The following is a 57671-nucleotide window of genomic DNA, read 5'->3' on the forward strand; positions in this document are numbered from 1 at the left end:
ACGCCTCGTCACCAAGGCCATCCGCCGCGCCCTGAACACCCGCGACCGCGGCTGCGTGATCTGCAACGCGCCACCGGTCATGTGCGACGCACATCACCTCATCTCCTGGATCGACGGCGGCGAAACCAAGATCGAGAACCTCGTTCTGCTGTGCCGCCGCGACCACACCGACCTGCACCACGGCCACTGGACCATCACCATCACCAACGGCCAAGTCCACGTCACCAGACCCACCTGGGCCGACCCACCACCCCGTCCACACAGACCAGCGGACGAGGTATCCCAGGCACGCGAGCCAGAGGGACGCCCCAGACCCCTGGATCCAACGGACGACGCATCCCGAGGGCATAAGCCCCCGGGTGATCGCCCCACGCGCCCTGATCCAGCGGACGCATCCCGGGCGCACGAGTCGCTGGACGGGCAGCCCACGCGCTCTGGTCCATCGGACGGCGGACTCACGTCCACGGGAACCCCGAGGGCCCAGACCTCAACCCCAGCGGACGATCCGTGGGGTGGGACCGACCTGCCCGCGGCTTCCGCACCAACTGTCGGACCGAGCCGCTGGCACGCCGACGAGCAGACGCGGGCGGAGGCAGCTCGATTCGCGGTCTGGGGCGACGAGCCGCCGGAGTACTCATCGGTGCGGAACCGGGCCACGAACGACACCGGTACCGGCCCGCCCTCCTTCGCGACAATCTGACCCCACTCACTCGGTCCCCGCGATCCGCGGGCCGGCACGCGGACCTGCCCTGGCGGAGTGTGCCGGTGCCCGAGGAGTTCCGCAGCTGCCTTGTGTGGCGGAATGTACGTGCCGGGACTGGGGACCGCGCCGCCGCCGCCTGACCGACCGACGCCGGGTCAGTGGCGAGCCGGGGCAGTCGTCTCGGCGATCGCCGAGACCGGTCGCGAGGTGCCGCTCTGTGCGCCAGATCCGTACACCGAGACCGCCTCGGGCGAGTCGGAGGTCGTCTTTGTGCGCCAGATCCGTGCGCCGAGGTCGTTGCTGTACGGACCTGGTGCACAAAGAGCGCCAGGCAGGACTACCTGAGCGTTATGTCCAGGGTCTGGCCGGCTGCGAGCGTTGCCTGCCTGGTCAGGGTGACTACGGCGCGGTTGCCGGTGGCAACTAGCTGGGCGGGGAGGCGGTTGTGGCCGACGCGGACCTCGGCGTGGTGTGCGGGCTTGGTGGTTTCGAAGGCGAGGGTGGTCAGGGTCAGGCGGCCGTAGCGGAGCTCGACCGAGGCGGTGAGGGTGGCGGGGGTACGGCGTTGGAGGTACAGGCCCCAGCCTTCGGCGGTGGTGAAGGCGGTGCGGAAGTCTTCGGGGTGGAGGCGGGGGGCGAAGCCGAGGTGGCCCTTGGGGCCGTGGTGTTCGTAGCCGCAGGCGGCCAGGTAGGTGCCGTAGCTCATCATGGCGCGGGCGTAGTGGTCGCTGGCTTCGATCTCGTTGTAGGGATTGCGTTTTTCGGCCGAATAGCGTTCGTACATCGCGCGGGTGACGGCCAGGGCCTCGGCGGTCATGCCCTCGGAGAACAGGTGTGCGGCGAACTGGTACTCCTGCCCGGTCCACACCTCGTTGAAGTACATCAGACCGCGTGTCTCGGCCGACCCGCCGTGCGGCCAGGTCGCCATGATCACGCCGCTCTCCCCCTCGGTCGTGTACACCCGCCCGGCCCCGATGCCCGGCGGCCGGTACGTCCCGGGGTCGGCCCGGAAGTTCGTCTCGTACAACTGCCCGAGCGCGGTGCGCGCCTGGTCGGCCGGGAAGACCCGCGGTAGTCCGAGCTGTGCCGCGTACGTCTGCCCGTACATCTGGTCGATGAACAACCCACGGTTGCTGTTCTCGGCGGTCGGATGCGCCGGATCGACCTTCTGCACGTAGTACCCGTACTCGTCGTTCCACAACGTCTCGGCCAGGTACGCCGACCCGCGTTCGGCGATCGCCGCGTATCGGGCCGCGCCGGCATCGTCGCCGACCTCGCCCGCCATCGCGGCGGCGGCCCGGAGCGAGGCGACGTACAGGCCGCTGATCCACGGCACCTCGCCGAACCACTCGGTGTCGAGCGTGTTCCACTGGCTGCCGCGGAAGATCCCGTCCTCGTCCGGCCCGTCCCGGTGCGTGATCAGGAACTCGACAGCCGTGCGCACGCGGGGCCAGACCCTGCGCAGGAACGTCGAATCCTTGCTCATCTGGTGTTCGCGGTAGATCCGCAGGATCGTCCCGGTCTGCCCGTCGGCGAACGAGGTCGACGCGTCGCCGGCCTCACCGCGGTTGCCGATCTCGCCGCTCGGCCGGAACGCGATGCCGAGGTCGACGCGCTCGCGGGTGTCGCGTTCCAGGTCGGGGAACAGGCGGCCGATCGTCTGCGCGTAGTTCCACACGTGCTCGCAGGTGCCGGCGCAGCAGTACGTCCCCTCCCAGGCGTAGAAGCGGCCGTCGTCCCAGCGGTAGCAGGTGCTCGTGGCGATGGTGGACGCTGTTGCGAGGGTTCGTTCGAGGAACCAGTACGGCAGGGACGAGTCTTCGTACCAGGTCTTCGCCCAGAGCTTCGTGTCGCGCTCGAGGCGGTTCGCGTGCTTGCCGACGTACTCGACGACCTGACGTGCGTTCGAGAAGCGGGTCGCGTAGTGCCGGCGGAAGGTTGAGGCGCCGACGAGTTCGGCGAACAGCTCACGCTCGGGGTTCGGGAAGAACCATCCGTAGGCGAACCGGATCGTCCGCGACTCCCCCGGCGCCAGCGTCACACTCACCGCGACGGACCCGGCCTGCGGCCCGTCCGCATCGGCGGGACCGTCGGCCGAGTCGAAGAGCGCATCAACCGACGACCAGTCCGCAATCGACGGCCGAGTGACCACACCCAGCCCGCGACCTCCAGCGGCACCCGCGGCACCGGCGGCACCGGCGGCTCCAGAAGCACCGGCGGCTCCAGGAGCTCCGGCGGGTCCAGGCGCTCCAGGGGTGAGGGCGGCGAGCGCGAAGGTGCCACCGTCGGGGCGGTCCGCGACTGGCTGGCGGCGGATCGGGCGGTCGCTGAACAGGATCCGGTCGACGTTGACATGGCCCCAGCCGCCGGTGTGATTGTCGACAATCTGAATGCGTGCATTCCGACCGGCGTACTGGCCCACATCCATCGACACCGCGGTCAGCGGCTCGATATCCGTCCCCGTCGCCGAAGCCACCACCTTCCCGTCGACCACGACGTTCAGACACGTCTCCCCCTTGTGGTGCCCGCCGCCGACCCACGCCGTGACGAACCGCCGCTCGATCACGAACTCGCGGCTGGTCAGCGAGCCGGTGAACCGATCCGGGTCACCGGTCTCGCGGAAGTTGTACGACGTGACGAACCGCCCACTCACGTTCAACTCGGTGCGCACCCCGAACGGCCGCCGGAACCCGTCCGGCGTCTCGGCCGCGGTCACCGGGCCAGCACCGAACGCGTCACCCGTCACAGTCCACCCGTCGTACGTCGGCCGGTCCCAGGTCTCGAACACGATGTCCGGCCGATCCGTGAACACGATCGCGTCGCAGCTGACATGACCCCAACCGCCGGTCTGATTGTCAACAATCTCGATGTGAGCAATCCTCCCAGCGAAGGCGCCGAGATCCAGCATCTGCGCAACCAGCGGCTCGCTCTCGTCACCGGTCGCCGACGCCACGACCTGCCCGTCGACGACAACGTTCACGCACGTCTCGCCGGGATGCCGGCCGCCGCTCACGCCGACCGCGACGTACCGGCGCTCGATCGTGAACTCCCGGCTCGTCAGCTTCCCGGTCGACCCGTCGTTCGCGCCGCCCCGGAAGTCGTACGACGTGACGAACCGCGTCCCCGACACGTTCAGGTCGCCGAACCGCTTCATCAGATTCGGTACGTCGACGGGCCGCACCGGGCCCGCACCGAACGCGTCCCCGATGACGGTCCAGCCGTCGTACGTGTCCTTCTCCCAGTCCTCGAACAGAATGTCGCCCTGCTCCGCGCCGGTGTTGTCGATCGCCCCGAACTGGATCCCGCCGGTGAACGCGCGCGCCTGCAGCGTCGTGGGCTGCCGGAGCCGGCTGTCGATGCAGACCGGGTTCTCGGCGTACCCGAGCAGCGTCGCGTGCACCGACGCCGAGGTCGTGTTCCGCAGCGTGAACGCCATGATCGTCGTGGGCAGCGTCGAGTCCAGTGTGGCCAGCGGAACGAACGGCGAGAAGGCCTCCAACCGCACAGACACCGGGCTCTGAGGATCGGCGTACGCGACCCGCCCGATCGGGTACGAACCGGTGAACCGGACGTCCTCGAACCCCGCCGCGTCGACCGTCCGCGTCGTGGTCTGCCCGCGGGTCGTCGTCCGGAGCGCGAACCCCTGCCCGAACTGAGAGGCACCGGGCTGATCGGCGGACAGCGGGAAGGCGTAGTTGTGGCCTGAGAAGTCCGCGCCGCCGAGCGGGAACGAGGACGGATTGAAGATGTCCCAGGCCCACAGCCGCCCGTCGCCGGCCAGGTACACCTGCCCCGTCGTCCCGCCGCCGACCGGCATCCCGATCCTGGGCAGCGCGGCACCGGTGTACGTCGTCGGCGTACCGCGCTCGAACAACACCGCCGGCTCGCGCTCTGGCGGCGCCGCTAGCGCTGCTAGCGCCTGACCTGGGACAGCCAGAGCACCCACCGCGGCAGCGCTCAGGGAGATGAAGGTCCGGCGACTCAGGTGGGCCCGGGGGCAGTCACCGGCACAGGATCGATTCGCACAACCGGGCGGCAGTTCATGCGTCGTCATTCGCGTTCTCCTCAGCGGGACGGCTCTATCGATTCGCGCCTCCGGCGCGGGGGGAGAAATCGATTTCCAGCACCGTAGCCAGCCACCGCCGGGAGGTCAACGGGTCCCGCCTACCGAGATATTGTTCGACGTACATCGAACAGCGACGTAGGGTGGACGGCATGCCCCTGCAGCACCGCCGGTCGGTCGTCGCGCTCGCGCTCATCGCCTCGTTCATGGTCTTCGTCGACAGCACGATCGTGAACGTCACCCTCGCCCAACTCGCGACCCACCTGAACGCGTCCCGCGCCGAGCTCGAGTGGTCGCTGAACGCCTACACCTTGTCGTTCGCCGCACTGATGCTCGGCGCCGGCGCGATCGCCGACGCGATCGGCGCGAAGCGTGCGTTCCTCACCGGACTGCTCGTGTTCACACTCGCGTCGGCGGTCTGCGCGATGGCCGGTTCGATGCTGATGCTGAACCTCGCCCGGCTCGTCCAGGGCGCGGGCTCCGCCCTCCTCCTCCCCAGCGCGCTCGTCCTCGCGACCGCGTCCGCGACCGACGAACACGCGCGCCATCGCCTGGTCAGCTGGTGGGCCGCGGCCGGCGGCGCCGGGATGGCGGCCGGTCCGCTGCTCGGCGGCGGTCTCGTCGCGCTCGCGAACTGGCGTGCCGTCTTCGCGGTCAACGTGGTGATCGGCATCCCCGCCGCGCTCTGGGCCCTGCGCTCGATGCCGGCTGTGCTCAGGCGTACCCGGCGGCTCGACCTGGCCGGGATGGCAACGGCGACCGCGTTCATCGGCGGGCTGGTGTTCGCGTTGATCGAGGCGCCGACGCGCGGCTGGCGTGATCCCGCAGTTCTCGGCGCGAGCCTGCTGACCGTTGCCGGCCTGGTCGCCTTCATCGTGGTCGAACGTTCCGTCCGGGTACCGCTGCTTCCGCTCAAGCTGTACGCCGAACGCGGCTTCGCGACCGCCGCGCTGCAGGGAACGCTGCTGAACTTCGCCTTCTACGGCGTGCTGTTCTCGATGAGCCTGCTGCTCCAGCAGGGGCGCCACCTCAGCGCACTCGTCACCGGGCTGCTGTTCCTGCCGTTGACCGGCCTGATCTCGATCGCGAACCTCGGGTCGGCGCCGCTCGCCCGCCGCCTCGGCCGACCGGCGGTGCTTGCGATCGGGCAGGCGGTCCTGACCCTAGCGCTGCTAGCACTCGCCTGGGCCAGTACGTCGTCCGCGGTCTGGCCGATGGTGCTCGCGCTGATCCCGATCGGGTTCAGCTCCGGTCTGCTCGTTCCGACCATGACCGCCCAGTCCATCGCCGCGGTCGAACCCGGCCTGCACGGCGCCGCCTCGGCCGCGTTCAACACGTCCCGGCAGATCGGCGCGGCGATCGGCGTCGCGACGTTCGGCCCGCTCCTCGGCACCGCGCACGACCTCGCCGGCGGTTTCGTCACCTGCGCGATCGTCGCCGCCGCCGCGAGCATCGCCGGCCTCTGCGTCACCGCGTTCGGCCGCCGTACCCCGGCCCTCGTAGCCGCGGCGGCCCGCGATTCGTGATCCAATCGAACCGGGGGCCGGACGCAACGGATCGGGTGGCTCGGAGCGTTCTTGTTCGGGAGAGGGGGGCGAGTGCCGGAGCCGACGAGGCGGTGGGGCAGGACCGTCGCGCTGACGCTTGTCTGCGTGCTGGTCTGCGGTGTCGCCTTCGCCGGTGCCGTCTTCGTGCTGATGCCGGGTGCCCGCGACCGCGGTACGGCGCCTGTCGCCACCGGATCGCCGACGCCGTCGACCCCCAGCCCGCGCCCCACCCCGAAACCGAGCGTCCCCGACTCGACCTCGAGCGAAGAGCCGCTGCCGGGCGTCGACACCCCGGCAACTCCCCCGCCGTCGACCCCGGTCGTGAACACCGGCACGTACGAGTGCCCCGGCTACAGCGGCATCCAGCTTCCGCTGCCGATGCTGATGACCGACACGTTCTCCTGGGGCGACGACCCGCCGTACAAGGTCGGCAACGGGAACGGCGATGTCAACTGGCGGTCGAACCCGTATCAGAAGCCGAGCTGGTACATGTGGCTGCACTCGCTGCGCTGGCTGGGCAAGGGCATCGAGGCGGGCGCGAAGGGCGATCGTAAGGCGCTGAACCACTCGATGGCGATCATCCGCGACTGGGTGCAGGACAACCCGTACACCTGGAAGGGCGATGTCGGTGCGTGGGAGGCCACGATGCACCGGACCAACGTGTTGCTGTGCGCCCGCCAGGCCGTCCTCACCGCCCTCAAGGTCACCAAGTTGCCCACCCAGTACGCCTGGCTCGACAAGGCGCTGATCGACCACGCCCAGTTCATGATCGTGAACTGGAGCGGTCCGTCGAACCACGGGACCGACGAGAGCATCGCGCTGTTCGGCGTCGGGTGCACGTTGAAGCGGCCGGAGCTGAAAGCACTGGCCGTGAATCGGTTGTCCGAGGCGATCACGAAGGCGATCGACACGCAGGGCTCCACGAACGAGCAGTCGGTCGGGTACGCGATGTTCAACTACCTGTTGTGGGGTCGCGCGACGACCGCCCTGCAGCGGTGCGGGTCGAACCCCGGACCGGTGATCGCCCAGCGACGGGCCGCCCTGTCGGAATGGCTGGCGCTCTCGACCAAGTCCACGGGTGAGTTGCCGCAGGTCGGTGACGCCGTACGGCAGAAGCCGACCGGTGCGGCCGGGACCGCACTCGACTACGTCGCTTCGCTCGGGAAGAAGGGGACGAGACCGTCCAAGCGGGTCGCGGTCTTCGACGCCGGCTACGTGTTCGGCCGGACCGGCTGGGGCGAGACGCGGCCGTTCGCGCAGGAGTCGACATACAGCATCCGGTACGGCGCCGCGCGGACGCTGCACGGTCATGACGACCACATGTCGATCACGTACGCGTCGCACGGACGGGACGTGCTGATCGACCCCGGGCACTCCGGGTACCAGCTCGACAAATGGCAGGCGTGGTCGAAGAGCCAGGCCGCGCACAACGTGATGACCATCCCGTCGGCCGACACCGCGAGCGTGGCGACGCAACTGGTCCGCGCGTCGATCACACCGACCTGGGAGTCGTACTCGCTCGCTGACTCCCCCGCGCCGGGCGTGACCCGGAAACGCGACGTACTCGTGCTGAAGGACCCCGATCTGATCATCACGCTCGACCGCGGCCAGGCGACCGACACGCAGCGGTACGAGACGCTCTGGCACCTAGCGCCCGATCAGAAAGTGAGGGTCCAGTCGCCGACGACCGCCGTCGCCAGTGGCACCAAGTCCAGGACGTACCTGCTGCAGATCCCGTACCAGCAGCAGCCGGCCGCCGACGGCATCACCGTCGTCCAGGGACAGCAGGACCCGGTCCAGGGCTGGTACTACCCCGACATCTTCCACCGCCAGTCGGCGCCCGTGGTCAAGTTCAACCGCAACGGGACGACCGCGACCATCCTGTCCGCAATCGTCCCGGCAGGCTCGACCGAAGCCGTCACCTACAAGACCCGAACCGTCAGCGGCATGTTCTTCGTCGACCTGACCGTCGGCACCCGCAAGGCGACCGTCCGGGTCCAGCAGGACGGTCGCCTCGCCCGCATCAGCTGACGCGCACCGTTTCTGTCGTGGCCTCGGTCTTCTTGGCTTCACTCGCGAACGCCTCGCGCGGGCTCTGCACGGACGCCAGCGACACGATGTCGCGGCCGTAGAAGAACGCCACCAGCCAGATCGACAGCACCCGCATCTTCCGGTCCCACGTCGGGACCGCGAGCACGTGGTACCCGCGGTGCATCAACCAGGCCAGCAGACCCTTGATGACGATCCGCTTGTACTGGAAGATCCCGCTCCCGAGGCCGAGCGTCGCGATCACGCCGAGGCTGTGGTGCACGTAGTTCTTCGGTTCCCGTCCACGCAGCGACCGCAGCAGGTTCTTCGCCAGCACCTTGCCCTGCCGTACGGCGTTCTGCGCGTTGGGGACGGTGTAGCCCTTGCCTGAGGCGAGATCCGGGACCGCCGCGTCGTCGCCGGCCGCCCACGCGTCCGGGATCACCTCGGTCTCGGTCCCGATCCGCAGGTCCGCCCGCACCTGGACGAGTCCGCGTTCGTTGTGCGGCAGATCGGTGTGGTTGCGCAGCAGCCGGGTCGCGGCGTTGCCGGCGGTCCACACGATCAGCTCCGAGTCGAACTCCGTCCCGTCCGACAGCACCACGTGCCCGTCGTCGGCCGACTGCATAAAGGTGTTCAGGTGCACGGCCGCGCCGCGCTTCTCGAGCATCTTCACCACCCACTCGCCGGGCTTGTCGCTCACCTCGGGCAGGATCCGCCCGGTCGCCTCGACCAGGTGGAACGCGAGATCGTCCTCGGACAGCTCCGGGTATTTCTTCAGCAGCGACCGGGCCAGCGACAGCAGCTCGGCGAACCCTTCGACGCCGGAGAACCCGCCGCCCACGAACGTGACCGTCAGCAGCTTGCGCCGCCGCGGCCCCGGCTCCAGCCCGGCCGCCTCGTCGAAGGCGGTGAACAGCCGGTCCCGGATCGCCACGGCTTCCTCGACGTGCTTCATCCCGATCGCCCGATCGGCCACGCCCGGTACGTCGAACGTCCGCGTCACCGCACCGGCGGTCACCGCGATCACGTCGTACGTCAACTGGTAGTCGGGCCCGTCGGCCGGGTGGATCGTCACGGTCTTGTCGGCGTGCGAGATGCCGGTGACCATGCCGGCCACGAGTTTCGTGTGCTTCAGGTTCCGGCGCAGCGACACCGCCGCGTGCCGGGCCTCCACGGAACCGGCGACCACCTCGGGCAGGAACGGCTGGTACGTCATGTACGGCCGCGGGTCGACGACGACCACCTCGGCCTCACCACGCCGCAGCTTCTTCTCCAGCCTCCACGCCGTGTAGAACCCGGCGTACCCGCCGCCCACCACCAAGATCCTGCGCACTGCTCTCTCCGTCCGTCGACTTCTCACAGGTAAGACACCTCGGCCCCGCCGGATGTGACATCGAGACCTAACAGACAGTCCTTGTGTGACCAGGAAGACAGTCACACAAGCACACTCTGCGGTGTCCTTCTTCATGAGTCCACCCAACACTCGTGAAGGAGAACAGATGAGCATCACCGAACAGCAGATCGCCACGTCCGTCCTGGTGATCGGGACCGGTGGTGCCGGGCTTCGAGCGGCGATCGAGCTGGCCGAGCAGGGGGTCGAAGTTCTTGCCCTCGGCAAGCGCCCGCGGTCCGACGCGCACACCTCGCTGGCCGCCGGCGGTATCAACGCGGCGCTCGCCACCATGGACGACCAGGACACCTGGCAGCAGCACGCGGCCGACACGCTCCAGGAGAGCTACTTGCTCGCGAACCCGGTCACCGTGCAGATCGTCGCCCAGGGCGCCGCGCGCGGGATCGAGGACCTCGAGCGCTGGGGTATGCCGTTCGCGCGCGAGGCCGACGGCCGGATCTCGCAGCGGTTCTTCGGCGCGCACACGTACCGCCGGACCGCGTTCGCCGGCGACTACACCGGCCTGGAGATCCAGCGCACGTTGATCAACCGGGCGGTCCAGCTCGGCGTACCGATCCTGGACACGGTCTACGTGACCCGGATCCTGGTGAAGGACAACGCGGTCTTCGGCGCCTACGGTTTCGACCTGACGACCGGCCGGCGCTACCTGATCCACGCCGACGCGGTGATCCTGGCCGCGGGCGGTCACACCCGGATCTGGCGCCGTACGTCGTCCCGCCGTGACGAGAACACCGGCGACGCGTTCCGGCTCGCTGTCCTCGCGGGCGGGAAGCTGCGCGACCCCGAGCTCGTCCAGTTCCACCCGTCCGGCCTGATCGAACCCGAGAACGCGGCGGGCACGCTCGTCTCCGAGGCCGCCCGCGGCGAAGGCGGCCAGCTGCGCAACGCGCTCGGCGAACGGTTCATGGCCCGGTACGACGCCGAACGGATGGAGCTGTCCACCCGGGACCGGGTCGCGCTCGCGGAGTACACCGAGATCGCCCAGGGTCGTGGTACGCCGAACGGCGGTGTCTGGCTGGACGTGTCGCACCTCCCCCGCGAGACGATCATGCGGCGGCTGCCGCGGGTGTACCAGACGCTGCTCGAACTGCAGATGCTCGACATCACCAAGCAGCCGATCGAGATCGCGCCGACCGCGCACTACTCGATGGGCGGCGTCTGGGTGCGTCCCGAGGACCACGGCACCGGCGTCGACGGTCTGTGGGCGATCGGCGAGGCCGCGAGCGGACTGCACGGCGCGAACCGGCTCGGCGGCAACTCGCTGATCGAGCTGCTGGTCTTCGGCCGGATCGTCGCCGAGGAAGCCGCGAAGTACTCGAGCGGCCGCGAGGCCCAGCGGCGTTCGGCCGACGCCGTCGGCGAAGCGCGCGCGGAGATCGACCAGCTGCTGACGAACGACGGTCCGGAGAACGTCCGCGCCCTGCAGCGCGCCCTCCGCGACACCATGACGGCGCGGGCCGGCGTCGTTCGCGACGAGGACGGGCTGCGGGCCGGGATCGCGGAACTGACCGAGGTCGAGGAACGGATCACGCAGGTCGGCGTCCATCCGGACATCGCCGGCTTCCAGGACCTCGCGCACGCCTTCGACCTGAAGGCGTCGGCGCTGGCCGCCCGCGCGACCCTCGACGCAGCCCTGGTACGACGGGAGACCCGCGGCTGCCACAACCGCTCGGACTTCCCGGAACTCGACGAATCCCTCCAGGTCAACCTCGTCTGGTCAGGTCCCGACGCAATCGAGAAAGAACCGATCCCAGCGATCCCCGACGACCTCCGGCCACTGATGCGCCACGTCGAAACCGACGGCAAGCTGGTCGAGTAAGCCTCGGCAGAAGCGGCCGGGGTCAGGTCGCGCGGGCCTGCCGGATCTCCTGGCCGCGCACAGTGTCCGGGAACCGCGCGAGCATCGCCCGCAGCTCATCAGCGTCGACGTTGGCACCGAACGGCTCCGTCCCCGGTTCGAGACGCTTGCCCTCGGCAAGCGGTCCGGCGAGGACTGGGTCGAACCCGAGCGCGTCGACGATCCGGGCCACCTGCTCCGCGTCCGACGCATCGCCGGCGACGGCGATCGCCTTGCGGCCGGGGGCTCCGGCGGGACGCGCACCTTCGTCGAGGTCGTGGTAGCCCATGTGGTTGAAGGCCTTGACGACGCGGGAGTCCGGAAGGAACCGCTGGACGATCTCCGACGACGACGTCCGCGGATCGGTGAGGTCGTCGCGGATGCCGTCGACCTCCCACCAGTAGTTCATCGCGTCGATCACGAGCTTGCCGCGCAGGGCCTCCACCGGGACGGTCCGGTGCTTGCCCAGCGGGAGCGCGAGGATCACCGCATCGGCCTCGGCGACGGCTTCGGCGGCCGTCGTGGCCACGGCTCCGGGTGTGACGACCTCGACGATCAATGCGATCCTCGAGACGTCACCCGAGCCGGCGATCAGCACGCGATAACCGGCCGCGACCGCGAGCCGCGCCAGCACCGTCCCGACCTTCCCCGCGCCGAGAATCGCGATCGTCATGCGGACTCCTCCAGGATCTCGCGCACCAGCGGGATCACCTTCGTGCCGTACAACTCGACCGCCTTCAGTCGCGCGCTGGTCGGCAGCGGACCACCCGAGTAGATCAGGTCGAACCGCTCCACCCCGAGCGCCTGCACCGCGCCCGCGATCCGGTGCGCCACCGTCTCCGGCGAACCGACGTACATAGACCCGTGCAGCACCTCGGACTCGAACTCCTCGCGCTTCAGCGGCGGCCAGCCGCGCAACGCCCCGATCCGGTCCCGCATCACCTTGTACGGCGCGTAGTAGATCTCCTTCGCCTGCTCGTCGGTCTCCGCGACGAACCCCGGCGAGTGCATCCCGACCGGATGCGCGACGGTCCCGAATTGCTGCGCCGCCCGTTGGTACAGATCGATGTACGGCGCGAACCGCTCCGGGGACCCGCCGATGATCGCGAGCATCAGCGGCAACCCGTAGTACGCCGTACGCACCACGGACTGCGGCGATCCGCCGACGCCGACCCACGTGTCCAACCGGCCGGACTCGGTCTTCGGGTACACCTCGATGTTGTCGAGCGCCGCCCGCACGGTGCCTTCCCAGGTCACCGGCTTCTCGTCGAGCAACTGCACGAACAGCTGCAGCTTCTCCTCGAACAGTACGTCGTAGTCGGCCAGGTCGTACCCGAACAGCGGGAACGACTCGGTGAACGATCCACGCCCGAGGATCACCTCGGCGCGCCCGTTGGACAACGCGTCCACCGTCGAGAACCGCTGGAACACCCGCACCGGGTCGTCCGAGCTCAGCACCGTCACGCCGGACCCGAGCTTGATGTTCGAGGTCCGGGTCGCGATGCCGGCCAGCACCGTCTCCGGGGACGAGATCGAGAACTCGGGCCGGTGGTGCTCGCCGAGCGCGATCGCGTCCACCCCGATCTGGTCGGCCAGGACGGCCTCGTCCACGACCTGCCGGATCGCCGCCGCGGCCGTCACCGGCGCACCGCTGTCGTCCACCGGGATGTCCCCGAACGTGTCCAGCCCAAAGGCCAACTCGGCCATCTCCGCACTCTCCTGTCCGCTCGTCTGCACCAAGTCTAGGTTGACACGTCAACACCAGACCGAGCGGGGTTCATTCCCGAGAGCGCCAGTGCCGGAGCTTGTCCGGGTTCAGCACGATCCAGACGGCGGCGACCTTCGCGCTGGTCACCCGTACGCTGACCACTGCGACCACGTTCCCGGTGTCCCGCAGTACGACGCCCGGCTGACCGTTCACCGCCTCGACCGTCAACGCGAGCTCCGGCCGCAGCAGGTCGGTCAGGCACCGCGCGACCTGAGCCGGCCCACGGACCGGCTCCAGCCGGGCCGGTACCTGCCCGCCGCCATCGGTGATCGCAACGACCTCCGCGGTCAGCAGGCTCCGCAGAGCTCCGCCGCTGCCCGCCCGGCAGGCGGTCGCGAACCGGTGCACGACGGCGTGATCGCCTCGCTCGACCACAGGCACCTCCCGCTCAAGCGATCGCGGTCAGCTTGGCCGGGTTCATCTGCCACAACACTTCGTCGATCCCCTCGTCCGACGCGGTCACGGTGCAGACCGCGAACACGTCGCCGCCGTCCCGGCGCAGCATCGCGACGGCGCGGCCGTTCGCCGTACCGAACTCGACCTCGACGCCGATCCAGAAGTGCTCGTGGAAGGCCCGGTAGTACTTCGCGACCCGCTCGTACCCGACCACCGGGAACTTCGACACCTGCCGCGCCCCGTTGCCGTCTGAGTAGCTGATCGCGTCCTTCGCCAGCAGCTCCTCGAGGACGGCGACGTCACCCGACCGGGCCGCCGCGATGAACGCCGACAGCAACGTCTTCTGCTCACTCCCGCTGACCTCGGTACGGCGTTCCGCCCGGATCCGTTTGCGCGCCCGGCTGACGAGCTGGCGCACCGCCGCCTCGGTCGACTGCAGCATCGCGGCCAACTCGTCGTACGGGTAGTCGAACGCCTCCCGCAGGATGTACGCCGCGCGCTCGGTGGGCGACAGCCGTTCGAGCACGAGGAGCACCGCGAAGCTCAGCGCCTCCCCGCGCTCGGCGCCGAGGTACGGATCGGCGCTGGTGTCGACCGGCTCGGGCAGCCACGGCCCGATGTAGGTCTCCCGGCGGGCACGCGCGGACTGGCTCGCGTTGATCGCGAGCCTCGTCACCGCCGTCGACAGGTACGCGACCGGGCTCTGGACCGCACTGCGGTCCGCGGCCTGCCAGCGCAGCCACACCTCCTGGACGAGATCCTCGGCCTCGGTGTGGCTGCCCAGCATCCGGTACGCGATCCCCATCAGCCGCGGCCGCACCGCGTCGAAGACCGCGACCGCATCATCGAGCTCATCGGTCATCAGCTGGATGTTACGACTCCGAGTCCGTCTCCAGCGCCTCGATCGCGCTGTGCAGGCTGTTCAGGTCTGCTGCTTCCACCTGCGCCTCGTACGGGTCGAGCACCCAGTCGGCGTCGTCGTCAGGTGGAGTGCCCGCCTTGTCCAGCGCGATGTCCGCCTCGACCTCGACGTCCAGCTCGTGCAGGAAGTCGTCCTTGCCCATGGTCATCGACCACCCTGTGCGGCGTACCACTCGTCGTAGTGCACCTCGCCGAGAGTGGCCTCGCCGATCGGGACCAGGCTGCGCTCGGTGAGCTCGGAGCCGAAGTACCGCGCGTGCTCGTCGGTGACCACCTCACGGGTGTCACCGCGCTCGGCCAGTGCCTTGCGGAAGAACTCGTCCATCCGGTACTCGTCCGGCCCGGCGATGTCGATCCGCGCGTTCAGCGGCTCGCCCGTCGCCACCCGGGCCAGGTTCGCCGCGACGTCGTCGGCCGCGATCGGCGCCCAGGCGACCGGCGCAATGTGCACCTTGCCGTCGTCCCACGTGCCCTCGTCCGCGATCGCCGCGACGAACTCCATGAACTGGGTCGCGTGCACGAGCGAGTACGGGATGCCAGAGGCCTTGACCAGCGCCTCCTGCGCGAGCTTGGCGGCGAAGTAGGCGTTGTCCGGCAGCCGCTCGGTGCCGACGATCGAGATGCCGACGTGGTGGCGGACCCCGGCAGCGTCCTCGGCCTGCAGCAGGTTCCCGGTCGAGGTCTTGAAGAACTCCATCACCGGCCCGGCCTCGAACGACGGCGAGTTCGCCACGTCGACGACCACGTCGGCGCCCTTCAGCACGTCCGCCAGCCCCTCGCCGGTGATCGTGTTGACGCCGGTGCTCGGCGCGGCCGGCACCACCTCGTGCCCGGTGAGCAACGCCGCCAGCTTCGTACCGATCAGTCCGGTGCCGCCGATCACGACGATCTTCATCGCAGAACCCCTTTGCTTGTCTGAACTGTCTTATAGCTGTCACCAGATAAGACAGGGCACCCGCCGGGCGTGTGACAGTCAGGCAGTAAGAGCTGCGAGATTCTTCAGCGTCGCCTGGAGGACGTCTCCGATCGGTACGTCGTCCGGCGCGGCGATCCAGCGCTCGAACGAGACCCGGAACACCGCGACGCCGGTCTCGGCCGCCAGTGCGGCGACGTCCGGGGCGACGCCGCGGGCGAGCAGGCCGTCGGTGAGAGCTGTCGTCAGCGTGGCCATCTTGATCAGTTCACGCTCGCGCAGCTCCGGCGTCGACGTGATGACGGCGGCGCGCCGGCGGGAGTAGTCCCGGCGGATGTCGTCGAAGAACTCGGCCGTGGCGAGGACAGCCGCGGTGACCGCCTCCATCGGGGACGCGTCCGGCGGCGCCGCGGCCAGCGCCTCGACCATGTGCCGCTCGAGCTGCTCGGATCCGGCGAACAGCACCTCCCGCTTGTCCGCGAAGTGCCGGAAGAACGTCCGCGCGGTGACCCCGGCCCGATCGGCGATCTCGGCGACGGTCGTGCCGTCGTACCCGCGCTCGGCGTACAGCGCCATCGCCGCCTCCCGCAGCCGCCCGGCCGCGTCCGGCTCCCACCGTCCCATACGGTCGATCCTAACCGATGTCATCGAGTGACATCAGAGGTGTAGCATCGGTGATGTCAGTCAATGACATCACTCGAAAGGTACGTTCATGCGCGTCTTCATCACCGGAGCGTCCGGACACGTCGGCTCGGCCCTCGTCCCGGAGCTCCTGCACAACGGTCACCAGGTCCTCGGCCTGGCCCGCTCCGACGAGTCGGCGAAACGGCTGACCGAGTGGGGCGCCGAGGCGGTCCGCGGCGACCTGGACGATCTCGATCGGCTCCGTGCGGCAGCGGCCGCCGCGGACGGCGTCATCCACCTCGCCTTCCGGCACGACCTGATGGTCGCCGGAGATCTGGCCGGCGCAGCCGAGTCCGACCTCGCGGCGCTGCACGCCCTGGGCGACGCGTTGGCCGGCACGAACAAACCCTTGGTCAGTACGTCGGGCACGGGAATGATCGCCGGTTTCGTCCAGGGCCGCCCGGGCACTGAGGCCGACGTCTCGCCCGCCGGTGGATACCGCATCGACGCGGAGAACCTGGTCGTCTCGCTGGCAGACCGGGGCGTCCGCTCGTCGATCGTCCGGCTCCCCCAGGTGCACAGCGAACTCGACCACAATGGCTTCGTACCGTCGCTGATCCGGTTCGCCCGGCAGAACGGCTTCGCGGCGTACGTCGGCGACGGGTCGAACCGGTGGCCGGCGGTGCACACCCTGGACGCCGCCCGGCTCTACCGCCTGGCCCTCGAGTCGGCGCCCGCGGGTTCCCGCCTGCACGCGGTCCACGACGAGGGCGTCCCTCTCCGCACCATCGCGGAGGCCATCGGCCGCGGGATCCATGTCCCGACCCGCTCGATCACCACCGAGCAGGCGCCGGAGTACCTCGGTTTCCTGGCCGGCTTCGCTGCCATGGACAACCCGACCACGGCGACGTCGACGACCGAACTGCTCGACTGGCACCCGACCCAGCCGACCCTGCTCGACGACCTCGCCAAGCCGTTCTACTTCGAGGAGGCCCAGACCTCGGCCACCTCCCAGTGACTGGGAACAGGCAATGGTGAGTGGGGACAGGTAATAGCCGGTGCCCACTCACCATTGCCTGTTGCACGTTCCCGCCGGTCAGACCTTCAGGACCGGGGCGATGACCTTGGCCTTCGAGCCTTCGTACGCGGCGAGCAGGATCCCGAGGACGGCGATGCCTTCCTCCTCGGTGTGCAGCGGGCGCGTCTGGCCGGCGAGCGAGTCGGCGAAGTGACCGATCTCGGCGACGAACGTGTCGACCGGTTCGAACTCGAAGGTCTCGGTCTCACCCGACCGGAGGCGGTACGACAGCGTCGTACCGTCGCTGGTCAGCGAACCGAGCTCGCCGACGGCCGAGAACCGCTCGGTGCCGACGGCCGGCTGGTACGCCCAACTGGTCACCAGTTGGCCGACGACGCCGTTGTCGAACCTGATCAGGACCTGCGCGGAGTCCTCGCCCTCCATGAACTTCAACCGGTGCGTGGACAGCATCGCGGTCGCCTCGACCGGCAGCCCGCCGGCGAGGTGCAGCATCAGGTAGGTGGGGTGGTACCCGGTGTCGATGAGCTCGCCACCACCACTGGTCTTGCTGCTCGCCCGCCAGCCCATCGAGCTCGGGTCGAAGTCGTTGTAGAAGCTGTCCGTCGTCCGGACCTCGTACACCGTGCCGATCGTCCCGGCCTGCAGCAGCTCCCGGGCCTTCGCGACCGCCGGCATGAACAACTGGTTGTGCGCGCACATCAGCGTCACGCCGTTCTCGGTCACCGCCTTGCGGACATCCGCTGCCTCCTCGGCGGACAGGCACAGCGGCTTCTCGCACAGGATGTGCTTGCCCGCCTCGGCGGCCGCGACGATCGCGTCCCGGTGCAGGTGGTGCGGCAGACAGATGTCGACCGCGTCCAGCTCCTCGTTCGCGAGCATCTCGCGATAGTCCGTGTACGCCGTGGCGCCGAGCTCCTCGCCCCGCTTCTTCGCGGTGTCCGCGACCGCGTCCGCGACCGCGGTGACACCGATCCGGTCCGCGTGCTGCTGATACCCCTTGATGTGCGCCGACGCGATTCCCCCGGCGCCGATCAGACCGACCTTGATCATCGGGACGTCCTCTCAGCTGTAGGAGATCACTCGGTTGGACTCGGCCGCCGCGTTCGCCGCGACCACCAGACGGGTCAACTCGACCGCGCGTTCGATGTTCTCGTCGGCCCGGGTCCCGTTGGTGATGTGATCGACCCACTGCGCGAACGGATCCGGCGAGTGCTCGGGCACCGGCAGCTGCTCGCCGTTCACGGTCAGCAGGTTGCCGGCGTCGGTGTAGGTGAGCGTGCCCTCGGTGCCGAACAGCTCGATCGTGAACGGGTTGCTGCTCGCGAACCCCGCCTCGATCACCCCGATCTTCTGGTCGCCGTACCCGGCCACCACGACAGCGTTGTCTTCCAGGCCGCGATCCGCGACCGAGCGGTACGTCGCGCTCACGGTCTCCGGCGTCGCGCCGAGGAAGAGCTGGATCAGGTACACCGGGTGGCAGCCGAGGTCGGTGAGCGCGCCGCCGATCGCGGCCTTCGGCTCGAAGAACCGCTGCGGGAGCCAGCCGTCCTTGCCGTCGCGCGCGATCGCCCCGTCGTGCGAGAGCCGGACCCGGCCGTAGGTCAGCTGCCCGAGCGTGCCCTTGTCGAGCACCTCCTGGATCGCGGTCGTGTACCCGTGCGCGAGCCGCGGCAGCGAGACCGTCAGCTTCACACCGGCGGCGTCGGTGGCGGCCACGATCTCCTCGGCCTCGGCGACCGTCGGAGCGAGCACTTTCTCTGTGTAGATGTGCTTTCCGGCCTGCGCGGCCTTGACCATGATGTCGCGGTGGACGTCGGTCGGCGTCGTGATCACGACCCCGTCCAGGTCGTCCCGCGCAAGCAGGGCGTCAAGGTCGCCGGTGAACTCGACGCCGAACTGGTCGGCACCGGCCTGGCCGCGCTCGGCATCGTCGTCCCAGACGGCCACCAGGTCCGTCCCCGGATGCGCCTGGGCCTGCCTGGAGTAGTCGCCGGCATGGACGTGCCAGAAGCTGAGCGTCGCGATCTTCAGCGGGTTGGACACGCTGGTCCTCCTCAGTGGAAACCTTCGGAAACGTTTCGGATCGACCGTCGGCAGATCACGGTACAACGTTGTCAGGAGAGTGCAACAGACTTCCGGCGCGCCCGTTCACACGGTGAGACTCGCGCGCAAACGGGATGCTTATAGTTATCCAGGAGTCCAGGGATATGTGGAGGGTCGCGATGAGTGAACAGCCCGCCGGCGGGGACCTCTCGCGGTTGCGGCAGCTCAACGCGTCCGCCGTACTGCGGGAGTTGCGCGGTGATCAGCCGCTGACGCTCACCGAACTGTCGAAGCGAACACGGCTGTCGCGCGCTTCGACCGAGGACGTGGCGCGGGACCTGGTCGGGCGCGGGTGGCTGACCGAGGTGGCGCCCGCGTCCGGGTCGGTCGGGCGGCCTGCTCGGCGGTACCGGTTCAACGCCGGGGCCGGGCGGTTGCTCGGGATCGACATCGGCGGACACAAGGCGCTCGCCCTGGTCACCGACCTGGACGGCGAGGTGCTGAACCAGAGCCGCATCGAGATCCCCGCCGACGCCGGCCGGCGCGAGCGACTCGCGGCCCTCGACCGCTGCGTGGCAAAAGCGCTCGCCGGGGGTTCGGGCGGGGAGATTTGGGCGACGGGGGTGGCGACGACCGGGCTGGTGGATGGGACCGGGAAGGTGATGCTGTCCGATTCGTTGCCGGAGTGGACCGGGGTCGATCTGGGTGCTCATGTACGGCGGCTCGCGCCGGGGCCGGTGCGGGTGGAGAACGACTGCAAGCTCGCAGCGCTGGCGGAGACCTGGCGCGGGGTCGCGCGCTACGCGAAGGACGTCGTGTTCCTGCTCGCCGGCCTGCGTACCGGCGCCGGCCTGATCATCGACGGCAAACTCCACCGAGGCTTCGCCAACTGGTCCGGCGAGATCGGCGCCCTCCCAGCCGCCGGCTGGCAGCAAGCCCCCGAACATCTCACCCAATGGCTCGATACAACCACCCAGACCACCAGTCACAGCTCGGACGGAGTGGACGGGTTTGAACGGGTGTTCGTGGCGGCTCGGGTGGGTGATCGGGGGGCTCTGGCGGCGGTTGAGGGGTATGTGCGGGATCTGGCGGTGGGGGCGTCGGCGTTGGTGCTGACACTGGATCCGCAGTTGGTGGTGATCGGGGGTGGGTTTTCGCGGTCGGCGGACGTGATGGTGGAGCCGTTGCGGCGCGAGCTGGACCGGTGGTGCTTGCGGACGCCGGAGATCCGGGTATCGGCGTTCGCCGACGAAGGGGTGGCGCTCGGCGCCGTCCGGCTGGCGCTCGACGAGGTCGAGTCGACCATCACCACCGGCCTCAGACCTTGACATAATTTTCCTGGACTCCATGATTATCCCCATCGCCCCGCCCAGCGAGAGGAAGCATCGTGATGCGTCCGTACCGTCTGTTCACCGCCATCGCCACCGCCGGCGCGCTGCTCGCCGCGGTCCTGTCCTCCCCTGCCCACGCGACGATCGGCGGCGCCACCGCGACCAACACCGCAACGACCGTCACCTACCGCTTCTCCTACACCGGCACCCCTCAGTTCCTCCGCGTGTACGTCGACACGGACCGCAACCCCGCCACCGGTTTCGCCCAGGCAGGCACCGGTGCTGACTACCTCCTCGAGAACGGCAGCCTCTACCAGCACACCGGCACCGGCTGGAGCTGGACGCTGGTCCGCGCGGTCACCTTCACCAACACCGGCGGCGTAGCCCAGTGGACGGTCGACCGCGCCGACCTCGGCGAGACCGCCACACCGAACGACGCCGACCTGATCTTCCAGGCGGAGGCCCCGCTCGAGACGTCTACGAAATACACGCAGACCTACACCGGTGGCAGCAGCGGCGGCGTGACCTACACCCCGTCGACGGAGAACTTCGCCAACCCCGAGCGCGGCTTCTACCACCACACGGGTGACTGCGACAAAGCCGACTTTTCTCAGTCCACCCTGGAGACCTACCGCACCAGCCAGGGCATCTCGCTGGTGATGTGCGTCTTCTACCTCGCCGAGTACAAGAACGGCCCGATCGCCCAAGCGGCTCTCGACCAGTTGCAGCAGCAGCTCGCCACGGTCCGCGCGGCCGGTCTGAAGATGGTCCTCCGCCTCGCGTACACCACCTCCACCACAGGCGACGACGCCACGAAGGACCGTGTCCTGGCGCATCTCGACCAGTTGGCGCCGTACCTGACTGCGGGCAAGGACGTGATCGCCGTCGTCCAGGCCGGTCTGATCGGCGCCTGGGGTGAGTGGTACTACACGCAGAACTTCGGCAACGCCGGCGTTGTCTCCGCCACCGACTGGGCGAACCGCAAGGCCGTCACCGACAAGCTGCTGAGCGTCGTGCCGTCCACGCGGATGATTCAGCTCCGTACGCCGAAGTTCAAGCGGACCATGTACTCGACCACCCCGGTCCAGCCCGGTGACGCCTACAACGGATCGAGCCTGTCCCGGATCGGTCACCACAACGACTGCTTCCTCGCCAGCGCAGACGACTTCGGCACGTACGAGAACCCGTCCGTCGAGTACCCGTACCTGCAGGCGGAGACGACGTACGTCGCGATGGGCGGCGAGACCTGTGGTGTGAACGCACCGCGCTCGAACTGCCCGACAGCGACCGCTGAGCTCGCGCAGTTCCACTGGTCGTACCTCAACACCGACTACGAGCCCAATGTCCTCAACTCGTGGAACAGCGGCGGCTGCCTGACCACGGTCACCAAGAACCTCGGCTACCGCTTCCGCCTGGAGTCCGGCACCTACCCGGGCACCGCCTCCCCCGGCGGCAGCCTGCCGATCAGTTTCACCGTCCACAACGACGGCTACGCCACGCCGTTCAACCCGCGAAACCTCGAGCTGGTGCTGCGGAACACCTCCACCGGCTCCACCTACAAGCTCCCCATCTCCTCCGACGCACGCCGCTGGACCGCGGGTACGTCGACCACGGTGTCGCAGACCCTCACCGTGCCCAGCAGTCTTCCGGCCGGCTCGTACGCCCTGTTGCTCAACCTGCCGGATCCGCTCCTGTCCACTCGCCCCGAGTACTCGATCCGTCTAGCGAACCAAGGCACGTGGGACGCGGCGACCGGGATGAACTCGCTCCTGCACACACTCACTGTCAGCTAGGAGATTCAGATGAGACGGCTTGTCACAGCCCTAGCGGCGATCGGTCTGTTGCTGCCGACCCAGGCAGCCATGGCGCACGAAGCCCCGGCGACGGCTCGCACCTACACGACCAGCGACGAGGTGTTCGCCAACCCCGAGCGCGGGTTCTATCACCACACCGAGACGCACTACAAGGCCGACAACACCGGCTACGTCCCACTCGACGTCACCACGTTGCGGAACTTCCGGACCCAGGAGCACATCACGCAGATCCTCCGCGTGTTCTACCTGGAGAAGTTCGCGAGCCGGGACGTGATCGACAAGCAATACCTCGATTTGGTCCGCGCCGACTTCCGGACCGCCCGCGCGGCCGGGGTCAAGGTGATCGTCCGGTTCGCGTACGCGCTGCCCGGAGCCGGCTGGCCACCGCCGACGCCGTACGGCGACGCGCCGGTCGCCCGGGTCCTGAAGCACATCCAGCAACTCACCCCGGTGCTACGCCAGAACGCCGACGTGATCGAGGTCGTCCAGTCCGGCTTCGTCGGCCTCTGGGGTGAGGGCTACTACACCGACCACTTCAGCAACCCGCAGGACCCGAGCCAGGTCTCGGACCAGAACTGGGCCGACCGCAAGGCAGTGACCGACGCGCTCCTGAAGGCCCTCCCGAAGGACCGGATGATCCAGGTGCGGACGCCGTACATGAAGCAACGGATGTACGACGTACCGACCGGGACCGAGGGTGCGCTGACCGCGGAGCAGGCGTACGACGGTTCGCCGCCGGCCCGGATCGGGCATCACAACGACTGCTTCCTGGCGAGCCCCGACGACTTCGGGACCTATCTCAGCGACCCGATCGAGCTCGACAAGGATTTCGTTGCCCAGGACACCAACTATGTGCCGGAGGGCGGCGAGACCTGCACGGTGAACCCCCCGCGCTCGGAGTGGGAGTCGGCGTCGGCGGAGATGGCGCGGCTGCATTTCTCGTACCTGAACACCGACTACAACAAGGACGTGCTCGGCAGCTGGGGCGCCAACATCGAGGTCGCGAAGCAGAAGCTCGGCTACCGGTTCGCGCTCACCGAGAGCACTGTCACGAGCCGGCGCGGCAAGGTCGAGGTCGCTCTGCAAGTACGCAACGACGGCTGGGCTGCGCCGTACAACCCGCACCAGGTCCAGCTGATCTTCCAGAACGCCAAGCACACGTTCAAGGTGGACGTCCCGGCCGATCCGCGTCGCTGGGGAAGCGGTACGACGACCAACCTCGACTGGAAGGTCGCCGCACCGCCTGTCCCCGGCAAGTACCGCGTACTGCTGAACCTGCCGGATCCGCTCCTGTCCTCTCGCCCCGAGTACTCGATCCGCCTGGCCAACGTCGGCACCTGGCAGCCGAGCACCGGTTACAACGATCTGCAGCAGACGGTGACGATCGGATAGCGTCCACGGTCCGTACGGTGCCGGCGGACTGGGCACAGCAAACGGTGGTTGGCGACAAGGTATTGCTTGTCGCCACCCACCGTCGCCTGTCTCCAGTCCCGAGTTACGCGCGGTCGCGTGGGGCCGGTTGGGGTTCGGGGGTTGCGGGGGGGGTGGGGGGGGCGTGGGTGATGCCGGCGGCGGCGTAGGCGTCGGCTTCGTCGAGGGTTTCGTGTTCGAGGAGCTGGGCGGCGATCGAGTCGAGTTTGGGGCGGTTCTCGCGGAGCAGGCGGCGGGCCTCGGCGTAGCACTGCTCGATCAGGCGGCGTACCTCCTCGTCGACGGTGTTGAGCAGTTCGTCCGACACTCCCGCCGTACGCGCGTCACCCTCGGCCGGAAGGATCGACACCGGACCGATCGCGTCCGACATCCCCCACCGCCCGACCATCGACCGGGCGATCCGGGTCGCCGTCTCCAGGTCGCTCTCGGCGCCCGTCGTCACGACACCGAGCACCTCCTGCTCGGCCGCCATCCCGCCGAGCGCCCCGATGATCCGCCCGCGCAGATAGTCCACGTCGTACCCGTACCGATCGGACTCCGGTGTCGACAGCGTCACCCCGAGCGCCCGCCCGCGCGGAATGATCGACACCTTCCGCACCGGGTCGGCACCCTTCTGGATCATCCCGAGCAAGGCGTGCCCGCCTTCGTGGTACGCCGTGCGCCGGCGCTCCTCCTCCGGCATGACCACGTTCCGCGCGGTCCCGAGCTGGACCTTCTCCAGCGCGTCGGTCAGGTCGCGGTGACTGATCTGCGACTCGCCCTGCCGGGCCGCTGCGAGCGCCGCCTCGTTCAGCAGGTTGGCGAGATCGGCGCCAGTCATCCCGGGCGTGGACCGGGACAGCGCGGCCAGGTCGGCGTCCGGCGCGAGCGGCTTGCCGCGCGCGTGCACCTTCAGGATCGCCTCGCGGCCCGGCTGGTCCGGTGCGTGCACCGTGATCGTCCGGTCGAACCGGCCCGGCCGCAGCAGCGCCGGATCGAGGACGTCGGCACGGTTCGTGGCGGCGAGCACCACGACTCCCTCGGTCCCGGAGAACCCGTCCATCTCGGTGAGGATCTGGTTCAGCGTCTGCTCGCCCTCGTCGTGCCCGCCGACCGACCGGGCGCCGCCGCGGGCGCGCCCGATGGTGTCGATCTCGTCGATGAAGATGATCGCCGGCGCCACCTTCCGCGCCTCGCCGAACAGCTCCCGCACCCGGCTCGCGCCGACGCCCACGATCATCTCGATGAACTCCGAGGCGCTCGCGGAGAAGAACGGCACCCCGGCCTCCCCCGCGGTCGCCCGCGCGAGCAGCGTCTTCCCGGTCCCGGGCGCGCCGGCCAGCAGCACGCCCTTCGGCGCCCGCGCCCCGAGCCGCCGGTACTTCTCCGGGTCCTTCAGGTAGTCGACGACCTCCTCGATCTCGGACTCGACCTCGTCGATCCCCGCGACGTCGGCAAACGTCACGCGCACGGTGCTCGGGTCGACCGGCTTCTTCTGCCGGCCGGCGCCGCCGCCGAGCAGCCCGCCGAGGCCACCGCCCGCCCGGCTCCGCCGGAACAGCCAGAAGTAGAACGCGGCGATCAGGATGAACGGGCCGAGCGAGATCAGCAGGTTGACGAGCACGCCACGCTGCGCGACCACCGGCGTCGCCCGGACCGTGGCGCCGCCCTTCTGCAGGTCGCCGTACAGGTTGTCGTTGGCGAACGTCGGCCGCTCGGTGGTGAACTTCGTGTACGTCGACCCGCTCTTGCCCGGAACCTCCGCGGCCTGCTTCAACCGGCCCTCGATGGTGTCGCCGCGGGCGAAGATCTCGGCGACGTTCTGCTTCTGCACCTGCGCGGTGAAGTCGGTGTAGGCGATGGTCTGCTCGCCGCCGGACATCTGGTCCTGCATCGTGGTGAGCAGGAACAGCACCAGGTACCCACCGACGATCCACGCGGCCCACTTCCACCACCGCGGCCGGCGAGGCTTGTCGTCGTCACCGTGCCCGGCCGGCAGCCCCTCGGTCCGCCATGGCTTGTGCGATCGCTGCGATCCGTCGTTCTTCCGGTCCCCCTGGTCCCCGCCCTGACCCCGGTCGGCGCTGGACTCGTCCTTCGCCGGCGGCTCCTTCTCGCTCATGAAGCCAACATAGGACCTGAATCGTCACGGACCCAGCAACAACTCCGTGCCACGTATCCTGGCGCATGGCCACGCCTCTCATCCTCGACTGCGATCCCGGGCACGACGACGCGCTGGCGATCCTGCTCGCGGTCGCCGATCCGGCCGTCGAACTGCTCGCCGTGACGACCGTCGCGGGCAACCAGACCGTCGACAAGTGCACCGTGAACGCGCGCCGCGTCCTCTCCCTCGCGGGCGCGTCCGACATCCCCGTCGCGCGGGGCGCCGACCGGCCGTTGGTACGCCGGTTGCGCATCGCCGCCGACGTCCACGGCCGTACTGGACTCGACGGTCCGCAGTTCACGGACGAGCCGTCGGTCCCGGAGTCTGCTTCGTCGGCTCATGAGCTGCTGGTCGACGTACTGCGAACTCGGCAAGCCACCGTCGTCGCGACCGGGGCGTTGACGAATATCGCACGTCTGCTCACCGAGGAGCCCGATCTGGCCGCGAACATCACCGAGATCGTTTGGATGGGCGGATCCACCGAGCGCGGCAACATCGCACCGCTCGCGGAGGCGAACGCGTACGTCGATCCGGAGGCGGCGGATGTGGTGGTCCGTTCGGGGGTGCCGTTCACGATGTGCGGGCTGAACGTGACGCATCAGGCGCTGGTGACCGACGACGTCCTCGCGCGGCTCGAGCGGATCGGGACGCCCCTCGCGCGGATCTGCGGCGAATGGATGACGTTCTTCGCGTCGACGTACCGGGAGCTGTTCGGGTTCGCCGCGCCGCCGCTGCACGATCCGGTCGCGGTGGCGCGGGTGATCGATCCCGCGATCGTCCGGTGCGTCGAGGCCAATCTGGTGATCGAAACAGCCGGTGAGTGGACCGCGGGCGCGACGGTCGTGGACCTGGACGGCTACACCGGCCGGCCCACCAACGCGCGGATCGCCGTGGGCCTGGATCAGGACGCCTTCTGGGACCGGCTGCTCACCGCGATCGCGAAGCTCCCCGTCTGCTGACAGCGGAACAGCCTTCTCCCCAGTCCCCCACTGCCTCAGGGTGGAGGTGTCGAAGGAGGACATACATGTACGTCGAACAACACCCAACCGCCTCAACTCAGCCGGGTCCCGGGATTCCGGGGCGGCCGTGGCCTGAGATTCCTGGGGTGCCGCGGCCGGGGGTTCCGGGGCCGCCCGAACGGCCGGCGCCGCAACCGATCCTGCCGTCCTGGTACGAGCCGACGTCGATCACGCTCGAGCGCGAGCTGGCCGACCGGTTGCTGGCGGAGCGGGTGATCCTGATCGGCGGACTCCTCGACGACAGCCTCGCGAACCACATCGCGTCGCAGCTCCTCCTACTGAATGCCCAGGGCAACGACCCGGTGACGCTGCACCTGTCGTCGACCGACTCCGAACTGGAGGCCGCCCTGTCCGTCGCGGCCGCGATCGACCTGATCAGCGCCCCCGTCCACGCCATCGCCCGCGGCACGGTCCGCGGCCCCGCGATCGCCGTACTCGCCGCCGCCGAGCAACGCGAGGCCCACCACCACACGACGTTCGTCCTGTCCGCGCCCCGCTTCACCGCCGAGGGCACGGCCAACGAGCTGGCCGCGCTCTCCGAAGCACACGATCAGCAGTCCGCCCGGCTCCGGGACCTCATCGCCCAAGCAACCAACCGCCCGGCGGACGAGGTCACCACCGACCTGGAAACAGGCCGAGTGCTCACCGCCGAAGACGCGCGGGCCTACGGCCTGATCACCAACATCCGCTGACGTTTCAGGAGAAGGTCAGGACCAGACGACCGGGCGTGTTGCCGGTCGTCTGGCGCTTCCAGGCGCTGGCTACGTCGGCAAGGGTCACCGTTTCGTACGCGACGGTGATCTCGCCGGTGGCTGCGTGCTGGAGTACGGCGGTGAGCGCGTCGCGGCGTTGATCCGCGGTGAGCGCGTTGTTGGTGTAACCAAGGATGCTCGCCGACTTGCTCCGCAGCACCGCGGACGAGAACACAGCCTCGTCGTTCGACGACCCACCGAGGTTCACCAGTCGGCCGCCCGGAGCGAGCACCCGCGAGGCGGCCGTCGCGGCGACACCGAAGACCGAGTCGACCACGACGTCGTACGTCGGCTCGCCCAACCGGCCCGTCAACTCGTCGACATCGGTGCTCAGAGCAACCACCTCGTCGGCACCGGCCGCCAGCGCCCGCTCGCGCGACGCATCCGACCGTACGACGGCGACAACCTGCGATGCTCCGAGCACCCGCGCCGCTCCGATCGCCACCTGCCCGACCGCGCCGCCGCCTCCCAGCACAAGCACCCGCTCGCCCACCTGAATCCGCGCCCGCCAGGTCAACACCATCCACCCGGCTACCCCGGACAGCCCGATCGCGGCGACCGCCGCGTCCCGCACCGGTGCCTCCAGCACGATCAGATCGGCGTCGGGTACGGCGGCCCGCTCCGCGAAACTCCCGTCGCCCGCCGCCATCCCGGCCGAGGTCGCGAAGAACACTCGCGTGCCGGGGGCAACTGTCGCGGACTCCTCCACCACACCGACGCCTTGCACACCTGGTACGTACGGGAGCGCCGGCGGGCCGAAGTACGACGTACCGGAAGCGCACAGCAGGTCGAGAGGCACGATCGGGGCCGCGGTGACGCGGACGACCGAGACCCCGTCGCCGGCCACGGGATCGGGGTGTTCGGCGTGGGACGGCGGCTCGCCGTGAGTGTGCAGGACAGCGGCTCGCACGCGGTCTCCTCAGGTAGCGATGTCCGGATACGGTAGCGCGTGGTGCTGCAGCGCACGCCCGTACGCCTTCTGGTACTCGAGCGGCCCGTGGTCGCGCTCGAACATCGCGATGAACAACGTCAGCGTCAGGAACGGATGCGCACCCAGTCCGAACAACGCCACGTGATCGTGCTCCCGCAACGCGCGCCGCTCCTCGTCGGTGAACTCCAGCCAGGTCGACTTCTCCGCCACTGCGCAGTTCAACAGCTGGTTCGCCATCTCCTGCTCCCACCAGCTGACCGTCCCGGCTGCGTCCGAGCGGTAGCGTTCGACGAGCGAAGGATCCCGGTCGACGGTGTACAGGAACTTGTTCAACAGGTACTTGCTCATGCCGGCACTCCGTTCGGGTACCAGGTGAAATACGCCTCCATCGTGTGGAACAGGTCGAGCGAGTCCACGTGATCCGCCTTCGCTCCGGCCCCGGCGACGCCCATCATCAGCATGAAGTCCATGAAGCCGTGGGTCGCGTTGCCGGGCAGATGCAGGCTGTCGAGCGTCACCTCCGCCAGGCAGCCCTCGAGGTCGCCGCTCGCGATCCAGTCGACGGCCTTACGGTCGAACTCCGGGTCCGGGCCGTGCGCGCCGAACTGGCGCGGGCCGCCGAGTTCCAGCGACAGATGCCCGGTGCCGATGATCGCGACCCGTTTGTCGATCGGCCACGACTCGACCAGTTGCCGGATCGTCCGGCCGAGTTCGACGAACCGTCCGGGCCGCGGCAACGGCGGCGCGAAGATGTTGGTGTAGATCGGCACGATCGGCAGGTCCGCCTCCGGGCGGAGCGTGATGATCGGGCACGTGATGCTGTGGTCGATCCGCAGTTCGTTGCTGAAGGCAAGGTCGAACCCGGCGTCCAGCCCGTTCCGCAGGATGTGCCCGGCGAGCTGCTCGTCCCCGGCCAGCCGCATCCGCGGCAGGCCGAACTCGCGTTCCTCGTTGTACCAGTTCGCGTCGAAGTACGGCGCCTTGCCGACCAGGAACTGGGGCATGTTGTCCAGCCACAGCTGGTGGAAGTGATCGCTGCCGACCATCACCAGGAGGTCCGGCCGCGCCTTCGTCAGGGTCTCCCGGAAGGCCTCGATCTTCGCCACCCACGCGTCGGCGAACGGTGGCCGGTCGGCGCCGGTCGCGGTACTGGCGCGGTAGTAGAACGGATGGTGCGTGGAGGCGATCACCGCGGCGACTATGGCCATGTGGGTGCTCCTTGGTGTCAGGATTCCGGATCGACGTACACGGCGTTGCGATCGACGGTCAGGTAGGCGTCCATGCCGATGGGCCGTCGGCGTTCCTCGGCGAGCTGGCCGAGCAGACCAGCAGCCCTTGCCAGCAAGGCGAATCCGCGCAGCAGCTCGACCGGCAGACCGAGGTCGGCCAGCGCGGCACCGCAGACACCGGCGCCGTTCAGCGGCAGCTTGCGTCCGAGGACCTGCTCGTGCACCCGCCCGATCGCCTGGAACAGCTTCAGGTGCGGGCCCTCGAGTCCTTCTTCACGAGCGATGCCGATGAGTACCGGCGTCCGCGGATCCTCCACCTTGTGCACCGGATGCCCAAGCCCCGGGATGTACTTTCCCTGCACCCCGCGCACGACCTCGAGCGCGAACTCGTCCCAGCCGGCGTCATCCGTCGGCAGCTCGCGATCCTCGATAGCCTCGTGCAGGAACATCCCGCAGTCCTCGGTGACGCCGAGGAAGCGGGACCCTCCGCCGAGCAGACCGGCCGCTAGTGCGCCCTGCAGCGAGTCGGGCGCGGACAGGTAGGTCAACCGGGCGGCGATCGCCGTCGGTGTGAACCCGTGGTCCGCGAGCGCAACCAGGACCGCTTCGAACACCCGGGTCTCGGACGGTGTCGGACGGCGTAGGGCGACCAGCCAGAATGCCAACTCACCGAATCCGACCTTGCCCATCAGGTCCGCGGTGAGATCCTGTCCGAGCAGGCGGATCTCGTCGGCCGTCGACGTACCCAGCGAGGTCGGGAACACCGGTTCGTCGCTCATTCGGACAACCACTTCCTCAGCTCGGCGCCGTGCTCGTCCAGCGACGGCGGGGGCAGCCGGTACGACGCCGCGCTGTCCGAGAACGTGATCGGATTGCGGACCGTCGGGATGTCGCCGACGGTCACCACCGGATCCAGCCCGATGTCCTCGGCGAACGCCACGCCACCGTCCACCGTGTTGATCGGCCCGCACGGCACGCCGGCGGCGATGATGTCGCGGAACCAGTCCAGCTTCGTCCGCGTCATCAACCGGTCGACGAGCAGCGGCCGCAGCTCGTCACGATTGGCGGTCCGCTTCTCGTTCCGGTCGAAGCGCGGGTCGTCGGCCAGCTCCGGTACGCCGAGAACCTCCACCAGCTTGCGGAACTGCCCGTTGTTCCCGGCCGTGATGATCAGCTCCCCGTCCGCGCACGGCAGCGGCTCGTACGGGAACAGGCTCGGGTGGCTGTTCCCCATCCGCAGCGGTACGACGCCGCCCGCGACGTACGCGCTCGACTGGTTCACCAGACCGGACAGTGCCGACGACAGCAGGTTCACCTCGACGTGCTGGCCGCGCCCGGTCTCGTGGCGCAGGTTGAGGGCCGACAGCACCCCGATCGTCGCGTGCAGTCCGGCCATCACGTCGAACACCGAGATCCCCGCCCGATACGGCTCACCTGAAGGATCACCGGTCAGGCTCATCAACCCGGAGATCGCCTGCACGATCAGGTCGTACCCGGGCAGCTCGGCGCCACCCGGCCCGGACCCGAAGCCGCTGATCGACGCGTAGACCAGTCTGGGGTTGCCCTCGGCAACGGTTTCGTAGTCGAGCCCGAAGCGCGCCAGCCCGCCCGGCCGGAAGTTCTCCAGCAGCACGTCCGCGCGACGCGCCAGCTCCTGCGCCGCCGCGAGGTCGGACGGGTCCTTCAGGTCGAGCGCGATCGACCGCTTGTTCCGGTTCACCGCGAGGTAGTACGTCGAGACGCCGTCGCGGACCGGCGGCTGCCAGGACCGGGTGTCGTCGCCGCCCGGAGACTCGACCTTGACCACGTCGGCCCCGAGGTCGGCGAGCAGCATGGTCGCGTACGGACCGGCCAGGATCCGCGAGAAGTCGGCCACCAGCAGCCCGGACAGCGGTCCCGTCACACGACCTCCCGACGCCATTTACGGACATCTGTCCGCGCCTCAGTCTCAAACGCCCGCGACCAGCCTGTCAACCACTCGCCACGAACCCTTGACACCGCCTACCGGCACTCAGAGTATGAGCCTGACCGCCCCGTTGACCGTCATACGGACGTATGTCCGGGCACTTCTTGGAGGCATCGATGACCACAGTGCTGTTGCGGGGCGGGACCGTGCTGACGATGGACGACCAGCACACGGTGGTGCAGGACGGCGACGTACTGGTCGACGGCGACCGGATCGCCGCCGTCGGGCAACCAGGTCAACGCCTCGATGCGCCTGAGGGCACGCAAGTCGTCGACGCGTCCGGCGGCATCGTGATGCCGGGCATGATCGACACCCACCGGCACATGTGGCAGACCGCGATGCGCGCGTACGGCGCCGACTGGACGCTCACGCAGTACTTCGTCTGGTACTACCTGGAGCACGGCAAGATCTTCCGGCCGGAGGACATCCACGCGGGCAACCTGACGTCCGCGTGGGAGTCGCTCGAGGCCGGCGTCACCACCACGGTCGACTGGTCGCACGGGCTGCAGAGCGTCGACCACGCCGAGGCCGCGGCCGACGCGCTCAAAGCCGTACCCGGGCGGTTCGTCCTTGCCTACGGCAACATTCAGGCCGGGCCGTGGGAGTGGTCCGCGGATCCGTCGGTGCGCGCGTTCCTGGAGCGGTTGCGGGACGACGAGCAGCTCGGTCTGCAGCTGGCGTTCGACGTGACCGGTGACCCGGCCTTCCCGGAGCGGTCCGCGTTCGAGGTCGCGCGCGAGCTGGGGCTCGGTGTCACCACCCACGCGGGGGTCTGGGGTGCGACCAACGACAACGGCATCAAGCTGATGCACGAGAACGGCTTCATGACGCCGCAGAACATCTACGTGCACGCGGCCACTCTGACCACGGATTCGTACCAGCGGATCGCCGCGACCGGCGGCTCGATCTCGGTCTCTACCGAGTCCGAGCAGAGCGCCGGCCAGGGCTACCCGCCCACCTGGCAGGTACGCCGGCACAACATTCCGGTGTCGCTGTCGATGGACACCAGCGTGTGGTGGAGCGGCGACCTGTTCAGCGCGATGCGGACCACCCTCGGCGCGGACCGGGCACGTGAGCACCTCGAGGCGCACATGAAGGGCGAGACCGTGACGCACAGCCATTTGCGCGCCGAGCACGTCGTCGACTGGGCCACCCGCGGCGGCGCCCGCGCACTCGGCCGCGACGACCTCGGCAGCCTCGAACCGGGCAAGAAGGCCGACGTGATCCTGATCAAGAACGACGCGTCGCCGGTGTCCTTCCCGCTGATCAATCCGTACGGTCAGGTGGCGTTCCAGGCGCAGCGCGGCGACGTCCACACCGTGATCGTCGACGGCCGCATCGTGAAACAGGACCACCAGCTGGTGGGTTGCGACCTGCCCGCCGTACGCCGTGAGGTCGAGGCGACCGTCGACCACCTGCGCTCGGCGCTCGGCGAGGACGCCTGGCGGAGCGGGATGAACCCGGAACTGCCGGAGGGCGAGGTGCTCGACAACCCGTACCAGTACACGGCCTACAAGTCCGACTCGACCCGCGAGGCGCGTGGCACCATCTTCGGTGAGCCGTAATCGATCACCAGGAGGACGACTGATGGCAGGGCGTGGCGCAGGTCCGGACTTCGTCGAGTCATTGGCTCGTGGGCTGGACGTGCTCGCCTGCTTCGACGTGGACCACCGCACGATGTCGCTCACCGAGGTCGCGGCCGCCGCCGGCCTGGCCCGTCCGACCGCGCGCCGGCTGCTGCTGACGCTGGAGGAACTCGGCTTCGTCCGCACCACCGGCGGCGCGTTCCAGCTCACGCCGAAGGTGCTGACGCTCGGCATGGCGTACGTCGGTTCGCTCGGCCTGTGGGACATCGCGAAGCCACACCTCGAGACCCTGGTCGCGCGCACCGGCGAGTCGTCGTCGATGGCGCAGCTCGACGGCTCCGACATCGTGTACGTCGCCCGCGTGTCGGTACCGAAGCTGATCGCCTTGCGCGTCGACATCGGCACGAGGTTCCCGGCCGCGCAGACCTCGCAGGGCAAGGTCCTGCTCTCGGCGCTGTCCGCCGCCGAGTTGGCCGACGTACTCGCGCAGCCGAGTCGCGCCGGACTTCCGCCATACATCGGCCGCACCCCGGACCAGCTGCGTGACGAGCTGACCGAGATCCGGGCGCGCGGCTGGGCGCTGGCCGACGAAGAGCTCGCGCCGGGCGTCCGCTCGGTCGCCGCGCCGGTACGCGACGGCACCGGGACGGTCCGGGCCGCGATGAACGTCACCGTGCACGCTGCCGAGACGTCGGTCGACACGCTCCTGCACGACCACCTCCCGTTGCTGCTGCGGACCGCCGGAGATGTCAGCGCGGAGTGGGCGCTCTGGCAGTCTCGCCCGCACGTCGAGGTCGAGCAGCGGGACGAAACGACTGCTTGAATGGAGTTATGACTGTTCTCGACTCGCCCATCCCCCGGTTCCATCTCGCGATGCCGATCGACGACCTGGACGCGGCCCGGCACTTCTACGGCGAGGTGCTCGGCCTCGAACAGGGCCGCAGCTCCGACACGTGGATCGACTGGAATCTGCGCGGCCACCAGTTCGTCACCCACGTCGCGCCGGAGAAGACGAAGCGCATCCACAACCCGGTCGACGGGCACGACGTACCGGTGCCACATTTCGGGCTGATCCTGACCGTCGACGAGTTCCAGACCTTCGCCGAGCGGCTCAAGGCAGCCGGCACCGAGTTCGTGATCGAGCCGTACGTGCGGTTCCAGGGCCAGACCGGTGAGCAGTGGACGATGTTCTTCCTCGACCCGGCCGGAAACGCCCTGGAATTCAAGGCGTTCGCGGACGACTCCCAGGTGTTCGCAGCCTGAGTCGCCGGCCTAGGGCGTGACCCAGCCGGTGAGGATCGTCGTACCGGATTGCGTCGTGCACACCAAGCGGTAGGGAATGTTCGGCGGCGGGCCGAGCACGAAGAACCCGAGTTCGTCGATCTCCGCCTCGGCCAGCTTGCCGCCGTCGCCGCGGGCCGTGACCGTGCCGACCTCGGGCGGGTCGAGCTGGCCCAGGACCGCGGTCGGTGTCAGCTCGAGCTCGACCGTCCAGCCGTCCGAGGCGAACGTGAGCGACCGCAGGATCGCGCTCTCCGACCGGATCGCCAGGGCGTCGATCGGATCCTGTGCGGAGTCGTAGGTGAGCGCCGCCAGTTCGGCGTCGATGGTCCGCCATGCGAACGCCGCCTTGCCGGCTTCGACGAAGGCGGACGGAACTTCGTCCGCGGACGCCAGCGCGTCCCGCAGGGCTTCGATCAACTTCTCGTCGTCGTGCCAGTCCGGATCCATCACGGTTCTCTCACCCCCTCGTCCTGTCATCGGGTCCGTCCGCCGCCAGCCGTGCCAGCGCGGGAGTTTGTCGTAGCCGGGTCAGGCACCGGGCCCGGTTCGGGCCGATGCTGCCGACCGGCACCTGGAGCCGCCGGCTGATCTCGTCGTACGGCGCCGGCGGGTCCTGCATCAGCAGTGCGAGCAGGACCTGGCAGCGCCGCGAGAGTTCCGCGAAGGCGGTGCGCAGGACGGTCTTGCGTTCGTGCCGCAGTACTTCTTCCTCGGCGATCGCCTGCTCGGGAACGTCCGGCGCCTGTACGAAGTCCACCGGCTCGACCCGGCTGCTCGCGCGGATCAGCCGAAAGCACTCGCGCTGGGTCGTGGTCGCGATCCAGCCCGGTAACGCGGCCGGCTCCCGCAGACCGGGCAGGTGCTCGACCAGCCGCAGCCACACGCTCTGCCCGACGTCGTCGATATCCGGCTGCGCCAGGCGGCACCGCCGGCACACCGAATAGACGAGCGGCGCGTACCGCTCCACCAACTCGTCCCATGCACCCTTGTCGCCGTCCCTGGCCCTGGTGACCAGGTCGACGACTGTCGGATCATCCCGCATGCCGTCCCCCTTCCTCACCGGACCGCCGTACCTCTCTACTGGTACAGAGCGATCCGGACAACCGCTGATACATCAAGCGCCGAGCGCGACGAACGAACGACCCGCAGCATCGGCCACCGGATCACCTCGCGTCCCTCTGCGAGCCGCTGCGAACGCTGCCGCGAGTGATTGGCCTGCCTGCAGGTTCTCGTGCATCGCGAGCATCAAGGGCGCGGTTGCCGGGTCGTTCACCGGTACGACGCTCGCCAGGATGCCCGCCGCGCCTAGTGGGATCAGGCTGCTGCTCAACCCGAGCAGCTCGTCCGCGCCGACCGGCTTCGCGAGTCCGGAGTCGCAGCTCGACAACACCATCCGGTACGGCGCTCTGCGCAGCCGCTCGAAGTCGTACACCGTCAGCGGCCCGTCGTCGAGCCGCAACGACGAGAACAGCGGACTGTCCGCGCGGAACGTGCCGTGCGCCGCGATATGCGCGATCCAGGCACCGTCGAGTTCCCGCAGTACCTTCTCCGCGGTCGCGTCGCCGTCTGCCAGCACGGTCGCGTCCGGGTACTGCTTGGCGAGCTGCATGACCTCGGCGCGACCCGCCGACAGCCCCGGCCCGAGCACCAGCACGACACGACGATCCGCCGGCGGCCGCACCCGCCGCGCCCGCAACCAGACCGCGGCCGACGGCACGACGTTCACGGGCCGATCGACCAATACCGGTACCAGCCCCCAAGGCAACGCCTGCAACCTCCCCGGCGGCACCATCACAACTGGCCGATCCCCCAGCAGGTCCTGTGCAGACCCAAGAATCGCGTCCCCCAACCGCGCCCCCAACACCTCCAGCGAAGGCCCCAAATGCCCCGAGTGGGTGTGCGGGCGGGCGTGGGCGAGGCGGCGGAGGCGGAAGCGGGATCGCTCGATCTCGAGCGCCGCGGCAGCCAGCGGACCGACCTCGTGCTTCGTGATCCGCCCGTCCCGCACCACCACCGCATGCAACACACCGTCCACCTCGACCAGCTCCACGAGCACGGTCTCCCCCAACGCCTCCACCAACTCGTCCACATCGAACCGCCAGGCACCAGCAGCGCCGCCCCGCGGACCGGCTGCGGTGCGGAGGGCGCGATCACGGACTGTTTTCTCCAGGCGTCGGCGTTCCTTCTCCAAGGACGGATCGGGGGAGGCATCGAGCCGTCGTACGACGTCGCGTAGTGCCGCGAGTTCGCCGGTGAGCTGCTCGTCGTCCGGTGGTCGCACCGGCGGCACCCCGAGTGCGGTCGCCCGCCACCGTTCACCCCAGCTCAGCAACCGCCGCGGATCGTCGCGCCGCAGAGCGTCCCGCAACGCCAACTCAGCCAGCTCGGCCCCGTGCCCCGTCGCCAACGCCCGCAGTTCGGTCGCACCCATCGCCAGCCGGTGCTCGTCCAACGCATCGAGCCCACGACCGCACGCCGACAACATCCCCCGAACGTCGCCCCGCGCATCAGCCCGCAACGCCTTCCCCAACCACGCCGCGCTCCGGGCGATCGGCGGCGCGTCCTTACTGTGCCGCCCAGCCAACTCCAACTGCCGATCAGCCGCCCGAGCCCGCCCGACATCCAACGCCAACCGCCCCGCCAGCAAATGCGCAGCCGACGCCTCAGAAGCACCCAAAGCATCCAACCGCGCCGCCACCGCACTCACGCGCCGAAGCAACCGCTCCCCACGCTCCCCCGACTGATACCGAGCCTCCAGCAGCACCATCGACGAACGCACCGACCACCGCTCCCGCCGCTGCGCCGAAAACAACCGTCGCGCCCGCTCGGCGCGCTCCCGCGCCGCCGCCGGATCTCCTGCCGCCAACGCAGCAGTAGCCGCCGCGAACAACAGCTCCCCCCGTTTGGTCGCCGTACCGCCCTCGGCCGCGACAGCCTGATCCATCTCGGCCAACGCCTCCGTACTGAGACCAGCCGCAAGCAGTACGGCGCACCGATCGATCGCCAGATCCGGCCACACCACACCGACCGCGGCGAACCGCCGACCCGCTTCGTCGAGAGACCGCAGCGCCGCCGGCAGATCGCCGCGCGCATACGCGCCCAGACCCCGATTCTGCCGCGCCTCGGCGTACTCGAACTCCTGCCCGGTCGCCGCATACAACTTCTCGGCAACCGCGAAATCCGCGTCCGCCCGCTTCGTACCACCCAAAGCCAGCTGGATGAATCCGCGATAGTTCCGCGACCGCGCTTCCCAGACCTGATCGCCCGACCGCCGCAACCGGGTGATCGCCGACCGCAGATCGTCGAGCGCCTCGCGATGCCGCCCGAGCACCAGCAGTACGTCGGCGCGCCGCAGCAGCACCCGCCCGGTCAGCGCTCCGCGGCTGAGGTCGACCGCACGATCGAGCCGCGCCAGACCCTCGCGGCTCCGCCCTGCCCGGCCGAGCGTTGCGCCCAACGTGGCAAGGACATCCGCCTGCCGCTCGGACCGCCCGGACTGCTCCGCCAATCGCAGCGCGGTCCGCAACCGGCGGACCGCGGTGGAGACGTCGCCGAGCTGCCGTAGACCGATGCCCCAGGCCTGGTACGCGATCGACGCCTCGACCGCCGGCGGCGCACCGGCCAGCAGTGAGCGCGCCGACGCGATCGCGTCGTGCGGACGTGACAACGCGAGAGGCAGTAGATTCTCTACCGCCCCGGCACTCCCCCCTGCCGTCGGCATTCTGGAATAGTATCGGGCATTTCGACTGTCCAGGGGGGATGTAAGGAAATGGAAAATCAAACGACCGAACCGAAGTACATTGCTCAGATCAAACTGATTCTGGCCGCCTACGAGCGTCAGGTCGAGGTGTTCCCGGAGGACTGGGAGAAGCGGCCGGAGGGCGCCGACTACCTGTACCGCACCGGCGTCGTCCTGGTCCGCGACGAGGACGTCCCGCGGGTGATCGAGCTCTTCCAGGGCGGCCGCCCGGACGAGGGCGGGATCGGCGGTGTCACCCGGCTGCTGCTGCCGGACCGCGTGCCGCCCGAAGCGCCGGAGGATCGTTCGCTCACCCAACGATTCCTGAAGTACGCCGACCTGCGGCTCGGGCGCGGTGTCGTCACCCCGGAGCACCTGTTCTACGTCACGCCGAGCGTCAGCCCGTGCCCGGCGACCGAGCCCGAGGAGGTCACCCCGGGCACGCCGCCGGACCCGGTGCTGCCCACGCCGTTCCTGTCCGCGGGCGCCGCGGACGGTCGCGGGGTCAAGGTCGTCGTACTCGATGTGGGCTGGTCCGACGCACCGGCGGCGTACTGGCTGACCGGGGTCACCGGTGACCCGGAGAACGCGTTCGACGGCGCCGGGCACATCCGGCCGTACGCCGGTCACGGGACCTTCATCGCCGGGGTGATGCGGGCGATCGCGCGCAACGTCGAGATCGTCGTGAAGAGCTACTTCACCACGGCCGGTGCGATGTGGGAGTTCGATCTCGCCCAGGCACTGGACGAGATCCTCGATCTGGCGCCGGACATCATCAGTCTCTCGGCGGGCACCAGGACGCGGTTCGACCTGGCACCACTCGCTCTGGACGTCTTCGTCCAGACCCGGTTGAACCGCGTCAACGGCCTCACGCTGGTCGCCGCGGCGGGCAACGAGTCGTCCAGGGACTACTTCTGGCCGGCCGCGTTCCCCGAGGCCGTCGGCGTCGGGGCGCTGGCGGACAACGGGCGGGCCCGGGCGTCGTTCAGCAACTTCGGCGGCTGGGTCGACGTCTACGCGCCGGGCGAGCACCTGGTGAACGCGTTCCTGACCGGCGACTACGTGTGCACCGAACCACCGAACACCGGCGAGCTGCGCTCGTTCCAGGGCATGGCGCGATGGAGCGGTACGTCGTTCGCGACGCCGCTCGTGGCCGGCCTGATCGCGGGCCGGATGTCGGTCACCGGTGAGAGCGGCAAGCAGGCAGCCGACGCACTGCTGGCGTTCGCGCTCACGCAGCCCGAGCCGGGCACCGGGCCCGTCCTGCGCGCCGGCGACGCGCTCGGGTCACTGGGCCAAAACTGATGGGCCAGATCTGATGGGCCAGAACTGATCTGACCCGGCAGAACGTACGCGCTGACGCGGTGCGGATGTCCGGCCTGACCGCCCGGACCTCACGCACCACGTCAGCTCCCCCTCTTGCGTGCCCCGCGCCGCCCTCCCCCCTGCAACGGCCCGAAGGCTCCCCCACTTCTGCGGAGTCACCCTCGGTACCGGTTGATACACCCAGTTATCGAGAAAGTTTTCAACGGCTGGGCGGCTGCGGCTGCTCACAAAGGAACGGCGCCCGGTGACCGCCGGAGTGGTAGCTGTACTGCTTCCCGCCGGCCTCGAGGACCGTCCGGTTCCCCGGCACCAGCGCCTGGGTGTAGCGCATCCCCGGCTCCGGGCAGCCGAGGCTGCCGTCCGGCCAGGTGACCTCCTCGGAACTGACGACGGACACCTCGGCCGCGTCCACTCCCAACCGCTTGGTGAGGTCGGCCTTGGCTTGGTCGACCACACTCCCGGCCGGCTCCGAAGCGCTGCTGCTACTGCTGCTACTGCTCGGCGTCATCGACGGTTGTCCTCCAGTCACGGATTCATTGCCACACGCAACCAAAAGTACGGCTGCCGCCAGCACGGTCGTCACACTGCGCATCATGATCACCTCCCACAGTAGACGTCCGCCCCAGAGGATTCGTTGCAGATCTTTTGTTCAAGTTCCGTTTCCCCTCCGTCAGCCGTCGGCGTGAAGGATCGCGACAACGTCCCGTCCACGTAGTCAGCAGGAGTAAGCCATGTCTGTCGATCGTCGTTCCGTCCTCCGAGGTGCCGCCGTCGGCGCCGCCGGGGTCGGCTTCACCACCGTCGGCGCCGTGCCGACGCTCGCCGAGGCCGCGCCGGCCTCGCACGGCGACCGTTCCCCGTTCCCGCAGCACAAGCCGTTCCCGCCGCTGCTGGACGACCCGAAGGGCATCCTCGCGCTGCCGCCCGGCTTCAAGTACAAGATCGTCACCCAGGCCGGTGAGACCAAGCTGAAGACCGGTCAGCCGACCCCGAACGCCCACGACGGTATGGCGGTCTTCGCCGGCAGCCACGGTGGCTACCGCCTGATCCAGAACCACGAGATCAGCAGCAACGGACCGCTCGGCGTGGCGCCGATCGAGGGCACCGTCTACGACAGCGGCGTCGGCGCGGCCGGCGGCTGCACGGTCATCGAGGTGGGCCGCGACGGCAGCAATCGCGGCGAGTGGGTCGGCATCTCCGGCACCCTGACGAACTGCGCCGGCGGCCACACCCCGTGGGGCACCTGGATGACCTGCGAGGAGACCGAGAACAAGGCCAACGGCACCACCCGGCTCAAGGACCACGGCTACGTCTTCGAGGTCTGGGGCGACGGCAAGACCGCGCACCCGGTGCCGCTGAAGGCGCTCGGCCGGTACGCCCACGAGGCGCTCGCGATCGACGAGGACCGGACCCACATCTACCTGTCCGAGGACGCCTCCGGCCCGAACGGCACCTTCTACCGCTGGTCGGCGCCGCGCGGCTACCGGCTCAGCTCGCGCAGCTGGCAGGACCTGCAGAACAAGGACTTCGGCACGCTCGAGGCGCTGGCGATCCTCGGTGACGACGGCAAGCCGATCCCGGACGTCGCGTACCTGACGTCGGCCCAGCTGCTCCGCCCGTTCCGGGTCAAGTGGGTGCCGGTGCCGGACCGCGACGGCGCCACCACGTCGGTGCGCAAGCAGTTCACCGACGGCCAGATCACCCGCGGCAAGAAGTTCGAGGGCGTCTTCGGCACCAAGCAGGGCGTGTACGTCGTCAACTCGTACGCCGAGTCCGGTACCGCGGACCTGCCCGCCGACGCGGTCCCGCACGACGGCATGGTCTGGTTCTACGACTACGACGCCGAGACGATCCAGCTCGTCACCTACTTCCCCGAGAGCGCCATCGCGGACAGCGGGGACCCGGCGAAGTACGACGACTACAACTTCGACGGCCCGGACAACGTCACCGTGACCCCGTGGGGCTCGCTGATCCTGGCCGAGGACGGCAGCGCGAGCAGCCACGTGCTGAGCGCGACGCCGGGCGGCCCGACGTACGCGATCGTCCGGAACATGCTGAACGACTCGGAGTTCTGCGGCCCGGCGTTCTCGGACGACGGCAAGGTCCTGTTCGTCAACATGCAGAGCCCGGGCATCACGTTCGCCATCACCGGCCCGTGGCGCGACTACCTCGGCTGAGTGCTCCCAGCGCTGAGTGCTTCGAGCAGGGTGAGCGATCGATCGTCGGGACCGACGCGCACCTCGTTCATCAGGTAGGAGAAGGCGGTCTCGCGACGCGGCCAGGCGCCGTGTCGCGAGCCGCCGGCTCCGGCGTGACCGAAGGCGTCGGCCTCGTCGCCCATCCGCCCGTCGCCGGTCTGCAGCTCGTAACCGGCGCCGTACCTGATCTCGCTCCCCCACGTCGGCTCGGTTCCCCGCCGAATCTCACGGCGGCCGAGCGCGACAGTCTCCGGCGCCAGAACGCGCACGCCGTCCACCTCGCCGAGGAGCGACGCGTAGAACCGGGCCATCCCGCGCGCAGTCGCGTAACCACCGACCGCGGCCGGCCCGGCGGTGCGGTACTCGGCACTGTTCCAGATCTTCTCCGACCCCGGGATCCACAACGGATTCGGCCGGTTCAGCTCGGTCCACGGCCCGTCGACGAGGACTCCGTCCGGCGCGACCATCGTCGCCACCCGCCAGTGCAGTTCCTCCGGTACGCCGATCCACACCTCGAGCCCCAGCGGTGCGGCGAACTCGTCCGCGAAGAGCTGCCCCACGGTGCGCCCGTCCACTCGCCGTACCAACTCGTCCAGCAGCCAGCCCCAGGTCACCGCGTGGTACATGAACCCGGCCCGCGGATCGGACGCGGGCGCCTGCGCGGCCAGCTGCATCGCCATCGCGTCGTGGTCGAGCAGGTCGGCGTACCCGGCCTCGACCCACGGCAGCCGCGCCTGATGGGACAGCACCTGCGCGATCGTCGTATGTTCCTTGCCCTCGGCACCGAACTCGGGCCAGTAGCGGCTGACCGGATCGTCCAATTGCACCTGGCCGCGCTGCACCAGCAGCAGAACGCACGCGCTCGTGAGGCCCTTGGTCCCGGAGAACATCAGATGCACCGTGTCGCGATCCCACGCCCGGCCGGTGTCCGGGTCCGCCGTACCGCCCCACAGGTCGACCACCAACTCGCCCCGGTGGTACGCCGCGAACGCCGCGCCCAGCTCCCCGCGCTCGGTGAAGTTCCGCTCGAACGCCTCGGCGACGTCCTCGTATCCCGCTGCTGTCCACATGAGAGATGATGGTACCGATCGTTCTTAAGTAGGTCCAGCTCGATAAGATGGTCCGTGGAGGTGGTGGCCCGATGCCGGTCAAGGCTGGGGAACGGCTGGATCCGGAGGCGACGAAGGCCCGGATCCTGAAGGCGGCGGCGGAGGTGTTCGGCCGGCGCGGAATCCATGCGGCCGGGATCAACGAGGTCGTCGAGGCGGCCGGCGCGTCCAAACTCACCATCTACAAGAACTTCGGGTCCAAGGAAGGGCTGGTCGAGGCGGTTCTCACCGACCGCACGCAGCGGGTCCGCGCGTGGCACCAGCAGGCCGTCGAACAAGCCGGTGGAGACGCGCGCGAGCGTGTTCTCGCGGTCTTCGACCTGGTCGCGAGCTGGTACGCCGAAGCCGGGTTCCGCGGCTGCGCGATGATGAACGCGGCCACCGAGGACCGCGGGCAGGACGGCGCCCCGCGACGGCTTGCGCAGGACCATCTCGCCTTCTACCGCTCCCTGTTCGAGCGACTGCTGAGCGAGGCGCGTGAGCCGAAAGCATCGGCGCGGCAGCTGGTCGTCGTACTGGAGGGTGCGACGCTGATCAGCGCGGTGGACCAGGATCCCGGGCTGGGCGCGGAGGCACGGGTCATCGTGGAGACACTGCTCGACGCGGCATTCTGAGCAGTATGGCGACGCACGCGAGGCCGGCGCCGGCCGCCACCAGGAACGCCGCGCGGAAACCTGCGTGTTCCGCAACGAATCCGCCGAGCGGACCCGCGGCCATCACCCCGAGATCCCAGAACGACGTCATCACCCCCATCGACACCCCGGGCCGCAGACCCCGGACCCGATCCAGCGTCATCGAGACACACGCCGGGTAGACGAGCGCCAGCCCGAGTCCGGCCAGTGCGGTGAAGATCGTGGCGCCGACCGGGCCGTTCGCTTCGGCGATCCCGATCAGCGCGGCAATCTCCACGGCGATTGTCGAGGCCGCGACCACGCGTCCGCCGTACCGATCGACCATCGGGCTCCCGGCGAACCGCACCACCAGGAAGGCCGCCGCGAACACCGCCAGCGCGACGTCGTCGACACCGATCCCGTCGGCCCGCAACCGCAGCACGAGCAGCGCCGCCACCGTGCCGTAGCAGTACGCCGCCAGTCCAATAATTGCCCCTGGCAACGGGACTCCCCGCGGCACCATCTCCCGGATCGGCGTCAACCGCTCACCCCGATCCGGATCGCGCCGCGTCGTCAGGACCAGCACGGCCGACGCAGCGGACAGCGCGACGACCACCCACCAAACCCAATCTCCCACGAGAGTTCCCAGTAGTGGGCCGGCGGCCAGACCACCCCACATCGACAAGCCGAACCAGCCCGCCACTCGACCGCGCTGCGCCGTCCGCGTCCCCGCCAGGACCCAGGGCAGAGCGGCAGAGAACAGCGCCGCCTCACCCGCCCCCATCACCAGACGAGCCGCCATCAGCACGCCAAGGCTCGGCGCCAACAGTTGCCCCAGGCCCCCAAGAGCGGCCAGCACTCCCCCGATGACGACCACCGGACGCGACCAGCCCGCATCCGCCAGCCACCCCGCAACCGGTCGGCCGCACGCGGTCGCGAGGAACGCGATCCCGACCGCGGTCCCGCTCGCCAGCGCCCCGCCGCCGAACCTCTCCGGCACGTACGACGGCAACGCCTGCAAGGCGGCCCCGAACGCCAGGTACCCACACAGCACCGCCACCCACAACCGCCGCACCGGAACCGTCACCCGCAGATAATACCGCTCGTTACTATCTCCCGCCAGGCACCACCTCCCGCGCGCCCCGCCCTCGCCGAACCCCCGCCTCCTGGATGCGACCTTGGGCACCCACCAACCATTTCCATCACCGTCATTTGGTTGACCGGCGCCCAAGGTCACCGCCCCATGGTTGGCCGGAGCCCAAAGACACGCCACCCGCTGGCGTTACCTGGGTCGGTTGAGGAGGACGATCTCGCAGTCGTAGTGCTGGGAGGCGGTCATGTGGCCGCGGAACCACAGCAGCGGGACTCGTGCCGGGTCGCCGGGAGCGACGATCGGACGGAGGTTGTCGGCGGTCGAGTTCTCGGTGACCGGCGTCCACGCCCACGTGGTCCCGCCGTCCGCCGTACGGGCGTGAAAGATCTCGTGGTGTTTCAGCGCGGCGCCGTCGCGGGGGTCGATAGGGGTGGAGACGTAGAGCGAGTCCAGGTCGTAGGGGTCGATCGCGACCAGGCCGGTGTAGTCGTTCTCGTGCGGCAGGAGACCGTGCCCGGCCTTGGCCAGTTGATGCACCTGCCAGGTCCCGCCCGGAGCAAGGCGCGCGTAGAAGAAGCGGTGATCCGGCACCGGATGATCCCGCGCGAAAGCGTCTTCTGGTGTTTCCGGTACGTCGTGGCGGGCGAGCAGGATCGCCGCGACGGTGCCGTCGCCGGTGCGGCGGATGTCGACCGTCCAGCAGTGCGTCATCGGCTCGCCGTCCCAGACCGAGTCGGCAGCGAGGACCGTGGTCAGTTCGACCTGCGACGGCGCGTCGGCGTCCAGCGCGCTGTGATCCAGGGCTCTGGCATCCACCACCGTCCCGTCGGTCCGGTGCAGCGCCCCGGCCTCCAGGTACCCGTGGTAGATCGAGTTGTTGTAGTCGCGCGGGTGGTGATCCGTCGTGATCAGATCTACGCGCGTCGGCGTGGAGACGTAGCGCGTGTAGCCGTTGACGTAGCCGATCTTCGGGCGGGTGAAGAGCTTCCCGGCGTACGTCCAGGTGTCACCCTCGTCGTCCGACACCAGCGCGCACGGGTCGTCGTTGACCGCTCTCGCGAAGCAGTACAACCGGCCGTCGAGTTCGTGCAGGTTCGAGTACGTGACGCCGCGGCCGCCGGTGAACTCGCTCCAGTCGAACGACTGCTCCGGGCCCCACTTCCGCGGATCGCCCGGCTCACTCACCCGCCACCGCGTCAGGTCGTCGGTCTTGTGCTTCGTGTACACCGCCAGCCAGCGCCCGTCCCGGCGTCGCCACAACGCCGGCACGTCATGATCGTCGGCCTCGAACCGCTCATGCAGTATGACGACCTCCACCGATCCGGTGCGCAAATCCACCACACTCAGCTCGACATTGCCGGCCCGTGCGTCTCCCCCGGGCCCTTCCGGCGCCGCGATCGACCCGACGACGAGCACGCCGCCCTCCGGATCCACCACCGCCCGCTCATCCTGGAACCAGCACCAAGCACCGTTGTCGTTGATCACCCGAGCCGCATCCATGGCCACTCAGTCTGGCAGCAAACCGGTCTCATGGGTAAGCGCTTGCCACGATGTGGTCATCTCCTCGTGCGACGATCGGAGGATGCCGATCGATCAGCACCTTCTGCTCGCGTTCCTGCTGACCACGACGATCGCGATGATCACGCCCGGACCGGACATGCTGTTCATCCTCGGCTGCGGGATGCGGAGCGGGCCGCGGGCAGGGCTGCTGGCGACGGCAGGGGTCGCGACCAGCGAGGCGGTGCACGTCGCGGTGGCCGCGGCCGGGTTGGCCGCGTTGTTCGCGGCGGTGCCGGTCGCGTTCACCACGGTGCGGATCGTCGGCGCGGCGTACCTGGTCTACCTCGGTGTGCAGATGATCCGGCACCGCAACGATCCCGTCGACGAGACGCCGGCCGGCCAGGCCGCGATGTCGGGGCGGAAGGCCTACCTCGCCGGGCTGACCACGAACCTGCTGAACCCGAAGATGGTCACGTTCACGATCGCGTTCCTGCCGCAGTTCGTGGTGCCGTCGCGGGGTCAGGTGTGGCTGCAGTTCGTGGTGCTCGGGGCGATCCTGATCGTGCTGGAGTTCCTGGTCGACGGGACGGTCGGCCTGCTGGCCGGGCGGATCGGGAACTGGCTGCGCACCCGGCGTACCGCCCGGCGCCGGATCGACACCGCCACCGGCGGCATCTTCATCGGACTCGGCGTCCGTCTCGCCCTGCTGCGTTAGTCAGTTCAGGCTGAATCCGCCGGTCCACGCGACCTGCTCGCCGACGGCGAGTGTCAGCTGGAGGAAACCGGCCGCTTCGAGCTCGCGGGCGCGCTTGAGCGAGCCGGCGTCGACGGCCTGCAGACCGCCGGCGGAGACGATGCCCACCAGCAGCGCCTTCGCGTCGGCGTCATCACCCGCGACCAGGACGGTCGTCGGCGCGTCGCCGGCCTTACCCGTGGCGACCGTGGCGGCGAAGTTGGTGTTGAAGGCCTTCAGCACCTTGGAGTCCGGGAGCTGCTCGGCCAGCTCGGCGGCCGCGGAACCGTCCGCGGGAACCACCAGCGAGTCGAAGGTCTCGAAGTTCAGCGGGTTGCTGATGTCGACGACGACCTTGCCGGCCAGCTGATCGGCGCGGTCGGCGAGCACCTGACCGAAGGCCGGGTACGGCGTCGCGAGGATCACGACCTCACCGGTGACCGGCTTGTCCTTGTCGGTGGAGTTGAACAGCTCGACGGTGTTGCCACCCTTCGCGACGACGGCCGCGATCGCCTGTCCCATGTTCCCGCTGCCGATGATGCTGACGTGCGTCATACTCGCTCCTTTTGGTTGTACCTTCAACCATCACGATAGCGCAGGATGGTTGTAGCTACAACCATTACGATGGTGTCGTGAGCACACGGTGGCTGGACGACGCGGAGATGACGGCCTGGGTGCGGCTGGCCGCCGTCCTCGAACTGCTGCCCGGTGTCCTCGACTCGCAACTGCGACGGGACGCCGAGCTGACCCACTACGAGTACTACGTGCTGGCGATGCTGTCCGAGGCGCCGAAGCGGACGCTGCGGATGACCGCGCTGGCGCAGCGGACCAACGCCACGCTCCCCCGGCTGTCACATGTGGTGAAGCGCCTCGAGGACCGCGGGATCGTCGAGCGGTTCCCCTGCCCGGAGGACGCCCGCGCCACCAACGCGCGGCTGACCGCGGCCGGCTGGAAGAAGATCCGCGCGACCGCGCCCGGTCATGTCGAGACGGTCCGGCAGCACGTCATCGACGTACTCACGCCCGAGCAGATCACCCAGCTCGCCGCGATCACCGGCGCGATCCTCGAATCGGTCGACCCCGACGGCAACCTCAGCGCGGTGTATCGCCGCTGAGATCCAGCATGACCTTCGACGCGACGGCGCGGTCGTCTCACCGCGCCTCGAGCAGCTCCTTCAGGCGCGCAAGATCCTTGCCGTTCGCCCGCCGCATCGCCGCCGCCATCAACGGCCCCGCCACCCCGGCGAGCCCGCTCGGCTCACCACGGTTCCGCAGTGTCATCCGGGTCGCCGCCTCGCCCACCGGCACCCATTCGTAGCTGGTCTCCATCGGAAACGGCCCCTGCGCCGTACGCATCACCAGCCGCCGTCCCGGGACCAGCTCGACCACGTCGTACGTGTACGCCAGCCGCCGCCCCAGGAACTGCGCGACGAAATCCATCCGCGACCCCACCGCGACCGGCGGTTCCGTCTGCCACACCACCGACTCGATGTTCGCGTACCACTGCGGCGCGTTGGACGGATCCCCGGCGTACTCCGCCACCGTCTCCACCGGACGCTCGATCACGATCTCGGTCAGTACGTCGACTGTCATGGCCGCCTCCTGCAACCGAATGTATCGCCGGGAGCCGCGGATGCCTCCGTTCGTGTAGGGGGAGGAACCGTCATGAGCAACACAGTCGGGCCACAACGCAAGCGCACCACCACCGGCGTACGGCGGAGCTCGCGGCGCGTGATCGTCGCGATCAACATCATCGAGGCCGTCATCGCCCTGCCGTGCCTCGTCGCGGCGTACGGGCTCGCGGAGCACCTCGTCGCGGCCCAGGAGACCGCCGGACCGCACCAGGTCGTCAGCCAGTCGGTCGCGCATCTCGCGATCACGCTGAACATGAGTCTGCTGATCGTCGGCGCGGCCGCCGGGGCGGTCGGCAGCGTGATCCAGCAGAGTATGGCGTTCGCTCGTAACGCCGCACCGGATCATCCGGTCGCCTGGTACGTCATGCGGCCGCTGTGGTCCGCCCTGCTCGGTTCGGTCTCGGTGATCGCCGTCAACACCGGCCTGCTCAGCATCGGCGACGACACCACGTCGAGCGCCGCGGTCGCCGTCCTCGTCCTGACCGGCTGCCTGGCCGGCCTGTTCACCGACCAGGTCTTGCGCCGTCTCCGCCGCATGCTCGACCGCGGCCCGCGTCCACGTACCAACTAGGGGGAGCACAGAATGGCCACGACGTACAAGATCCATCCGGCGATCGGCATCGCCCGGGTCGGCAACAGTCCGGACGAGTTCTTCGTCGGACCGGAGCACCTCGGCGAACGACCGGAACCACCGGGCGGGTTCAAGGACGCCCAGTGCCGCGTCAAACGGCAGGCCGCGCGCTTCCGGATCTTCGCGCACCACGACGACGGCAGCGTCGAGGAGATCGACGACGCCGCCGCCGAGATCTCGTGGACCGTTCACCTGGTGAACGCCAAGGCCGCGCACCCGAACCGCGGCAACAGCGAGCCGATCGGTCAGCTCACGATCGACCCGGGTGCGCGGACCCTGACCGGGCCCGATCAGCGCGAGCTCTTCGACACCGGCACGATCGATTTCTCCGGCGAACCGTCGGTAACCGTGCCGCTCGGCGAGATCCGCAGCGACGACGACAACCACCTGCTCGTCCTCGGCGGCCACGGCGCCGCCGCGTCACCGGCCGGCAACGTGATCGGCAGCTTCTGGGGAAACGCCGGCTGGTACGACGACGTGTCGGACGGACCGGTGACCGCGACGGTCACCTTGCGCTCGGACAACTCGACGCCGTCGGTCGAGGGCGCCTGGGCGATCGTCGCGCCGCCGAAGTTCGCGCCGCACCAGGACAGCGTGACCACGCTCTACGACCGGGTCCTGCAGCACATGATCGACCTCGGGCACGTGCCCGCGCCGACCACGACGTCGTACACGAACGACGTCTATCCGATCCTGCAACGCGCCCGCGACATGCGGTGGGTGGAAGGGATCTTCGGCGCGCACAGCTGGCCGGATCCGGTGACGTCGCAGCCGCTTGTCGACGCGATCTTCGCGCGGCTGGACCCGCCCGGCGACATGCCTGCGCTGAACGGGAGCGACTCCGCGCTGACGCCGACGCAGTACGCGCACATGCAGCGCTGGCAGGCCGGCAACTACACGGCCGACTGGGCCGGAGTGCCGGAACCGCAGACCGACCTGACCCCGGACGGGATGGATCGCGCAGCCCTCGAGGCCTGCGTCGGCGGCGCGTTCTTCCCCGGGATCGAGGCCGGCGGGCTGTCCGCGGGCGACCGGCCGATCATCGAGACGACGTACACCGCGGCGTTCCGGATCTCGTCCACCGCCGGCGCGATCAGCCAGGCGATGGCGCTGCCGTGGCACGCCGACTTCAAGGCGTGCGGTGACAACTGGTGGCCGGTGCCGCGGCCGAACGACGTGATCGTGCAGGACACCGGCAGCCCGGGTCGCTGGGATCGTGACGTCGCGAGCATGGACGACATGGTCACGCTGTGGCACACGCTCGGGTTCGTCGTCGAGCAGGGCGCCGAGCACGTCGAGGTCGAGCACTGCGACGAGTCGTCGATCACGCTGCTCACCCCCGAGCTGCGTTTCGTCGACGTACCGCAGGGGCCGATGGGCATGGTGCGCGAGGCCGCGCTGGCGGTCAGCTTCGAGGTGCTGTCGCCGGGATCCGCCGTCACGCTCGACTACGCACCCGGAGGTGCGCCGGCGCATCCGCAACTGGTGGCCGCCACCACGTCGGTCACCGTCGGCCCGACCGCGCCGAACGGCGTGGCGACCGCCCGGTTGTGGGTCGTGTACCGGACCGGCACGGCGCCGTCGTCCATACCGCCGCAAGTACTCACGGTTCGCGAGGCCGCGTCCGGCCAGACCTGGGACGTGACAGTCACCGGGAACACGGTCGCGCGTACGACGGCCGCCACCGCGCTGGTACTGGATCGCTCGGGCAGCATGAGCGAGGACCGCGGCGACGGTCAGAGCAAACACGTGGCGCTGCAGCAGGCGGCGAACATCTTCGTCGACCTGATGCTCGAAGGCGACGGTGTCGGCATCGTCCGCTACAACGAGGACGCGCAGCCGTTGCAGTCCGTCCTCGAGCTCGGCGCGGGCGGGCTGTCCGACGTGAACCGCAACGCGACCCACGACACGATCAACGGCACCGGCCTCGATCCGCAGGGCGCGACCTCGATCGGCGACGGCATCTTCGAGGGCCGCGCGCTGCTCGACGCAGCACCGCCGTACGACGTGAAATCGCTGGTCGTCCTCACCGACGGCATCGAGAACAGTCCGCGGATGATCTCGGACGTCGCCGCGCAGATCAACGAGCGCACGTACGCCGTCGGACTCGGTCAGCCGCAGAACATCAGCGTGCCCGCGTTGCAGACGATCTCCGGCAACAACGGCGGGTACCTGCTGGTGACGGGCGCGATCACCACCGACAACAGGTTCCTGCTGCAGAAGTACTTCCTGCAGGTGCTGGCGGGGATCAGCAACGCCGAGGTGGTGCTCGACCCGGACGGTGAGCTGAGTCCCGGCGCGGTGCATCGCATCCCGTTCCAGCTCTCCGACGGTGACTCGGGTGTGGACGTCGTACTGCTGACGCCTCGTCCGGAAGCCGTCGACTTCCGGCTGCAGACACCCAACGGTCTGCTGATCGAACCGTGGCGGGCGCAGGCCGAGCCGGCGATGCGGTACGTGACCGGCGACGGCGTCGCGTACTACCGGATCACACTGCCCGTCCAGCTCCGGCCGGGCCGTTTCGACCAGGCCGGGACCTGGCACGCGTTACTGACGATCGGGCGACCGCATACTGGGAGGACCCCTGATGACTCCGATGGCGTCGACCTGTCGATCCTCCGCGGCCGGGCCAACCAGCCGGTGCGACCGGCCGCACCCACGCGGCGCCCGTTCGAGTTCGAGCGCGCCTTCGCGGTCGCGAACGAACCGGCCGGAGACGAGCAGCAGCCGGGACGGCGTGGCCTTCCGTACAGCCTGGTGGTGCACTCCTACTCGAACGTGTCGCTGCGCGCCGTGGCCGACCAGCGATCCTTCGAGCCGGGCGCCCAGGTGACTGTGGGAGCCACGCTCACGCAGTCCGGCGTGCCGGTCGAGGGCGATCCGTCGGTCTGGGCCGATGTCACGCGCCCGGATGGTTCGTTGGTGACGCTGAGCCTGGCTCCGGTTGGGCCCGGGGAGTTCGCGGGGACCTTCGGTACGACGCTGCCTGGCGTCTACCGGATCCGCGTACGCGCCCGCGGCCGTACTCGCGTGGGCCGGCCGTTCACGCGGGAACGTACGCTCACCGCGGCCGTGTGGCGCGGCGGTGACAACCCACCAATTCCTTCTGGTGGTGACACCTTCTGCGAGTGGTTGTCCTGCCTGTTCAAGGACGGGGTCATCGACGAGAAGCTGATCGAGCGGCTGCGGCGGCTCGGGTTCGACCTCGACGCACTCCGCAAGTGCCTGCGCGGTTGCGGCTGCTGACGTGATCGACACGGTCACGACGTACGACGTCGTTGTCGCCGGCGGAGGCCCCGCCGGCGCAGCGACCGCCCTGCGACTGGCACGTGCGGGACACACTGTCGCGTTGCTGGAGCGCAGCCGGTTCGACCGTCCGCGGGTCGGCGAAACGCTTGCCCCGAGCATCCAACCGTTGCTGCGGGATCTCGGGATCTGGGAGCAGTTCGTTGCCTTGGGCCCGTTGCCGTCCTGGGGCACCCGGAGCATCTGGAGCAGCACGGAACCGGCCGCGCACTCGCATCTCGAGAACGGCTACGCCAGCGGCTGGCATGTCGATCGCCGGCTCTTCGACCGGATGCTCCTTGACGCGGCCGCCGACGCCGGGGCATGCGTGTCCCTCGGCACGTCCCTTGTCGGCTCCCGGTACGACGCCCTGTGGCAACTCACCTGTTCTGGTGGCCGTCGCCTCACAGGCCGGGTCCTGATCGACGCGACCGGCCGCTCGGCCACTATCGGGCGGTCGCTCGGTGCCCGTCGCATCGCCTTCGACCGCCTGGTCGGGATCACGGCCCAATGGAACGGCGTGGACGTCGCCGCCGAGCAGTACCTGCTGATCGAGTCGGTCCCTGACGGCTGGTGGTACACCGCGCCCCTTCCCGGGAACGCGATGGTCGGCATGTTCATGACCGACGCCGACATCTGCCGCCACCACAACCTCACCGCCCCGAACCCCTGGCGCACCCACCTCGCATCCACCACTGCAACCGCCCTCCGCCTCGACACCGCCCTCCGCCTCGACACCGCGCTCCGCCTGGGCACCGCGCTCCGCCTGGGCACCGCACTCCGCGGCGACACCGCAACCCACCTCGGCCCGACAACCCGCTCAACTACGTCCGACGGCGTACGCCTGCCGACCACTCCCCGGGTGTACTCCGCTGCCAGTCATCGGCTCGTCCGGCCCGGCGACACCCGCCCCTGGCTCACAGTCGGCGACGCGGCGCTCGCCGTCGACCCCATCTCAGGCAGCGGCGTACCCCGGGCCCTCCGCACCGCCGAAGCCGCCGCAACAACCGCCGCCCGCCTGCTGACCCACCCCGCCGACCCCGCCCCCCTCACCACCTACGAGTCCACCCGCAACGCCGAGTGCACCACCTACCTATCCACCCGCGCGGACTACTACGCCGTAGCCCTCCCCCACCCAACCCCCTTCTGGACCCGCCGCCGAACCCTCACACCAGCCTGAAGCTGGTGTCTTGCGCCGCAAGTTCGCGTCGTCAGTCGATCCTGACGCGATCGCGGCCCGCCCCACAGAGCCCGCACCCCGACCAGCACGGCTCCGTCCATCAACCTCCCCAAACCGGTTTGGGGAGGTTCGCGGACGGGACTGGGGAGCGCTACTGCCCGTTCCGGGAGGGTAGAACTCCCCAAAGCCCCCTTCGTCGCATTGCCGGTCGTCTTTGTGCACGGCTCGACCACGAAACTGGCCCGGGGATGGTTGGTGGGTACACAAAGATGCCATGGGCACTGGACGCCTCCGGCTGAGGACGCTAAGGGTGGAGGGTCGGGCGGTAGGTGAGTTCTTGGGTGTTGCCGTCGAGGGTGCGGGTCTCGAGCAGTTCGAGGTCGAAGTCGGCCGCGCCTCCGAACACCGGATCCACCCCGGTCCGGCCGGTGATCACCGGAAACACCGTCACCTGAACGCGATCGACCAGGCCGGCGGCCAGCAGCGCCCGGTTCAGCGACAAGCTGCCGTGCGACCGCAACGGCACATCGGACTCTTCCTTCAGCCGGGCAACGATTTCGACGGCGTCTCCGCTCGCCACCGTCGCATCCGGCCAGTCGAGCGGCTCCCGCAGCGTGCTCGACACGACCGTCGCGGGCAGTTCCCGCATCCGGGTCACCCACGCATCCCGAGCCTCGTCGCCCTCGGCACTCGCCGCCAGCATCTCCGCATGCGCCCGGTACGTGGTGGCTCCGAGCACCATCCGCAACTCCCCCGCGTACAAGGCCAGCCGCCGCTCGAGCAACTCCGGCCCCTGCTTCCCCCAATACCCACCCCAGTCACCGGTGTGCGCCCCGAACCCATCGAGGCTGGAAAAGACGTCGAACGTATAGGTAGCAGTCATCACGCTCTCCTCAGGTACGTCGGCCGTCAGCAGCCGCTCACCCCTGCAACGAACTCCCCACGCCCGATCCGACACCGAGACGCAGATAGAGATCCCGAAGCAAGCAGATCTCCGCGCCGTGGTGGATCAGTTCGATGTTGGCGTACAGCATCTTCTTCGCCATCGGCGCGTGGGCGAACGCGAGCGGTTCCCCCTGCGGCTCGGCGAGTCCCGCCGTTCCCATCCGGCGTACGCCGTCGATCCAGATTCCGTACTCCGCATCAAGCTGCCGCAACGCCTCCTCGGCAGTCCCCGCGTAACAGTACGTCTGCTCACTGACCGCCGTACGGCCGAACTGCTTCCCGTTCGTCGACGCCAGTCCACCGATCAGGTGCGCCATCCGCCAGGCAATCGTCGTCACCGGCTCCAGCTCGTACGGCGGCTCGGCGTAGTCCATCGTGAACTCACCGGCGCCGAACGAGATCGGCGCCGAACTCTCCCCACGCCGACTCACCGTCCAGCAGTCAGCCACCGGCTCCCAGAAATACTCGTCATCCCCCAGCCCCTCCAACCGAGGCCTCAGCCGCCCCTGCCAATGCGCGTCGATCTGATCAACCACCTCAGCACCCCAGTCAACATCCATCCCCAGACCGTACTGTCACGAGGTCAGCGGAAGTCGCGGGATTTGGTGCGGGCGGCCAGCGGGAGGCGTTGGAGGTGGTCGGCGGAGAGGTTGGTGACTTCGCCGGCGCGTTCTACGCGGCCGCGGATGATCATGGCGGCGGCGTTGCGGGCCACGGCGGCGTGGCGGTGCCAGCAGCCGACGGTGATGACGATGTTCGCCATGCCGGTCTCGTCCTCGAGGTTCATGAACGTGACACCCGAGGCGGTGGCGGGGCGCTGGCGATGGGTGACCACACCGGCGACCCGGACGCGGGCGCCGTCAGGAGCCTGGCGAAGTTCGGCCGCGGACAGGATGCCGTCGGCGCGGAGCCGGTCGCGGACCCGTTGCATCGGATGGCTCGCGGTGGTGATCGAGGTTGACCACAGATCCGCCATATCGGCCTCGATGTCACTCATCCCGGGCAGCGTCGGCGGCGGGCCGGCCGCGGTGATCCCGGCCAGTTGCCCCGGACGCTCCTCGGCCGCCCGGCCCGCCTCCCACAAGGCCTGCCGCCGGTCGAGCCCGAAGCAGTCGAACGCCCCCGCGGTCGCCAGCGCTTCGACCTGTGCCGCGGTGATCCCGGTACGCCGGACCAGGTCGGCCATCTCGGTGAACGGCCCGCCCCGCTCCCGCTCCTCGACGATCAGCTTCGCGCCCTTCTCCCCCACGGTGCGTACTTCGGCCAGCCCGAGCCGGACCGCGAACGCCCCGTCCCTGCGATGCACCGTGGTGTCGAACGGCGCCCGCGGATCGAACGGACCCACCAACGGTTGCGGATCGGCCAGACACGCGTCGAGACCGGTCGGCCCGGTCAGTTCCTGCCCCTCGACCAGCAGCTCGAGCCCCGCGTCGACCCCCGAGAGCTCCAGGTGCGGACGGCGTACCTCGACACCGTGCCGGCGGGCGTCGGCGACCAGGGACTGCGGTGAGTAGAACCCCATCGGCTGCGCCCGGAGCAGCGCGGCCAGGAACGCGGCCGGATAGTGCAGCCGCAGCCACGTGCTGGAGTAGACGAGCAGCGCGAAGCTGATCGAGTGCGACTCGGCGAACCCGAAGTTCGCGAACGCCTCGATCTTGGCGTAGATCTCGTCGGCCAGCTCCCCGGTGATCCCGTTACCCGCCATCCCGGCGTACAGCTTGTCCTTCAGGGACGAGATCTTCTCGATACCGCGCTTGGACCCCATCGCGCGGCGCAGCAGGTCGGCCTCGTCGCCGTCAATCTCGCCGACCGCCATCGCCATCTGCATCAGCTGCTCCTGGAACAGCGGCACGCCCATGGTCCGCTCCAGCACCGGCTGCAGCTTCGGGTGCAGGTAGGTGATCGGTTCCTCCCCGGTCCGGCGGCGGATGTACGGATGCACGGCGCCGCCCTGGATCGGGCCGGGCCGGATCAGCGCGATCTCGGTGACCAGGTCGTAGAACCGCCGCGGTTTCAGCCGCGGCAGGGTCGCCATCTGCGCGCGGGACTCCACCTGGAACACCCCCACCGAGTCCGCGTGGCAGAGCTGGTCGTAGACCCCGGCCTCCTCCCGCGGGATCGTGTGCAGCTCCCACGACTCCCCGATCCGCTCGCGGACCATGTCCAGGCAGTACTGCAGCGCGGCCAGCATGCCGAGCCCGAGCAGGTCGAACTTGACCAGCCCCATCCACGCACAGTCGTCCTTGTCCCACTGCAGGACCGTGCGGTTCTCCATCCGGGCGTGCTCGATCGGCACCACCTCGCCGACCGGACGCTCGGTCAGCACCATCCCGCCGGAGTGGATCCCCAGGTGCCGCGGGAACTTCAGCAGCTCGGTCGCCATCCCCACCACTTGCGGCGGGATGTCGTGCTCGGTCGACGTGATCTCCGGGCTCCAGCCGTCCACCTGTTTCGACCACGCGTCCTGCTGACCGACGGAGTACCCCAGCGCCTTGGCCATGTCCCGGACGGCGGACTTCGGGCGGTACGAGATCACGTTCGCCACCTGGGCGGCGTTGTGCCGGCCGTACTTGGAGTAGACGTGCTGGATCACCTCCTCGCGGCGTCCGGAGTCGAAGTCGACGTCGATGTCCGGCTCCTCGGCGCGAGTGGTGGCCAGGAACCGCTCGAACGGCAGGTTGTAGAGGATGCTGTCCACCGCGGTGATCCCGAGCGCGTAGCAGACCGCGGAGTTCGCCGCCGATCCCCTGCCCTGACAGAGGATCCCGTGATCGTGGGCGAACCGGACGATATCCTCCACGATCAGGAAGTACCCCGGGAACTCCTTCTCCTCGATCACGGCCAGCTCGCGGGTCAACCGCTCGTACGCGTCCGGGCGTTGTTCGCGGGTCCCGTACCGCTTCGC

Annotated in this window: 51 protein-coding genes (1 of these 51 running past the window's edge); 21 read left to right on the plus strand and 30 right to left on the minus strand. The window is 69.3% G+C overall.

The window, feature by feature from the left end:
* Positions 1-187: hypothetical protein (locus E0H50_RS44050; RefSeq protein ID WP_238151554.1), on the minus strand; the 187-nt coding region annotated here is incomplete at its 3' end.
* Between E0H50_RS44050 and E0H50_RS33120 the strand changes: the two genes are divergently transcribed.
* Positions 110-700 carry an HNH endonuclease family protein gene (locus tag E0H50_RS33120; protein WP_238151552.1) on the plus strand — a complete coding sequence of 197 codons (591 nt, stop codon included), beginning with the start codon at positions 110-112 and terminating at the stop codon, positions 698-700. The genes E0H50_RS44050 and E0H50_RS33120 overlap by 78 nt on opposite strands.
* Before the next feature lie 340 nt (positions 701-1040).
* Here E0H50_RS33120 and E0H50_RS33125 read toward each other — a convergent pair whose 3' ends face one another.
* Positions 1041-4649: a GH116 family glycosyl hydrolase gene (locus E0H50_RS33125; protein WP_202868441.1), complete on the minus strand. Its 3609-nt coding sequence runs from the start codon at positions 4647-4649 to the stop codon at positions 1041-1043.
* A 269-nt stretch (positions 4650-4918) separates the two neighbouring features.
* Here E0H50_RS33125 and E0H50_RS33130 point away from each other — a divergent pair, with 269 nt between their 5' ends.
* Complete coding sequence (locus tag E0H50_RS33130; protein ID WP_131294941.1) at positions 4919-6292, plus strand: MFS transporter; 1374 nt, start codon at positions 4919-4921, stop codon at positions 6290-6292.
* A gap of 72 nt (positions 6293-6364) precedes the next feature.
* The gene (locus tag E0H50_RS33135) at positions 6365-8344 is read left to right on the plus strand and encodes a heparinase II/III domain-containing protein (protein WP_238151540.1); all 1980 of its coding nucleotides are present in this window, start codon (positions 6365-6367) and stop codon (positions 8342-8344) included.
* On the opposite strand, the gene E0H50_RS33140 is transcribed toward E0H50_RS33135, so the two are convergent.
* Positions 8337-9677: an NAD(P)/FAD-dependent oxidoreductase gene (locus tag E0H50_RS33140; RefSeq protein WP_131294942.1), complete on the minus strand. Its 1341-nt coding sequence runs from the start codon at positions 9675-9677 to the stop codon at positions 8337-8339. The two genes, E0H50_RS33135 and E0H50_RS33140, sit on opposite strands and share 8 nt — an antisense overlap.
* Positions 9678-9843: 166 nt before the next feature.
* Between E0H50_RS33140 and E0H50_RS33145 the strand changes: the two genes are divergently transcribed.
* On the plus strand, positions 9844-11574 hold the full coding sequence (locus tag E0H50_RS33145; protein WP_131294943.1) for an L-aspartate oxidase: 1731 nt from the start codon (positions 9844-9846) through the stop codon (positions 11572-11574).
* Between the two features lie 22 nt (positions 11575-11596).
* Here the strand turns inward: E0H50_RS33145 and E0H50_RS33150 are convergent, their stop codons facing one another.
* From E0H50_RS33150 to E0H50_RS33180, 7 genes are all read right to left on the minus strand, one after another.
* Entirely contained in the window at positions 11597-12265 is a 669-nt protein-coding gene (locus E0H50_RS33150; protein ID WP_131294944.1) for an NADPH-dependent F420 reductase, read from the minus strand.
* The gene (locus E0H50_RS33155; RefSeq protein ID WP_131294945.1) at positions 12262-13299 is read right to left on the minus strand and encodes an LLM class flavin-dependent oxidoreductase; all 1038 of its coding nucleotides are present in this window, start codon (positions 13297-13299) and stop codon (positions 12262-12264) included. Before E0H50_RS33155 ends, E0H50_RS33150 begins: the two co-directional genes overlap by 4 nt.
* A 70-nt stretch (positions 13300-13369) precedes the next feature.
* Positions 13370-13735 (minus strand): sigma-70 family RNA polymerase sigma factor family protein, encoded by a 366-nt coding sequence (locus E0H50_RS33160; protein ID WP_131294946.1) that lies wholly within the window; start codon positions 13733-13735, stop codon positions 13370-13372.
* Between the two features lie 13 nt (positions 13736-13748).
* Entirely contained in the window at positions 13749-14618 is an 870-nt protein-coding gene (locus tag E0H50_RS33165) for an RNA polymerase sigma-70 factor (protein ID WP_131294947.1), read from the minus strand.
* Between the two features lie 10 nt (positions 14619-14628).
* Positions 14629-14826 carry a hypothetical protein gene (locus tag E0H50_RS33170; RefSeq protein ID WP_131294948.1) on the minus strand — a complete coding sequence of 66 codons (198 nt, stop codon included), beginning with the start codon at positions 14824-14826 and terminating at the stop codon, positions 14629-14631.
* Positions 14823-15572, minus strand: a complete 750-nt coding sequence (locus E0H50_RS33175; protein WP_131294949.1) for an SDR family oxidoreductase — start codon at positions 15570-15572, stop codon at positions 14823-14825. Before E0H50_RS33175 ends, E0H50_RS33170 begins: the two co-directional genes overlap by 4 nt.
* A gap of 78 nt (positions 15573-15650) precedes the next feature.
* A complete protein-coding gene (locus E0H50_RS33180; RefSeq protein ID WP_131294950.1) occupies positions 15651-16214 on the minus strand; it encodes a TetR/AcrR family transcriptional regulator in 564 nt (187 codons plus the stop codon).
* 88 nt (positions 16215-16302) lie between these two features.
* Here E0H50_RS33180 and E0H50_RS33185 point away from each other — a divergent pair, with 88 nt between their 5' ends.
* Entirely contained in the window at positions 16303-17232 is a 930-nt protein-coding gene (locus tag E0H50_RS33185) for an SDR family oxidoreductase (protein WP_131294951.1), read from the plus strand.
* Between the two features lie 78 nt (positions 17233-17310).
* On the opposite strand, the gene E0H50_RS33190 is transcribed toward E0H50_RS33185, so the two are convergent.
* Together E0H50_RS33190 and E0H50_RS33195 are read right to left on the minus strand one after the other, a co-directional pair.
* The gene (locus E0H50_RS33190; protein ID WP_131294952.1) at positions 17311-18303 is read right to left on the minus strand and encodes a Gfo/Idh/MocA family protein; all 993 of its coding nucleotides are present in this window, start codon (positions 18301-18303) and stop codon (positions 17311-17313) included.
* A gap of 12 nt (positions 18304-18315) precedes the next feature.
* Complete coding sequence (locus tag E0H50_RS33195) at positions 18316-19296, minus strand: Gfo/Idh/MocA family protein (RefSeq protein WP_131294953.1); 981 nt, start codon at positions 19294-19296, stop codon at positions 18316-18318.
* A 179-nt stretch (positions 19297-19475) separates the two neighbouring features.
* Here E0H50_RS33195 and E0H50_RS33200 point away from each other — a divergent pair, with 179 nt between their 5' ends.
* From E0H50_RS33200 to E0H50_RS33210, 3 genes are all read left to right on the plus strand, one after another.
* Positions 19476-20624, plus strand: a complete 1149-nt coding sequence (locus tag E0H50_RS33200; protein WP_131294954.1) for an ROK family transcriptional regulator — start codon at positions 19476-19478, stop codon at positions 20622-20624.
* A gap of 62 nt (positions 20625-20686) precedes the next feature.
* The gene (locus E0H50_RS33205; protein ID WP_131294955.1) at positions 20687-22420 is read left to right on the plus strand and encodes a DUF4832 domain-containing protein; all 1734 of its coding nucleotides are present in this window, start codon (positions 20687-20689) and stop codon (positions 22418-22420) included.
* 9 nt (positions 22421-22429) lie between these two features.
* Positions 22430-23833 (plus strand): DUF4832 domain-containing protein, encoded by a 1404-nt coding sequence (locus tag E0H50_RS33210; protein WP_131294956.1) that lies wholly within the window; start codon positions 22430-22432, stop codon positions 23831-23833.
* A 103-nt stretch (positions 23834-23936) separates the two neighbouring features.
* Here the strand turns inward: E0H50_RS33210 and ftsH are convergent, their stop codons facing one another.
* A complete protein-coding gene (ftsH, locus tag E0H50_RS33215) occupies positions 23937-25973 on the minus strand; it encodes an ATP-dependent zinc metalloprotease FtsH (protein ID WP_131294957.1) in 2037 nt (678 codons plus the stop codon).
* A gap of 65 nt (positions 25974-26038) precedes the next feature.
* On the opposite strand from ftsH, the gene E0H50_RS33220 reads away from it, so the two are divergent.
* Both E0H50_RS33220 and E0H50_RS33225 read left to right on the plus strand, forming a co-directional pair.
* A complete protein-coding gene (locus E0H50_RS33220) occupies positions 26039-26974 on the plus strand; it encodes a nucleoside hydrolase (RefSeq protein ID WP_131294958.1) in 936 nt (311 codons plus the stop codon).
* Positions 26975-27120: 146 nt separating this feature from the next.
* Positions 27121-27726, plus strand: a complete 606-nt coding sequence (locus tag E0H50_RS33225; RefSeq protein WP_165547387.1) for a ClpP family protease — start codon at positions 27121-27123, stop codon at positions 27724-27726.
* A 4-nt stretch (positions 27727-27730) separates the two neighbouring features.
* Here the strand turns inward: E0H50_RS33225 and E0H50_RS33230 are convergent, their stop codons facing one another.
* From E0H50_RS33230 to E0H50_RS33250, 5 genes are read right to left on the minus strand one after another with little or no spacing between them, the layout of a single operon-like run.
* A complete protein-coding gene (locus tag E0H50_RS33230; protein ID WP_131294960.1) occupies positions 27731-28696 on the minus strand; it encodes a quinone oxidoreductase family protein in 966 nt (321 codons plus the stop codon).
* A 9-nt stretch (positions 28697-28705) separates the two neighbouring features.
* A complete protein-coding gene (locus E0H50_RS33235) occupies positions 28706-29065 on the minus strand; it encodes a hypothetical protein (RefSeq protein WP_131294961.1) in 360 nt (119 codons plus the stop codon).
* Positions 29062-29925, minus strand: coding sequence for a DODA-type extradiol aromatic ring-opening family dioxygenase (locus E0H50_RS33240; RefSeq protein ID WP_131294962.1), 864 nt, complete (start codon positions 29923-29925; stop codon positions 29062-29064). The genes E0H50_RS33235 and E0H50_RS33240 overlap by 4 nt, the downstream gene beginning before the upstream one ends.
* A 17-nt stretch (positions 29926-29942) precedes the next feature.
* Positions 29943-30725 (minus strand): citryl-CoA lyase, encoded by a 783-nt coding sequence (locus tag E0H50_RS33245; protein ID WP_131294963.1) that lies wholly within the window; start codon positions 30723-30725, stop codon positions 29943-29945.
* A complete protein-coding gene (locus E0H50_RS33250) occupies positions 30722-31849 on the minus strand; it encodes a CaiB/BaiF CoA transferase family protein (RefSeq protein ID WP_238151541.1) in 1128 nt (375 codons plus the stop codon). Before E0H50_RS33250 ends, E0H50_RS33245 begins: the two co-directional genes overlap by 4 nt.
* Positions 31850-32028: 179 nt before the next feature.
* Between E0H50_RS33250 and E0H50_RS33255 the strand changes: the two genes are divergently transcribed.
* Genes E0H50_RS33255 through E0H50_RS33265 form a run of 3 tightly spaced genes read left to right on the plus strand, consistent with a single transcriptional unit; the run spans position 32029 to position 34761 of the window.
* Positions 32029-33477, plus strand: coding sequence for an amidohydrolase family protein (locus E0H50_RS33255; protein ID WP_131294965.1), 1449 nt, complete (start codon positions 32029-32031; stop codon positions 33475-33477).
* Between the two features lie 22 nt (positions 33478-33499).
* Positions 33500-34321 carry an IclR family transcriptional regulator domain-containing protein gene (locus E0H50_RS33260; RefSeq protein WP_131294966.1) on the plus strand — a complete coding sequence of 274 codons (822 nt, stop codon included), beginning with the start codon at positions 33500-33502 and terminating at the stop codon, positions 34319-34321.
* Positions 34322-34329: 8 nt separating this feature from the next.
* Positions 34330-34761 carry a VOC family protein gene (locus E0H50_RS33265; protein WP_131294967.1) on the plus strand — a complete coding sequence of 144 codons (432 nt, stop codon included), beginning with the start codon at positions 34330-34332 and terminating at the stop codon, positions 34759-34761.
* Between the two features lie 9 nt (positions 34762-34770).
* On the opposite strand, the gene E0H50_RS33270 is transcribed toward E0H50_RS33265, so the two are convergent.
* The 3 genes from E0H50_RS33270 to E0H50_RS33280 all read right to left on the minus strand — a co-directional run bounded on the left by E0H50_RS33270 (position 34771) and on the right by E0H50_RS33280 (position 38503).
* A complete protein-coding gene (locus tag E0H50_RS33270) occupies positions 34771-35232 on the minus strand; it encodes a hypothetical protein (protein ID WP_131294968.1) in 462 nt (153 codons plus the stop codon).
* Positions 35233-35239: 7 nt separating this feature from the next.
* Complete coding sequence (locus E0H50_RS33275) at positions 35240-35824, minus strand: RNA polymerase sigma factor (protein WP_131294969.1); 585 nt, start codon at positions 35822-35824, stop codon at positions 35240-35242.
* Between the two features lie 72 nt (positions 35825-35896).
* On the minus strand, positions 35897-38503 hold the full coding sequence (locus E0H50_RS33280; protein ID WP_131294970.1) for a CHAT domain-containing protein: 2607 nt from the start codon (positions 38501-38503) through the stop codon (positions 35897-35899).
* 48 nt (positions 38504-38551) lie between these two features.
* On the opposite strand from E0H50_RS33280, the gene E0H50_RS33285 reads away from it, so the two are divergent.
* Positions 38552-39826 carry a S8 family peptidase gene (locus E0H50_RS33285; RefSeq protein ID WP_131294971.1) on the plus strand — a complete coding sequence of 425 codons (1275 nt, stop codon included), beginning with the start codon at positions 38552-38554 and terminating at the stop codon, positions 39824-39826.
* Positions 39827-40046: 220 nt separating this feature from the next.
* Here E0H50_RS33285 and E0H50_RS33290 read toward each other — a convergent pair whose 3' ends face one another.
* Positions 40047-40355: a hypothetical protein gene (locus tag E0H50_RS33290; protein WP_131294972.1), complete on the minus strand. Its 309-nt coding sequence runs from the start codon at positions 40353-40355 to the stop codon at positions 40047-40049.
* A 223-nt stretch (positions 40356-40578) separates the two neighbouring features.
* Here E0H50_RS33290 and E0H50_RS33295 point away from each other — a divergent pair, with 223 nt between their 5' ends.
* A complete protein-coding gene (locus E0H50_RS33295) occupies positions 40579-42024 on the plus strand; it encodes an alkaline phosphatase PhoX (RefSeq protein ID WP_131294973.1) in 1446 nt (481 codons plus the stop codon).
* Here E0H50_RS33295 and E0H50_RS33300 read toward each other — a convergent pair.
* Positions 42012-43115 (minus strand): serine hydrolase domain-containing protein, encoded by a 1104-nt coding sequence (locus E0H50_RS33300; protein WP_131294974.1) that lies wholly within the window; start codon positions 43113-43115, stop codon positions 42012-42014. The genes E0H50_RS33295 and E0H50_RS33300 overlap by 13 nt on opposite strands.
* A gap of 71 nt (positions 43116-43186) precedes the next feature.
* Here E0H50_RS33300 and E0H50_RS33305 point away from each other — a divergent pair, with 71 nt between their 5' ends.
* Positions 43187-43768, plus strand: coding sequence for a TetR/AcrR family transcriptional regulator (locus E0H50_RS33305; RefSeq protein WP_165547388.1), 582 nt, complete (start codon positions 43187-43189; stop codon positions 43766-43768).
* Here E0H50_RS33305 and E0H50_RS33310 read toward each other — a convergent pair.
* Positions 43734-44852, minus strand: coding sequence for an MFS transporter (locus tag E0H50_RS33310; RefSeq protein ID WP_165547389.1), 1119 nt, complete (start codon positions 44850-44852; stop codon positions 43734-43736). The two genes, E0H50_RS33305 and E0H50_RS33310, sit on opposite strands and share 35 nt — an antisense overlap.
* Positions 44853-45047: 195 nt before the next feature.
* Positions 45048-46358 (minus strand): BNR-4 repeat-containing protein, encoded by a 1311-nt coding sequence (locus E0H50_RS33315; RefSeq protein ID WP_131294977.1) that lies wholly within the window; start codon positions 46356-46358, stop codon positions 45048-45050.
* A gap of 82 nt (positions 46359-46440) precedes the next feature.
* On the opposite strand from E0H50_RS33315, the gene E0H50_RS33320 reads away from it, so the two are divergent.
* Positions 46441-47073: a LysE family translocator gene (locus tag E0H50_RS33320; protein WP_131294978.1), complete on the plus strand. Its 633-nt coding sequence runs from the start codon at positions 46441-46443 to the stop codon at positions 47071-47073.
* On the opposite strand, the gene E0H50_RS33325 is transcribed toward E0H50_RS33320, so the two are convergent.
* Positions 47074-47646 (minus strand): NADPH-dependent F420 reductase, encoded by a 573-nt coding sequence (locus E0H50_RS33325; protein ID WP_131294979.1) that lies wholly within the window; start codon positions 47644-47646, stop codon positions 47074-47076.
* Between the two features lie 77 nt (positions 47647-47723).
* Between E0H50_RS33325 and E0H50_RS33330 the strand changes: the two genes are divergently transcribed.
* Positions 47724-48206, plus strand: a complete 483-nt coding sequence (locus E0H50_RS33330) for a MarR family winged helix-turn-helix transcriptional regulator (protein ID WP_202868442.1) — start codon at positions 47724-47726, stop codon at positions 48204-48206.
* Between the two features lie 37 nt (positions 48207-48243).
* Here E0H50_RS33330 and E0H50_RS33335 read toward each other — a convergent pair whose 3' ends face one another.
* On the minus strand, positions 48244-48684 hold the full coding sequence (locus tag E0H50_RS33335; protein ID WP_131294980.1) for an SRPBCC family protein: 441 nt from the start codon (positions 48682-48684) through the stop codon (positions 48244-48246).
* 72 nt (positions 48685-48756) lie between these two features.
* Here E0H50_RS33335 and E0H50_RS33340 point away from each other — a divergent pair, with 72 nt between their 5' ends.
* The 3 genes from E0H50_RS33340 to E0H50_RS33350 are packed head-to-tail and all read left to right on the plus strand — an operon-like array spanning position 48757 to position 53821.
* Positions 48757-49296, plus strand: a complete 540-nt coding sequence (locus E0H50_RS33340) for a hypothetical protein (protein ID WP_131294981.1) — start codon at positions 48757-48759, stop codon at positions 49294-49296.
* 12 nt (positions 49297-49308) lie between these two features.
* Positions 49309-52602, plus strand: coding sequence for a LodA/GoxA family CTQ-dependent oxidase (locus E0H50_RS33345; protein WP_131294982.1), 3294 nt, complete (start codon positions 49309-49311; stop codon positions 52600-52602).
* A gap of 1 nt (position 52603) precedes the next feature.
* On the plus strand, positions 52604-53821 hold the full coding sequence (locus tag E0H50_RS33350) for an NAD(P)/FAD-dependent oxidoreductase (RefSeq protein WP_131294983.1): 1218 nt from the start codon (positions 52604-52606) through the stop codon (positions 53819-53821).
* Between the two features lie 304 nt (positions 53822-54125).
* Here the strand turns inward: E0H50_RS33350 and E0H50_RS33355 are convergent, their stop codons facing one another.
* The 3 genes in view from E0H50_RS33355 to E0H50_RS33365 are tightly spaced (at most 37 nt apart) and all read right to left on the minus strand, a layout consistent with a single transcriptional unit that may run on beyond the window.
* Positions 54126-54704 (minus strand): dihydrofolate reductase family protein, encoded by a 579-nt coding sequence (locus E0H50_RS33355; RefSeq protein WP_131294984.1) that lies wholly within the window; start codon positions 54702-54704, stop codon positions 54126-54128.
* Positions 54705-54741: 37 nt separating this feature from the next.
* Complete coding sequence (locus E0H50_RS33360; protein ID WP_131294985.1) at positions 54742-55326, minus strand: DinB family protein; 585 nt, start codon at positions 55324-55326, stop codon at positions 54742-54744.
* A gap of 23 nt (positions 55327-55349) precedes the next feature.
* Positions 55350-57671, minus strand: partial view of an error-prone DNA polymerase gene (locus E0H50_RS33365; RefSeq protein ID WP_131294986.1) — the 3' portion only. The gene runs 1101 nt beyond the window's last position; the window shows 2322 of its 3423 coding nt (coding positions 1102-3423); its start codon lies beyond the right edge, outside the window — the gene reads right to left on this strand; the stop codon is at positions 55350-55352.

The sequence above is a fragment of the Kribbella sindirgiensis genome (assembly GCF_004331435.1).
Lineage (GTDB): Bacteria > Actinomycetota > Actinomycetes > Propionibacteriales > Kribbellaceae > Kribbella > Kribbella sindirgiensis.

Excerpts from the sequence above, each read along its gene's own strand:
- ftsH (WP_131294957.1), bottom strand. The coding sequence starts at position 25,973 with ATGAGCGAGAAGGAGCCGCCGGCGAAGGACGAGTCCAGCGCCGACCGG.
- E0H50_RS33345 (WP_131294982.1), top strand. The coding sequence starts at position 49,309 with ATGGCCACGACGTACAAGATCCATCCGGCGATCGGCATCGCCCGGGTC.
- E0H50_RS33205 (WP_131294955.1), top strand. The coding sequence starts at position 20,687 with ATGCGTCCGTACCGTCTGTTCACCGCCATCGCCACCGCCGGCGCGCTG.
- E0H50_RS33190 (WP_131294952.1), bottom strand. The coding sequence starts at position 18,303 with ATGATCAAGGTCGGTCTGATCGGCGCCGGGGGAATCGCGTCGGCGCAC.
- E0H50_RS33150 (WP_131294944.1), bottom strand. The coding sequence starts at position 12,265 with ATGACGATCGCGATTCTCGGCGCGGGGAAGGTCGGGACGGTGCTGGCG.
- E0H50_RS33265 (WP_131294967.1), top strand. The coding sequence starts at position 34,330 with ATGACTGTTCTCGACTCGCCCATCCCCCGGTTCCATCTCGCGATGCCG.
- E0H50_RS33175 (WP_131294949.1), bottom strand. The coding sequence starts at position 15,572 with ATGAAGATCGTCGTGATCGGCGGCACCGGACTGATCGGTACGAAGCTG.
- E0H50_RS33180 (WP_131294950.1), bottom strand. The coding sequence starts at position 16,214 with ATGGGACGGTGGGAGCCGGACGCGGCCGGGCGGCTGCGGGAGGCGGCG.
- E0H50_RS33235 (WP_131294961.1), bottom strand. The coding sequence starts at position 29,065 with ATGAGCAAGTACCTGTTGAACAAGTTCCTGTACACCGTCGACCGGGAT.
- E0H50_RS33255 (WP_131294965.1), top strand. The coding sequence starts at position 32,029 with ATGACCACAGTGCTGTTGCGGGGCGGGACCGTGCTGACGATGGACGAC.
- E0H50_RS33220 (WP_131294958.1), top strand. The coding sequence starts at position 26,039 with ATGGCCACGCCTCTCATCCTCGACTGCGATCCCGGGCACGACGACGCG.
- E0H50_RS33200 (WP_131294954.1), top strand. The coding sequence starts at position 19,476 with ATGAGTGAACAGCCCGCCGGCGGGGACCTCTCGCGGTTGCGGCAGCTC.
- E0H50_RS33170 (WP_131294948.1), bottom strand. The coding sequence starts at position 14,826 with ATGACCATGGGCAAGGACGACTTCCTGCACGAGCTGGACGTCGAGGTC.
- E0H50_RS33360 (WP_131294985.1), bottom strand. The coding sequence starts at position 55,326 with ATGGATGTTGACTGGGGTGCTGAGGTGGTTGATCAGATCGACGCGCAT.
- E0H50_RS33145 (WP_131294943.1), top strand. The coding sequence starts at position 9,844 with ATGAGCATCACCGAACAGCAGATCGCCACGTCCGTCCTGGTGATCGGG.
- E0H50_RS33240 (WP_131294962.1), bottom strand. The coding sequence starts at position 29,925 with ATGGCCATAGTCGCCGCGGTGATCGCCTCCACGCACCATCCGTTCTAC.
- E0H50_RS33280 (WP_131294970.1), bottom strand. The coding sequence starts at position 38,503 with ATGCCGACGGCAGGGGGGAGTGCCGGGGCGGTAGAGAATCTACTGCCT.
- E0H50_RS33185 (WP_131294951.1), top strand. The coding sequence starts at position 16,303 with ATGCGCGTCTTCATCACCGGAGCGTCCGGACACGTCGGCTCGGCCCTC.
- E0H50_RS33340 (WP_131294981.1), top strand. The coding sequence starts at position 48,757 with ATGAGCAACACAGTCGGGCCACAACGCAAGCGCACCACCACCGGCGTA.
- E0H50_RS33320 (WP_131294978.1), top strand. The coding sequence starts at position 46,441 with ATGCCGATCGATCAGCACCTTCTGCTCGCGTTCCTGCTGACCACGACG.
- E0H50_RS33285 (WP_131294971.1), top strand. The coding sequence starts at position 38,552 with ATGGAAAATCAAACGACCGAACCGAAGTACATTGCTCAGATCAAACTG.
- E0H50_RS33335 (WP_131294980.1), bottom strand. The coding sequence starts at position 48,684 with ATGACAGTCGACGTACTGACCGAGATCGTGATCGAGCGTCCGGTGGAG.
- E0H50_RS33130 (WP_131294941.1), top strand. The coding sequence starts at position 4,919 with ATGCCCCTGCAGCACCGCCGGTCGGTCGTCGCGCTCGCGCTCATCGCC.
- E0H50_RS33300 (WP_131294974.1), bottom strand. The coding sequence starts at position 43,115 with ATGTGGACAGCAGCGGGATACGAGGACGTCGCCGAGGCGTTCGAGCGG.
- E0H50_RS33325 (WP_131294979.1), bottom strand. The coding sequence starts at position 47,646 with ATGACGCACGTCAGCATCATCGGCAGCGGGAACATGGGACAGGCGATC.
- E0H50_RS33305 (WP_165547388.1), top strand. The coding sequence starts at position 43,187 with ATGCCGGTCAAGGCTGGGGAACGGCTGGATCCGGAGGCGACGAAGGCC.
- E0H50_RS33260 (WP_131294966.1), top strand. The coding sequence starts at position 33,500 with ATGGCAGGGCGTGGCGCAGGTCCGGACTTCGTCGAGTCATTGGCTCGT.
- E0H50_RS33210 (WP_131294956.1), top strand. The coding sequence starts at position 22,430 with ATGAGACGGCTTGTCACAGCCCTAGCGGCGATCGGTCTGTTGCTGCCG.
- E0H50_RS33315 (WP_131294977.1), bottom strand. The coding sequence starts at position 46,358 with ATGGATGCGGCTCGGGTGATCAACGACAACGGTGCTTGGTGCTGGTTC.
- E0H50_RS33355 (WP_131294984.1), bottom strand. The coding sequence starts at position 54,704 with ATGACTGCTACCTATACGTTCGACGTCTTTTCCAGCCTCGATGGGTTC.
- E0H50_RS33295 (WP_131294973.1), top strand. The coding sequence starts at position 40,579 with ATGTCTGTCGATCGTCGTTCCGTCCTCCGAGGTGCCGCCGTCGGCGCC.
- E0H50_RS33245 (WP_131294963.1), bottom strand. The coding sequence starts at position 30,725 with ATGAGCGACGAACCGGTGTTCCCGACCTCGCTGGGTACGTCGACGGCC.
- E0H50_RS33165 (WP_131294947.1), bottom strand. The coding sequence starts at position 14,618 with ATGACCGATGAGCTCGATGATGCGGTCGCGGTCTTCGACGCGGTGCGG.
- E0H50_RS33275 (WP_131294969.1), bottom strand. The coding sequence starts at position 35,824 with ATGCGGGATGATCCGACAGTCGTCGACCTGGTCACCAGGGCCAGGGAC.
- E0H50_RS33155 (WP_131294945.1), bottom strand. The coding sequence starts at position 13,299 with ATGGCCGAGTTGGCCTTTGGGCTGGACACGTTCGGGGACATCCCGGTG.
- E0H50_RS33290 (WP_131294972.1), bottom strand. The coding sequence starts at position 40,355 with ATGACGCCGAGCAGTAGCAGCAGTAGCAGCAGCGCTTCGGAGCCGGCC.